The sequence below is a fragment of the Paracoccus onubensis genome, assembly GCF_003591515.1.
Classification (GTDB): domain Bacteria; phylum Pseudomonadota; class Alphaproteobacteria; order Rhodobacterales; family Rhodobacteraceae; genus Paracoccus; species Paracoccus onubensis.
The window spans coordinates 1-56,474 of the sequence record NZ_QZCG01000014.1 but is presented as its reverse complement, the minus strand read 5'-3'; the positions used below and the strand labels follow the sequence as shown (position 1 = coordinate 56,474).

Here is a 56,474-nt window from a genome sequence, read left to right as displayed (position 1 = left end):
CAGGGTGATGCCCTCTGGCAGCTGGTTCGGCTGACCGTGAATGAAGATGTCGCCGCCGGGATCAAGGCCCTCGGCGGCGGCGCGGGTGCGGTGTTCGGTCTGCGGATAATCGATCCCCAGCGAGAGATGATAGGCGCTTTGCCTGTTCAGGCGATCGATGCGGAAAATTCCCTCGGGCGTCTTGCCATCGCCCTCCCGGCGCTTGTCGCCTTCCGGCGCGAAGCCAAGCGCGATGCGATAGGTCTTTAGCGCCGCATCGTCCCGGAAAACCGTCATGCGGCGGGCGGATTTCTCGATCAGGATACGGGTGACGGGCCCGTTCAACGTGGTTTCCTGCGGCGCGACCCGGTCGGTCGGGCCGGGGCGCTGCGGAAGCAATGCCGCCCATATCCCGCAGATCACCGCGATCAGCGTCAGCCCCGAGAAGAGGCGCGCCAGCAGCTTCATTGCAGATCGGAAAAGGCGTCCTGCAATTGTTTGACGGCCTGCGTCACGCGGGCTCGCGGCGTGGCGATGTTGAATCGCAGGAAGTTTTCGCCGCCCTGACCGAAGCTCGTGCCGTGATTGGCTGCGATACGGGCAGAGTTCTGAACGCGGGCAGTGAATTCGGCGGTGCTCATCCCGGTGCCCGAAAAATCGACCCATGACAGGTAGGTTGCCTGCAAGGGCATCGAGCACAGGCCGGGAATGGCGTTCACCCCGTCATCGAAAACCCGGCGATTGCCGTCGAGATAGGCGGTCAGGGCATCCACCCATTCCGCGCCCTCGGCCGAATAGGCGGCAGTGACCATATCCATGCCGAACAACCCCGGCGAGATGCCGCGCGCCATCAGGGCACCCTTGAATTTGCCGCGCAGATCGTCATCGGCGATGATCGCGTTGCCGATATGGGCACCTGCGATATTGAAGCTTTTGGTCGCGGCGGTCAGCGTGACCAGACGGTCGCGGATTTCGGGAATCAGGGCGGCGATCATGCGATGGCGGTGCCCCGGCATGACCAGATCGCAATGGATATCGTCGGAAACCAGAATCAAGTCGTGGCGGGTACAGAAATCGGCGACCTCGCGCAGTTCTTCTTCGCTCCAGACGCGGCCGCCGGGATTATGAGGCGAACACAGGATCAGCAGTTTTTCATTGCCGCTGAGCATGGTTTCCCAGCGGCTCCAGTCCATCCGGTACTGACCGTTTTCCTGTGCCAGCGGCAGTTCCACCAATTCGCGCCCGCTGGCCCGGACCACGCGGCCAAAGGCGTGATAGACGGGGCTCATCACGACGACGCCATCGCCCGGAGCAGTAAAGGCATCCAGCGCCATGGCCACGCCATTGACCAGACCGGCGCAGGTCAGGATCCAGCTGGTCTCGATCTGCCAATCGTGGCGGTTCGCCATCCACCACCGGATCGCTTCGAGATAGGGAGCATGCGCACCGGGATAGCCATAGATGCCATGCGTAGCGGTTGCTTCCACGGCGCGCTGGACGGCGGCTGGCGGCCGGAAATCCATATCCGCCACCCACATCGCCAATCCGCCTTCGCCGGGGGCGACGCCGTAATGCGCCTCCATATCGTCCCATTTCGAGCAATGCGTGCCGATACGGTCTATCACCTCGTCGAAATCGGGCTGGGTCATGGCGGGCTCCCTTGGTGTCGCGTTTTGTGCCATCCATACGCTGCTTGTTGCGGAAGGTGAAGCCTTGCCCTAAATGCAAGGCCATGACGATGTTGAGACCGATCCTGATCCATCCCGATCCGCGGCTGAAGAAGCTTGCGGAACCCATTGCCCGCGTCACGCCCGAGATCGAGACGCTGGCAAGCGATATGCTTGCCACGATGTATGAAGCGCCGGGCATCGGACTTGCCGCGCCGCAGATCGGCGTGCTGCAACGGATGTTCGTCATGGATGCCAATCGCGATCCCGAGGCCGAGCGGCAGCCGATGGTGCTGATCAATCCCGAGGTGACATGGGAATCCGAGGAAAAGAACGTCCATGAGGAAGGTTGCCTGTCGATTCCCGAACAATATGCCGAGGTAACCCGCCCCGCGCAGGTGAAGATGCGCTGGCTCGGGCTGGACGGAAAGAGCCACGAACAGGAGTTCGACGGGCTGTGGGCGACCTGCGCCCAGCATGAGCTGGATCACCTGAACGGGGTGCTGTTCATCGATTATCTCTCGGCGATCAAGCGGCAGATGATCACGCGCAGAATGGTCAAGCTGAAGCGGGAACGGGTGCGTGGCTAGATACCGGAAATCCGCCGGGATGCAGTGGGATTGCGTCCCGCGCAGGCCGGGGCTCTGCCCCGGACCCCGAGATATTTGGACAAAGAAGAAGCGGACGCTTTCCGAGGTCGATGGCGGGCGCGGGGCGTGACGGTCCGGGCCTTCCTGCCATATTCGGATCGCCGCCTGCATATTCCGGCCGGACCGGTCGAGGCGGTGACCGAGACGGTGCGGATGATCTGGGACGACATGATCGAGACGATGGAGGCGATGCCCGGAGTCGGGCTGGCCGCGCCGCAGATCGGGATCATGCTGCGGCTTGCGGTCGTGGACGCGTCGCAGACCCGTCGGGAAGCGGTGCGGATGGCCAATCCCGAGATCCTGCATGCCAGCGTGAAGCTGCGTAGCCACGACGAGGCCAGCCCGAATCTGCCCGGCGTTTTCGCCCGGATCGAGCGGCCCCGGGCGGTTACGACGCGTTTCATGAACGATGCCGGGGAAATGGAAGAGCGGGACTTCATCGGGCTCTGGGCGACCAGCGTGCAGCATCAGATCGACCATCTGAACGGGCGCCTTTACGTCGATCACCTGTCGCCTTTGCGCCGCAAGCTTCTGGTGCAGAAATCGGTCAAACTGGTGCGACGGAATGCCTCTTAGGGCGGTTCGCACGGGTGATAGCCATCGCCCGGTTTCGGCGGAATCGCGTAAACTGATTGTGAATATTGCCATTTTCACCGGGCGGCGTGTAACGATTTCCATACAGGCAACGTAGGTTTGACAGATGCAGGACGATAAAACCGCGTCAGCAGATAAATCCGACTGGTCGGAGATGATGCGGGCGTCCCTGCATGGCGATGCCGCGGCATATCGGCATCTGCTGTCGGAAATGGTGCCGGTGCTGCGCGGGATCGTCCGGTCGCGGGCATCCGGGATGGGTATGGACTGGTGTGAGGATGTCGTGCAGGACACATTGATGGCAATTCACCTGAAGCGGGGAACCTGGAAACCAGAATTGCCGTTGCGGCCATGGGTCTATGCGATCGCGCGGCACAAGATCGTGGATGCTTTTCGCCGGAGCGGCCGGGAAATTTCCATGCCGGTCGAGGCATTCGCCGATTTGCCCCAGCCCGAACCAGATATCGATCCGATGGAAAGCCGTGACGCCGAAACGCTGATCGATCGTCTGCCGGAACGTGACGCGGCATTGCTGCGCTGCCTTGCGCTGGACGGGCATGGGAATGACGAATGCGGCCGCCGTCTCGGGCTTGCCCCGGGGGCGCTGCGCGTGGCGCTGCACCGCGCGTTGAAACGCCTTGCCGCGATCCGCCGGGAGGAGGGGCTATGAATACTGATCAACTGGTCTCTGTGCTTGCCTTTGACGATACGCCGCCGCGCCCGATCTCGCCGCGCGTCATGGGAATGTCAGGGCTGTGGTTGCTGGCGGCGGCGGCCATCGCCTTGCTGATACTGGGTGTCCGCGACGATTTGCTGCAAGCCATGACTGCGCCCGTCACCGCGATGAAATGGCTGTTGCCGCTTGGTATCGCGATACCGGCGCTGCTTGCCGCGATAGCCTTGTCCCGCCCGGTCACCTGGCGGGTTCCCATTCTGTGGATGGCGCTTGCGGTCGGAATGGGGGCGGTTCTGTGGCTGCTGTTGTCGATCATGGGAACGCCTGCCGATCAGCTTATGCCGGATATGTGGGGGAACTCGCGCTTTGTTTGCCTGACCGCGATTGTCGGCATCTCGATCCTGCCTCTGGGAACCGCGCTTTGGGTATTGCAGGACGGGGCAAGCCCCGCGCCCGGGTTGAGCGGGGCCTGTACAGGTCTGGCCGTGGGGGGATTCGCTGCGGCGGTCTATGCCCTGCATTGCAATGAGGATGAGCCGCTGTTCTTTCTGATCTGGTACAGTCTGGGAATACTGATCGTCGCCGCGCTCGGCGCGATTGCAGGCAGGTCGCTGCTTCGCTGGTAGCTGCAGGCGGTTGTCGCAGCTTGGCGATAGCGGGAAAAAGGGGGCCGTGGCCCCCTTTTCAGTGATCAGTTGCGGCTGCGGTCAACCATCTTGCCCTTGCTGATCCAGGGCATCATTTCACGCAGTTTCGCGCCGACCTGTTCGATCTGATGCTCGTCATTGATACGGCGTGTCGCCTTGAACATCGGCTGCCCGACGCTGTTTTCCTGCATAAAGTCGCGGACGAACTTGCCGGACTGGATGTCCTTCAGAACCGCTTTCATCCGGGCCTTGGTCTCGTCATAGGGCAGGATGCGCGGGCCGCTGACATATTCACCATATTCGGCGGTGTTCGAGATCGAATAGTTCATGTTGGCGATGCCGCCCTCATAGATCAGATCGACGATCAGCTTGACCTCGTGCAGGCACTCGAAATAGGCCATTTCCGGCTCGTACCCGGCTTCGACCAGCGTCTCGAAGCCCATGCGGATCAGTTCGACAAGTCCGCCGCACAGAACTGCCTGCTCGCCGAACAGGTCGGTTTCGCATTCCTCGCGGAAATTCGTCTCGATGATGCCCGAGCGCCCGCCGCCGATAGCCGAGCAATAGGACAGGCCAAGATCCATCGCCTTGCCCGATGCATCGTTATGCACGGCCACAAGGCAGGGCACGCCGCCGCCCTTGACATATTCGCCGCGCACGGTGTGACCGGGGCCTTTCGGGGCCATCATGATGACGTCCACGCCGGGTTTCGGCTCGATCAGGCCGAAATGCACGTTCAGGCCGTGGGCGAAGGCAATCGCAGCACCTTCGCGCAGATTGTCATGGACATGTTTGCGGTAGGTTTCCGCCTGCAATTCATCCGGCATGGTGAACATGATCAGGTCGCACCAGGCGGCGGCCTCGGCGATGCCCATCACCTTCAGCCCTTCCGCTTCGGCCTTGGCCGCCGAGGGGCTGCCTTCGCGCAAAGCGATCACGACATTCTTCGCGCCGCTGTCACGCAGGTTAAGCGCATGGGCATGTCCCTGGCTGCCATAGCCGAGGATCGCCACCTTCTTGTCCTTGATCAGGTTCACATCGCAATCGCGATCATAGTAAACGCGCATATCTGGTCCTTTCCTGTCTGATGATCGGGTTATAGATCCAGAGCGTCGGAAGGGATGTTCATTTTTCTCGGATTATGTCATTTTGAGATAATTTTCATGCCCTGCAGGTGAGTTATTGGAAAAATTCATGCCTGATATGAGTGATCGGCGCATATTGCGACATCTGCTTGCCGATCCGGATGCATCGAATGCCGTTCTGGCCCGGCGGGCGGGCGTGACCACAGCAAGCCTGTGGCGGCGGCTTGAGCGGATGCGCGAGGCGGGCGTGATCCCGGCGATTCAGAACCGTGTCGATTGGCGCGCCCTCGGCTGGGAGGTCGAGGTCAGCCTGCGCTTCACCCTGGACAAGACCGATCCCCGGGCCTTCGATGAATTCATCGCCGCCGCGCGCGAGGTACCGGAAGTCACCGAAATCCAGACATTCCTGGGCAGCGTCGATCTCCGCCTGTCGGTGATCGCCCGCGATATGGCCCATTGGCAGCAGATCTACCGCGCCCGGATCCTGACCCTGCCGCATGTTTCCGACAGCGATGCCCTGATGCTGGTCTCGACCATCAAGGACAGCGCGGAACTGGCGCTATGAGCGGGCTGGACCAGACCGATCTGGCGATCCTGCGCATTCTTGCGGCAGACGCGACCCGCAGCGCGGCCGAGATCGGACGCAGTGTCGGTATCGGGCAATCGGCGGCATGGCGGCGGATCCGCAAACTGCGCGAATCGGGTATTCTCGGCGGGCGGCGCGTGGTGGTGGACAACGCCGCGCTGGGCTTTGGCGTGACGGTTTTTCTGGGCGTGCGCCTTGCTGCCAAGGGGCGCACCTCGCTGGATGAATTCGAACGCGCCGTCACCGCCATCCCCGAGGTGCAGACGGTCCAGCATGTGCTGGGGCAGTTCGATTATCGCCTGCGGATCATCGCCCGGGACATCAGCGATTTCGAGCGTATTCTGCGCCGCCGCATCATGACCCTGCCCGGGGTCGGGCAGGTCGAGGCAAATGTCATGTTGTCGGAGGAACGGCTGCCCGGTCCGCTGGGCACGCTTGGCTGAGATATCTAGAGCAGTTTGCGCGTGATCGAAGTTACCCCGGCCCATTTCTTCTTTGCGCAAATACCTCTGGGGTCGCCGGCAGGTCGCGCCACTGGTCCGAGAGACCAGCCGGCGACGGGGCAGTGCCCCCGGCGATCGCGAGACGCAACTCGCGCCTGAACCTGATTAACTGGATGCTGCTCTAGCCCTGCCGGATGGCGGCATGGCTCAGGGCCATTTCGACCCCGCGAAGCTCTGCCAGCCCCTTGAGACGCCCGATCGCGGGATAACCCGGCTGACCTCCTCGCCCCAGATCGTCAAGGATATCCTGTCCGTGATCCGGCCTGATCGGGATCAGGACATCCTCGCGTCCCGCTTTCCGCCGCCGCTCTTCCTCGCGCAGGATCGAGGCGACCAGCGCCACCATATCCGTCTGCCCGCCAAGATGTTCATCCTCGAAGAACGAGCCGCGGATCGCGTCGCTGTCCCGCCGGACATTGCGCAGATGCGCGAAATGAACCCGTGCGCCGAACCGCTCCATCATCCCGACCAGATCGTTATCGGGGCGCGCGCCAAGCGAGCCCGCGCAAAGCGTGATCCCGTTCGCGGACAGATCGACCGCCGCCATGCGCTCGGCATAATCCGCCTCTGTCGACATGACGCGGGGCAGGCCCAGAAGCCCGAATGGCGGATCGTCGGGATGACAGCACAGCCGGACGCCGATATCCTGTGCGACCGGCGCCACCTGTTCCAGAAAATCGTTAAAATTCCGGCGCAGGACCTTATCCGTGACCGGCGCATAGCTTTCCAGAAGGTCCCGCACATCCTGCAAGGAAAAATGCTCTGCCGCGCCGGGCAGACCGCAGACCACATTATCGGCCAACTGCGCGCGCCGCGCCTCGCTCATTTCCGCGAAACGGCGCGCGGCCTCTGCGCGGATCTCTGCGGGAAAATCCTGTTCCGCGCCTTTTCGCTGAAGGATGTGAATGTCGAATGCGGCGAAATCAATGAAATCGAAGCGCATGCAGGTCGCGCCATTCGGCCGCCGCCAGGCAAGATCGGTGCGGGTCCAGTCCAGCACCGGCATGAAATTATAGCAGATCACCTCGATCCCCGCATCCCGCAGGTTCCGCATCGAGGCGATCCAGCTGGATATATGCGCCCGCCAGTCGCCGCTTTGCGTCTTGATCGACTCGCTGACCGGAAGGCTTTCGACCACCTCCCATTTCAGGCCGGAAGCCGCACCGCCCTTCATGACCGAGATCTGTTCCTGCCGCAGCGCGATCTCTTCGGGTGTCCAGATCGCGCCGGTCGGAACGTGATGCAGCGCGGTTACCACGCCCCGCACCCCGGCCTGCATCATGTCATCGACCGAAACCAGATCATTCGGACCAAACCATCGCCATGTATGCCTCATCTCGTTCTCCTGAGCGGACTGAGCGACCCTACCGCAGGCCGCCCTTCTTCTTTGTTGAAATACCTTGCAGGGGGTCCGGGGGCGCAAAGCCCCCGGCCTTAACCTTCGAAATCGAGTTGCACCTTGACCGCCTGCATGCGGTCCCCGGCAAGATCAAAGGCCCGCACCGCCTCGCGCGCGGGCAGCACCTGCGTCACGATCGGCGACAGGTCGATCTCGCCCGCGCCGATCATGCGCACGGCATCGGCGAATTCCCTGTCGAAGCGATGCGTTCCGACAAGACGCAACTCCTTGCTGACGATCAGGTTCAGCGGAAGGGGTGTATCCCCGCCCACGCCGATCTGCACCATCGTGCCCTGTGGTCGCAGCAGGGCGACGGCCTGCGCAATGGCATGCTGATTGGCCGAACATTCCAGAACCACATCGATCCGGCCCTTGCCGGTGCCGTAATCCTGCAACCCGTCAGGTGTCTCGGCGACATTGACCACCCGGTCCGCGCCCAGCTTTTCCGCGATACGCAGCGTGAAATCCTGCACGTCGGTCACGATGATCTCTGCCGCGCCGCGCAGCCGGGCAAGGGCGGTGCAGATCGCGCCGATCGGTCCCGCGCCGGTGATCAGGACCCGCCGCCCCTCAAGCGAAGGCGCGACGGATAAGGCATGAAGGCAGACGGCCAGCGGTTCGGCCCCTGCCGCCGCCTCGGCGGTGATGTTTTCAGGCAGGGGCACGCATTGCGTTGCGGGATGGGCGAGCCGGCTACGGAACAGCCCGTTCTCATGCGGCAGCCGCATGGCTGAACCGCTGAAGCGCATCTCCAGGCAATGCCGCTCCTGGCCCGCCCGGCAGAACGCGCATGTCCCACAGGGGCGCGAAGGCGACAGCGCCACCAACTGCCCGGGCTTAAGGCCCGAGCCTTCGGGCGCGGATTCGACCACCCCTGCGGCCTCATGCCCCAGAATGATCGGTTCGCGCACACGCACGGCGCCAAATCCGCCATGGTGATAATAATGCAGATCCGATCCGCAGATCCCGCCGCGCGCGACGCGGATGATCGCCGCTCCCTCGGACGGCGCGATTTCCGGAGCCTGTTCGACGCGCAGATCATGCGCCGCATGAAGGCGGCAGGCGTAGTCGGTCATATTGCTTCAGTCCATCAGTGAGGGCAGCCAGGTGCTGATCGCCGGGATATAGGAAACCAGCAGCAGCACGACGATATTCGTCGCCAGATAAGGTAGCAGTGCCCGGATGACAGGGGCAAGCGGAAGCCGGGCGATATTGGCGCAGATGAACAGGCAGACTCCGACCGGGGGCGTGGTCAGCCCGATCATCAGGTTCAGCACCATAAAGACCGCGAAATGCAGCGGATCGACCCCGACTCCTGTCGCCAGAGTCAGCAACGGCACGAAAAGGATGATCAATGCGGCGATCGTCTCCATGAACATGCCGACGAGCAGCAGCACGATATTGATCAGCAGGATCACGAGGAGCTTGTTGTCGGTGACCGACAGGACCGCCCCGGCGATCATCTGCGGGATCTGTTCGCTGACCAGAATCCAGCCGAAGACATTGGCGGTGCCGACAAGGGCAAGGATGCCCGCCGATCCGACGGCGCTGTCGATCAGGATGCCGGGGATCTTGCGCAGCGGCAGCTCGCGGTAAATGAACATTCCCACAACTACCGCGTAAAGCGAGGCGACGATGGCGGTCTCGGTCGGGGTGACATAACCCGACAGCATCCCGCCGACGATCAGTGCAGTCATCGCCAGGGCCCAGAATGCCCCCAGAAAGGCCAGCCAAAGTTCGCGCCAGCCTTGCCATGCCTGCCGGGGGAAATCGCGGCGCACAGCGATGATCCATGTCGTTACCATCATCGCGCCACCCAGCAGCAAACCGGGTATCGCCCCCGCGATGAACATCTTCCCGACCGAGATCCCGGATAGTGAACCGACGATGATCATCGGCACCGAGGGCGGAATGATCGGACCCACCGTGCTGGAGGCTGCCGTGACCGCAGCCGAGAAATCGCCCGGATAGCCGGCCCTTTTCATGCCGGGGATCATCATCCCCCCGATCGAGGCGGCATCGGCGACCGCCGTGCCCGAAATTCCCCCGAACAGCATCGACGAGGCGACATTGGTTTGCGCCAGCCCGCCCCGGATCCAGCCGACCATGGCCTGCGCGAAGCGGATGATCCGCCCGGTAATCCCGCCGCCATTCATCAGATTTCCCGCAAGGATGAAGCCGGGAATGCACAGCAGGACAAAGCTGTCCATGCCCGCGAACATTTTCTGTGGGATGACCACCAGAGGCATGCCGTTCACCAGCAGATAGGCCATCGAAGACAGCCCCAGCGTCACCGCCACCGGTATCCCGATCAGCAGACCCAGGACAAACACAAGGCCAAGAATCGCCAGGCTCATTCGATTTCTCCAGACAGATTTTCAGGTCGGCCGTCGCTTGCGCCGGTCAGCATCTCGATGCACCGGGCCAGAGCTGCGAAAGCCAGCACGACCAGCAGCAGCAATATGCTGCCATGCACGTAATTCATCGGAAGCCCCATGGCGGGCGAGGTCTGCATCGCGCCGATACTCGTGAATTTCCAGGCTGGAAGAACAAGCAGCAGGCAGAAGGGCAGAACCAGCAATGCCGATATGAAGCGCAGCAACCACGGAAACCGCCCCGGAAGGCTTTCACTGACCAGATCGACATTGACCAGATCGCCCGTCAGCAGCGCAAGCCCGGTTCCGAAACCGGCGAGATACAGCAGGGCGTATCGCGCCAGTTCCTCGGTCCAGACCGGCGATGTGCCGAAATTGCGCGCGGTCACCTGAATGGCGACTGCGATGATCAGGACCAGAAAGGAAATCCCTGTTCCGACCCGCAAAAGCGTTCGTATATGTTGGCTTAACCTGTTCATGTGTCACCTTCTGCGATCATGGTGCGGCACCTGATCCGGCCTGCATCTTCTTCATTCAAATATCCTCCGGGGCCGCCGGCGGCCGGGCTGCCGGTTCAGGAACCAGCCGGCAGCGGCAGACCCCCGGCTTCGCAAATCAGCCCTGAACGGCGAAAAACTCTTCCACCATCGGTTTGATCTCTTCTCCGACATTGGCAAGCACCGCATCCTTCGACTTGGCGGCAAAGGCGGCCTTGTCGCTGTCGATGAATGTCATGCCTTTCTCCTGCAGGCTGGCGGCCAGACGCTCTTCATCCTCAAGGAACAATTCGCGCTCAAGGGTCTGCGCGGTTTCGGCGGCCTGTGTCACGGCCTCTTGATCCTCGGCGGATAGCCGGCCCCATGTCATCTCGGAGATGGTCAGATAAATCCATGAACGGACATGTTCCGTCTTGTTGACGAATTTCTGCACCTCGTTGATATTCGCCGACTCGATCAGTGCAAGCGGGTTCTCCTGTGCGTCGAGCGTGCCGTTCTGCAGCGAGGTGAACACCTCGCCGAAGGCCATCGGCGTGGGCCGGGCGCCAAGCGCCTCCCATGTCTTGACGAACAGGGGTACATTCGGCACCCGCAGCTTCAACCCGTCCAGATCGTCAGGTGTCACGATTTCACGATTCGAGGTCAGGTTGCGCGGACCGCGCGCGAAATAGGCGATCGGGCGGATCTGGGCTTTGGCCAGAATATCTTCGCGGATCTGCGTTCCGATATCGCCCGAGGCGACCTCATCCATATATTCCAGCGAGTCATAGGCGTAGGGAATCGCCAGCAGCGCGGCCATCGGCGACCAGTTCTGAAGGCTTTCGCCAGTGATCGTCATATCGGCGGTGCCAAGCTGCATGCCGTTGATCAGGTCGATCTCCTTGCCAAGTGATTCATTCGGGAAAACCTGTACCTCGATCCGGCCATCGGTCAGTTTCGCGAGTTCTTCCCCGAATTTCAGCGATGCCTTGTGCCAGCTGTTCTGCTCATTCGCCAGATGGCCCAGTTTCAGCGTGACTTCGGCACCATACGCGGCGCGGATTGCCGGGGTGGCCAGCAGGCTGGCACCGGCCAATGCAGTAAAATGACGACGATTCAGTTTCATGATTGCTCCTCCTGATAGTCAGTCCGTAAAGAATTCGGGTTTGGCTTTCGTGATCGCGGGCAGGTCGTTCAATACCTCGCGCAGATGGCTTCGCATGGCCTGTTCGGCGGCCTCGCCATCACCACGATGCAGGCTTTCGACAATAGCCTCGTGCTGTTCGATCAGTTTCTGATGGTCAAAGACTCGCGCCGTGATATGGCGCAGCCGGTTCATCTGCGATTTCAGACCTTCCAGCACATCCCAGACATCGCCATGTCCGGCGGCTACCGCAAGATCGTGGTGGAACTGGTCGTCCAGAGTGATGAATGTCTCGACATCCTGCGCCTTGCTTGCTTTGCGCTGCGCAACAAGTTGCTGTTCCAGCCGGTTCAGCACGTCCGTGCCAGCATTTGCCGAAAGCATGCGGATCAGGTCGCTTTCCACAGCTTCGCGGATCAGGCGGGCGGATAACACTGCCTTGACCGAGATCCGTCCGATGAAGGTGCCGCGCTGCGGTCGGACTTCGGCCAGCCCGGTTGCGGTCAGGCGGATGAATGCCTCGCGCACGGGCTGTCGGCTGACGCCCGCCTGCTGGGCGATCTCGGTTTCGCTGAGACGTGCCCCCGGCTCCAGAACGCCTCGCAAAATCAGCCCGTGCAGCCAGTTGTAAACCTGCTGCGCTGTCGAATTTCCCGAAACATTGATGCGGATCTGGTCCATGATATGCTCCCTCGTTTCCCTTATTCCATACTTCCATACTAGTCAATCAAATGAAGTTTCTCCCTTCGGTCCCGCGGCCGGAAGCCGCCGGATGGGTATCTTTGAAAGTTTTATATATCAGGGACTTATTTTTTGAAAAAACGAGGTGAAGAGATCGCTTCCCGAAACCGGATTCGAGCCTGCCGCAAGGGCGACGGACAGACCGATTGCGGATGACACGGGATTGTGCCGGTCGCCGTCAGACCCCGCGACAAGGTTCATGACAAGCGTCGGCGACAGGAACAGGCCGATTCGAATCACGTCTTCCCAGTCATCAGGCAACATGCCTTTGTCGGATAATGTCCTGAGCCAAGGTTTCCAGAAATGCGTGGCCTTGGCATCCAGCAGGCGAAGACGCACCCGGCTTGGCTGCCAATCGGTATCGATGCACAGCATGTCGTCCCGATACTGTACCGAGGCCCGGTATCGTTCTTGGGCCATCTCGGGATTATACAGCCAGAACGGATGTGCGAAGATATTGTGGAAGGTCGATTTCACCTCGGCCAGCAGCGAGGGAACCTTGTCGCCCGCGAAGGCGGGATCGAAGAAGGCCAGAGCGGGGCCGTTATCGCCGCGCTGGTACCAGATATTCGCGTTATGCGCATCGCCATGCGCGACGATGCCGCCAGCATCGCCCATGTTTCGGGGCGCATAGCGTTCATGGGCAAGATCGAACATTTCGGACAGGCTTCGGCGATACGCGACACCGTTGATCACCGGTCGCGCCCGGCTGATCTGATCCCATCCGAGTTCGACCTGACCGGGAAAACAGAATTTCTTGCCGATATAGAAAGAGGCAAGACGTCCGCCCGGGTATCGGCCGTCACGCGGATCGATCAGGCGTTCGTGGAACAGGCGGTGTATTGGCTCGGCTGCGGCCTGATCCGGCGTGGCCGGGGTCAGGGTGGCCTTTGCAACCTTCAGGATCCTGTCGTTCAGGGCCTTTTCGGCCTGAACTGCCAGATCGATGGCGGTTTCGTCATCGGATTGATCAAGTGCGAAAAGGATGTCGGAAAAGCGCGGGTCGGAACGGCGTTTGTAAACCAGCAATTGTTCACCCGGCAGCGTCGAAAGGAAAACCGGCTGATCCACGGGAAGACCGGCGCGCGACAGAATATCCGCGCGGTAATATTCGCCGGTCATTTCCTCTTCGCCTTCCTCCTGATGGAATTTGAAGAAGAATTCCTGCCCGTCGGACCCAAAGAACCCGTTCAGGGAATTAAGGGAATATTGATCCAGATTGATCTGCAATCCCGATACCGGAATGTCGAAAATCGTCGATATGAAATCGGTCAGCATGGTCTCGGCACGGGTGACATCCTTGCGGGCCGTCTCGCGAATTGCGGCGGTGCGGGATGCGGAAGGGCGAGATGCAGGGGGCGGATCAATCGGCATGGTTGTTCCCACAGATGATAATCGTCTTGATGCCGTCCGCGTTGCCGGCGGCAAGACGGGTATAGGCATTTGGCACGTCTTCAAGCGGGATCTGCGCGGCAATGAACGGATCGAGCCGGGGGCTGAGTTCCGGCAGAAGATCGCGGATCTCTTCCAACTCATTGCCGAAGGCGTGGCAGCCCATGACGGCGATTTCACGTTCGACGAGATGCACCGGATCAATGATCCCGGCGGGCATGCCGATCCCGACAAGCGCGACACGACTCGCCCCGGCAATATTGCCGAGCATAGCGCGGATCACATGCTGACTTCCGGTGGTTTCGACCACGTGCCGGAAACGCATATTGGCTAACCGATCAGGCGTGACAACCCGCGCTCCGGTGGCCTGCGCCACAAGATCGGCACGTTGTCCGTTGCGGTCGAGGATCGCCACCGGATGCCCGCTGCGCCGGGCCAGAAGCGTAACGAACCCGCCGATCGGACCCGCGCCGGTAACTACGATCTCGGCCCCGGCGGGCGCGTCAAGCAGGTTAAGCGCGTGCAGCGCCACGGCCAGCGGCTCGGCCAGCGCCAGATGACGGTCCGGCACGGCATCCGGAGCCTTGAGGAGATTGCGCGCCGGCAGGGTGACCGCCTCGGCGAAACCGCCATCGATCATCTCGCCCAGAAAGCCAAGCGACTCGCAAACCTGTCCGGTACCATCCAGACAGGCGGGGCAGGTGCCACAGATATGCCGGCTGTCGACGATGACGCGATCACCCGCAGCGACATGGTCAACGGCCTCGCCGGTCCGGGTCACGATTCCGGTGAACTCATGCCCGGCGACGGATGGCGCACGGGTAATCCATGCGCCGGTCAGATAATTATGCAGATCCGAACCGCAGATACCGGCAGCCGTGACGGACAGGGTGGCCTCGTCCCGTTCCGGAGCGCGTGGCGGATCGATATGTTCGAAGCGCAGATCCTGTGTGGCGTGAAGGCGAACGGCGCGCATCGCTTAGCGCTTCAGATAGTCAAGACGCAGATCGCTGACCGCGTTGGCATGCGACGAGAAGCCTTCATATTCCGCAAGCGTCCTGGCATTGCGGGCCATGTCGGGATAGCCTTTTTCGGTCACGTAACCGATAGAGCTGCGGCGCAGGAAATCCGTGACCGACAATGGCCCATAGGTGTTCGCCCCTTTCGAGGTGGGCAGGACCGCGTTCGGGCCAAGCGCGAAATTCGCGATCGACACGGGCGTATGCGTGCCAAGCAGGATCTCGGACGCCTCGGTGATATCGCCAAGATAATCGAATGGCCGGGTCGACATGATCTCAAGATGTTCGGGCGCATATTCGTTGACGAAATTGCAGGCGTCTTCCATCGATTCGGCAAGGATGATGCCGCCTGAATTTCCGGTAAGAACGGTACGGGAAAATTCCATGCGCGCTTCGGTCATCCGGCCCCAGAGTTCGGGCAGCGCATCCAAAGCCTCGCTGACCACGCGTTCGGATGGCGTGATCAGCCATGCAGAGCTGTCCGGGCCATGTTCGGCTTCGATCAGCAAATCCATGGCGGCCAGACGGCCGGACACGGTATCATCGGCCAGAATCACGCATTCGGATGGCCCCGCGGGAAGGCCGGGATCGATGACGCCGGCCAGCAGCCGCTTGGCCGCGACGACCCAGGGACTGCCGGGGCCGACGATCTTGCGGGCTTTTTTCACCGTTTCGGTGCCATAGGCCACCGCCGCGACGGCCTGAGCGCCGCCGACCTTGTAGATGGTTTCCACCCCGGCGATCCGCGCGGCCACAAGCGTTGCGGCGTCAACCTTTTCGTCCGGCCCCGGAGGGGTGACAATTGCGAGATCGGGCACTTTCGCAACCACAGCAGGCACCGATGTCATCATGGTTACCGAAGGAAAGGAGCCCTTGCCGCGCGGCACATATAGCGCGACCGAGGAGATCGGAAGAAAGCGGTCGCCGGCAAAGGCCCCGGGCTGAACCTCTTTCAGCCACATCGGTTCGGGCAGTTGCTCTTCATGGAAGCTGCGGATGTTCCCGATCCCGAAACGGATCGCCTCGATCACCTTGTCATCGACCAGCCCGAAGGCCTCATCGAACTCGGCCTCGGAGACTTTCAGGTTTTCCTTGGTCAGGCCATCAGCCTTGTCCAGCTCGCGCCCGAAACGCACAAGCGCGTCGTCGCCCAGATTGCGCACCGCTTCCAGAATCGGTTCGACCTTTTCAAGGAAGAACGAAAGATCGGCTTCGGAACGCCGGGTCAATGCGCTGCGCTCTTCGCGGGAAAGCGATCTGAGATGCTTTACATTTATGTCAGCCATGGCAGTCCTTTCGGGTCTTGAAGGCACAGCATGTCGCCCATGCCTCCGGTCATTTGGATTTCAGGAAGATCTCGAGCCCCACGAGCCTGTCGAGAAGCCAGACCGCCAGCAACGCGATCAGGACGAAGACCGACGAGACCGCCGCCAGATCCGGCGTGATGATCGAGCGGATATTATTGTAGATCTGCACGGGAAGCGTCACCGTGCGGGCATCGGTCAGCAACAGGCTGACCAGAAATTCGGTCATGGCCAGCACGAACATCAGCAGCCCGCCGGTGATCACGCCGGGCATCACGCCCGGCAGCGTGACATGCAGGAATGTCTCAAAGCGGCCGGCGCCACAGCTTGCCGCCGCCAGTTCCAGATCATTATCCAGCGCCGCCGCCGAGGAAGATACCGACCAGATGATGAAAGGCAGGTTGATGACCGACAGCGCGACGCCAACCGGCCAGATATTGCCGAGAATATGCCAGCTTCCGAAGACCAGCATCATGCCGATCCCTGAACCGATCAGGGGGATGGTGAAGGGCAGCAGAAGATAGATCTGAATCGCGTTGGCGAAGCGAAGCCGGAACCGGGTAAGTGCGATCCCGGCCAGAGTGCCGACCGGAAGCGAGACGGCAAGGCAGATCAGCGAGACGATGATCGACCGGACGAATGCCTGCTGCAAATCGCGCGCCAGCGCGATCTGGCGATACCATTTCAGCGAAAGACCGTCCGGGGGGAAGGCGATGATATTGCCACCCGTCAAGGATGCGCCGACCACGATGATCGTCGGCACCGACAGGATCACGATGCAGAACCAGACCAGACACCAGAAAATGACGCGTTGCGATCGGCTGATCATTTCCTGCCCCTCATTCCAAGCGTGCCTGCGCCGAAGAACGCGATCACCACCCCTGCGATAACCGACCCGAGCGCGACCAGAAGCAGGGCAAGGGCAGAACCAAGGCCCTGATCCGCAGTGCGGAAAAACTGGTCGTAAATGGCATTCGCGATGAAATCCTGCGAGCCGCCGCCGAGCATCGCGGGCATTGCGAAATCGGTCAGCGACAGCGTGCCGACGACCAGCGCGGCGCCGACGAGGCCGGGTTTCGCCATCGGCAGGATGACATGCCGGAAGACCTTCAGCCAGTTTGCGCCCAGCGAACTGGCCGCCGTTTCGGTCTCGCGTGGGATTGCCGTCAATGCCGGGGCAAGCATGAGAACCGCGAAAGGCAGCATATACTGGACAAGACCGAAAACCACGGCCGGGAAATTGAACAGCAGGCGTATCGGCTCGATCCCGACAAGGCCAAGCGCGTCGTTCACCGCCCCGGAGCTGCCCATCACGATCAGGATGCCATAGGCCCTGACGACCTGACCGATGAAGAACGGCAGAAACAGCACGATCAACAGGGTCTTGCGCAGGGCGGCCTTATTGGTGCGCACCATCATATAGGAATAGGGCAGCGCCAGAAGAAGCGTGAAAAACACCGTCAGCCCGGCTCCAAGCAGCGAGCGCCAGATGATCCGCCAATAGGTCGGGCTTTCCGCGACGATGAGATAGTTTGCAAGCGTGTATTCCTCGCCCGGCAGAAAGGTCGAGGTGTCGAGCGTATGCAAGGAGTTTTCGGCGATCTGGAACAGCCCAAGCACAAGGATGCCGACAAGTAGCAGTGCCGGGGTCAGCAGCGCCCAGCCGGTATATCTGCCAAGGCGGCGCGGCCATAACAGGTCGAGCGCCGCATTCAGCCCGTCCATGATCCGCCACTTCAACGGATAGCGGAATGACCTGTCTTCACTGTCTCGGGGCATCAGTTCGCCTTTGGTCCAATCTGCCGAAACGCGGGCCCAGAGCAGGGTTTCGGCGTCATCGAAGGACGCGGCTGCGGCAGATGCCCGCGCGTCCTTCCGTTTGAGGAAATATCAGCCCTGCATGATTTCCTTGAATTTCGCGAACCATTCGCTTTCATTCTCGATCTGGATCTTTGACGAGATACGGATGAGATTCTCGAAATCTTCGGGTTTGGTAGGATATGACGGGTCGTTCTCAAGTCCTTCCGGTGGTGTCAGATCCGGAACGACGCCCGGCAGACCAAGACCGTCAAGCCAGATTTGCTGGCTTTCCTGCGACAGCGCCATGTTGATATATTGCTTGGCCCAGTAAAGCTCGTTCTCGGGCAGGCCCTGGGGAATCCACAAGCCGTCCGTATCGAACTTGCAGCCTTCCTCCGGTACGGTCCAGGCCAGATCGATGCCATTCTTCTTCGCGGCCAGCGCGTTGGTCGAAATGGTGCAGGCAGCATCAATCTCGCCATTCTGGAACCATGCGGTGAAATCGGGGTCCTCGCCCAGAAGTGGCTGCTGATTTTTAATCTCGCGGATGAATTCCCAGCAGGCATCCATATTCCCCGGGATATCTTCCAGTGAGCCGCCGCCCGCGACCTGCGCCGGGAAATGGAAGCCGATACCGTCATTATAAAGCGCAATCCGGCGTTTCAGGCGCGGATCAAGCAGATCCCGCCAGGATTTCGGAGCGCCATCGGGGAAGGCTTCGGGCCGATAGGCCAGAACGTAGACGTAACCATAGGTATTCACGATCGGATAACCATCCAGCCCGATGGGTTTGGCCAGATCGGTGGTATTGGCAAGATTGGCCAGATCCGAAAGATCCTCGGTCACGCCACGCAGCGCGGATTTGCTTGCATTGGTCGTGGTGTCCCAATTGACATGGATCGGCGGAATGCGCCCCTGCGCGACGGCGGCCCAGATCTTGGGCTGGATTTCGTTATCCTCGGTCAGGTCATGGCGCACGGCGATGCCGGTTTCCTCGGTGAAGCGGTCCGATACACCGGCCTTCAGGGCCGCGACCCAGTCGCCACCCCATGCGCGAACAATGATTTCCGCCGGTTTTTCGGGTTCCTGCGCGAATATCCGGGATGCGGAAAACGGCGTCAGAAGCGCCGCTCCGCCGGTTGCCATGCCGGTGCGGAGAATCCCGCGGCGGGTTATGTTCCTGTTCATCACTGTCTCCTTTGTTGGATCGCCTGCATCTTTCATGAGGCGCGGGATTCGAAGATTTTCATGTCGCGGGCATTCCAGCCGATCATCACCCGCGTTCCGATCTCGAACAGTCCGAAACTTTCCGGATCGTGGTGATAGATGCGGAAGGTGATTCCGGGTATCTCCTCGGTGGCAACCACGTAAAGCTGACGCTCGCCTTCGAAGATGGTGTCCCGGACAGTGCCGGTCAGGCGGGTATCGCAAGCCGTAAGCTGGCCGCCTTCGGCTGCGATGCGGATTTGTTCGGCCCGGACAGCGCCACGAACTGCCGTGCCATCGGCGAAATCCCCTGCATGCGTGCCCGACAGGAAGTTTTCGCCCGATGCCAGACCGCCGGGCACGGCGTGCCCATTGATAAAGGACGCCACGCCCAGAAATCCGGCCACAAATGCGTTATCGGGCGCACGGTACAGATCGACAGGCTTGGCATGCTGCTGAATCCTGCCGCCATCCATGACGATGATGTCGTCGGACACGACCAAGGCCTCGCGTTGATCATGGGTCACATTGATCGTCGTGACGCCCAGTTCGTGCTGGATCCGGCGGAATTCAAGCTGCATCTCCTCGCGCAGTTTTACGTCAAGCGCGGCAAGCGGCTCATCCAGCAGCAGCAGTTCCGGCTTGAAAACAAGGGCGCGGGCGATGGCCACCCGTTGTTGCTGGCCGCCTGACAGTTCGTTGATGCGGCGATTTCCATAGCCGCCAAGCTTGACGAGGTCGAGGAACTCATCGACGCGGCCCGGAATGGTCTTCGGATTGAACCGGCGCATTTTCAGCGGGAACGCGATGTTTTCAGCGGCAGTCATATGCGGGAACAATGCCAGTTTCTGAAACACCATGCCGATTGAGCGGCGATGCGGCGGCGCGGAATCCACCGGTTTGCCGTTTACTGTGATTTCTCCGCTTGTCGGGGTCTCGAACCCTGCGATCATCCGCAGGAGCGTGGTCTTGCCGGAACCGGATGGCCCAAGGATGGTCAGGAATTTACCTGTTTCCAACTCGAAACTGGCATTGCTGACGGCAAGCGCGCCATTTCCGAAATCCATCGTCACATCCCGTACATGAACCGCTGTACTCTGCCCCGGCTTGCCCGGCGAGATTGCGCTTTCGGATGGTGAGCCGTTGGTCATTCATGTCTCCCTTGGCGCCCGACGCTGTCTCTTATGATCCCTTGTGTCGCCAATGTCTAAATCTTTGCCAGATATCCGCCATCGATCACGATGCATTGCCCGGTGATGTATTCCGATGCGCCCGATGCCAGGAACTGCGCTGCTCCGATCAGATCTTCAAGCTTGCCCAGCCGCCCCATCGGCACCTTGCTTTCCATATCTGCGACCCATGCCGGATCCTCGTAGAACATGTTGGTCAGATCCGTGTGGAAATATCCCGGTGCGATGGCGTTGACCCGGATGTTCAAAGGCCCCCATTCCGCCGCAAGCGCGCGAGTCATTCCCAATATCCCGGTCTTGGAGGTGCCATAGGGCGTTGCCGTGGGAACCCCGACATATGAGGTCAGCGACGCAAGGTTCACGATCGCGCCGCCGCCATTGGCCGCCATATTGGCCGCGGCAGCCTGAGCGACGAAAAAGGCGCCCTTGAGATTGGTATCCACGATCTTGTCCCAAAGCGCCTCGTCCACATCCAGCGAGGGGCGCAGCTCTTCGACTCCGGCATTGTTGATCAGGATATCGATCGCAGAAAGACCGGAAAGCTGCTTGCGGATGGTGTCGATATCACGCTGATCCACCGCCATGCATTCCACATTGCAGCCCTGCGCACGAAGGTCTTCGGCGATAGCCTGAAGCGGCTCGATCTTGCGTGCCGTCAGAACCAGATCGGCCCCGGCGCGGCCGAAACCCGAAGCAAGCATGCGGCCGATGCCGCGGCTTGCACCGGTGATCAGGGCGCGTTTCCCCCTGAAGTCAAAATGCACATCGTTCCGTGTCAGATCGGGATTCGACATATGGCACCTGGATATCGCTTGCATGTTCGTACATTGGACTGCCGTTTGAGGATCATCGAGTCAACCACGGCACTTATCCTGACGTCCGGTCAGGTGAGTATCGATGTTCCGAACGATCTGCCATGCTTTACATCGCGTTTGAAGCGGATGACAGCGTATCTTCCCGATCCGGTCCGGCGATTGGGTGGGATTCCGGCCGGAGATGGGGAACCACTGGTTTGGCTCAAGCCGGGCAGGGAGACATCTTACCCTGCTTGCACAAAGTGCTTAACATATGGCCGGCGCGCCTTGCGACAACAGATTTGAAGACCCGGGGTCGCCACGTTTTGGCCTGGCAGGCAAAATCGCGGGCCGATTGTCCGGGAAAGACGGCGGCTAACCGAAGGAGAGCAAATTGAGATTATTTCATTCACCCGGCTCGTGCTCGATCGGGATCCGGGTTCTGCTGGAGCATGTACAGGCCCCGTATGAACTGGTTACGATCGCGACTGCCAGGGGGGATCATCGCAAGCCGGAATATCTGGCGCTGAATCCCAAGGGCAAGGTTCCGGCGTTCGAACTGGATGACGGCAATCTGTTGACGGAATTCCCGGTGATCGCCCAATGGATCGCCCGGAACTTCTCGGCAGCCAGACTGCTTCCCGGCGATCAGCTAGGGGAACTCCGCGCGCTTGAACTGCTCGAGTATATCGTGTCGTCGCTGCATATGCGGGGCGCCGTGTTCCTGTTGCGGCCTGAAAAATTCTCGGCGGAGGCCCCAGCGCAGGAGGATCTGCGTCAACATGGGCGCGAGGTGCTGACCGAAGGTTTCCCGATGCTGTCGAAGCGTCTGGGCGATTCGGAATTCTTCTTTGACGGTTTCACGATCGTCGATGCCGCGGCGTTCTATCTGCTGAACTGGAAAGACCGCGTTGGCATGGTGTTGCCCGCAAAGCTTGAAGCATATCACCAGCGTTTGCTGAAATTGCCGGCGGTGCAGCACGCGCTGGCCTGAGCGTCGGCATGAAAATGTTATCCGCCTGATCCTTCCGGCCCATTGATCAGCGTCGGGCTGTATCCCGATCCGCCCGACATTACGGCTTCAGCCATTAGACCGCTTCGCGGCGCGCTCTACTTTTCTGGCCAGTACCGGGCGCCCCTTGCTTCGCAAAGCCGAAGCAAGGTTTTTTTTAAGTGATCTGCTGTCATGTGTCACGACCGCGGTGACGAGCCTTCCCAATCTCGTGGGGTCATAGCGGCCGCGGCGGTAAAGTTCATAGAACCGCGCCTCTGTCATGCTGCCGTCGATGCATTCCCGCACGAATGTCGACAGGACCTTGGCGCGCGCCATATGCTTGATGCAGTGATGAGACGTCCAGCGCGCCTTCAGAAGCGAAACATTGGGACCCGAAAACCGGGTCGCGTGTCGCCGGTCGAGTTCCAGCATGGGATCATACACGATCCAGACGTGACCGGCCGCGTGAATTTCCTTAGGGGCATCTGCATAGGGGCCGCTCCAGTCGGCATTCCGGCCGCTCCAATAACGAGTTTCCCATCCCACAATATCAGGATCCAGCGTGGACTGAGGGGAAAAGGCAATCACGGTGCAGTGCGGCGCCAAAGAAGAAAATGCACATGCCGCGAAGCCCCCCATGGACGTTCCGGAGAATACGACTTTCCCGAACCGCGCGAAGAAGCCGTCCTCGGCGAGTTTTTCCAGCGCCGAAAACAAACTGGAGTTGCGGTACCAATTCGTATGATGGGCCATGACGCCAAGATATGACCAGCCGGCTTTGGCGGCAAACGCATAGCCCCAGGGGTCGCGGAGGCGGTTTTTACTTCTTGGACCGGAAAGATCATCGAAACCGACATAAAGAATTTCATCCGATCGGTGGATATGCTGAACCGCAAAGCCTGCATCGGTGATCAGGAAGCCGTGCTTATGGCGGGATAGTGACAGATCGATGAGCCACCTGGGCGTGGATGGTTCCTTTCTTGCCGTGCGCTGTCTCAATTTCCGGCTCCGTCCGGTTAATCAATATCGAGGTCGCGGCAACATAGACCCAATCCGTGCGACGGGCGCAATCCACCCATGTTCTTCTGCCTGAAGTCACGGCGGATTCATGCCGGAAAGAGTATTTTCACTGCATGAAACGCGATCTGCGCCCAGCGCATGAGCAGGTATCGGGTCATGATATCCTTGTGAAAAAGCTGCGCGGCGGGGCTGTGGATTACTTGGGCGGCATTTGCTGATCAACGCTTTGGCCCGAGCCATGGCCTTGTGGGCAGGCCGCATGCGCTTTACCAATGCATGACCCAGATACGGAGACTTCGATGACCCGCTCCCTCGTTCTTGCAGGCTTTCTGGCGTTTGGCCTGCCCGCTTTTTCCTATGCATCGTCAGATGACGCATGGGCCGAGTTCCGCGCCGATGTGCAAGCCGCCTGCGAGGCTTTGTCCCCGAAGGAGGGCACAGTCCTGGTCGAGGTCAATCCGTTTGGCTCGGAAAGCTACGGCGCGGCCATCGTCTATCATCGGACGGATGCGGGACTCGATCGCTATGTCTGCATCTATGACAAGCAATCGAAGGAAGCGGAACTGACCGCAGCCTTCCCGGCGGCGGATAGTTCCTGACCGGCGAAACTATCCGCAAAGTGGCGTTGTGCCAGGCAGGAAGCGGCTGCTAACGGATCGGCTTACGCGCTTGTATCCATTCACTCTATTTCGGATTGGGATTGTAAATCGCCAAACGGGCCCGTCTCATGAATTCCGTGGCCAGTTGGGTCGTCTCAAGGCTCTTATCCTCCAGTGTGGCTGCACCTATCAAGCCGCCGGGAGTATAGCCGCCGCCACCGGATGAGATTTCCTGTGGAGGGACGATGACATCCCGAGTTTTCGCATCAACCAGCGATACCGAGCCGCGCATCGTGCTTTCGCCGCCGATCAGGACTGTCTGTCCAACGCCGATGATATTGACGCTGTCGATTTTCACGACCGCAACAGCGTCGCGCGGCCCATTCGACCACAGCAACACACCCGATGCCTTGCGCAATTCGTCCCTGACCGTGGAGGCCGGAACCTTTCGACCGGACGTCGCCGCGCCAATTGCCGACACGTCGATCTGCGCTTCGCGAACGCTTATCTGTTGTGCCTGCTGAGCCGAGAGAACAGCCTGCTTGGGTCCCGGTCCCGCGCAGGCAGCCAATGTCGCGCCGATTAGTGAAACCGCAACAAGTTTGAAGATTTTATGCATCCAACAATCCCAAAATAACATACTTTCATCAGCAAATTGCCGCCTGTATGAAATCTAATCAAGCTGGCTGTTTGAATTTTAATCATATATCGGACGCAACCCTGATCATTGGCCTGCGATGGGGGCGTTGTCTCTGCTTTTTCTTCTGCGCTATGGTCGAAGGAGATGCATTGAAACAGGACGCTCGGGTGTCGGATCTTTCAACGCTGTCGCGCCGCTCGATGCTGAGGCTCGGTTTGGCCGGCGCAGTTTCGGCGCTGGCGGCTTCCCGCGTCTATGGGTTTCGGGCTTCCGGTAAAAAAGGCTTCTGCGGAGCAGAGGAGCTTTATTCATCGCGACTTGGGTGCAACTGGTACTATAACTGGAGTCTGGAGCAGTTCCGGCAGGTAAAGGCCCCCTTTATTCCGATGGTCTGGGGCTGGCACCCCGGGCGAACGCCCGCACAGCTGTCTCGCTTGAGCGGGCGCCAGCCGATCCTCTTTGGCTTCAACGAGCCTGATGCTCGCAATCAGGCGAACATGTCGGTCCCCGAGGCGCTGGCGGCCTGGCCGCGGATCGAGGATCTGGCGGATGAGATCGTCTCGCCGTCCTGCGTCAATTCACGTGGGCGGTGGATGACGAACTTCATGCTTCAGGCCGACAGGCGACGGCTGAAGATCGACAGTATCGGTGTGCATTCCTATTCCGCGCCGAATGCAGAGCAGGTCGTGGAGCGGCTTGAGGAAACCTACCGCCTGTACGGTCGGCCGCTTTGGGTTACCGAGATCGGTGTTGCGGACTGGCGAGCCGCAGAGGGTCGCCGCCCTAACAGATACAAGGTCGACGACACGATCCGCTTCCTTCAGGAAATCTGTGCCTACATGGACGGCACCCCCTGGATCAAAGGTTACAGCTGGCTTGCCAGCGGGACTTTCGGCGATGGGAAAAGTCTGTCAACCTCCGCATTTTTTGACGGATCAGGCCGGCCATCGCCAATATTCGAGGCTTATGCGCGGATCCAATGATCGGCTTTCTCAGGCGGATTCACGATTGGTTAAGGTCAAACTGGCGATCCCGGAAGGACTTGAACCCTCAACCTGCCGATTAGAAGTCGGCTGCTCTATCCAGTTGAGCTACGGGACCGCATGTCCGTCTTTTGCGCGATGCAGAGGAATTGCGCAACCCGGTCCTGACAGGGATCGGATCAGTTCAGCGGCTCCTGCAAAGGATAACGCCCATCCTCGAACTCGCCGAACATCTCGACCACTTCGGGATGGTTCAACGGCTCGCCCGACATATCAAGAATCAGATTCTGCTCGGAGACATAGGCGACGTAATAGGTCGCCTCGGTTTCGGCATAGAGGTGATAGAAGGGCTGGTTCTTGGAGGGGCGTATGTCTTCGGGAATGGAATCGTACCATTCCTCGGTATTCGCGAATTGAGGATCCACGTCGAAAATGACACCGCGAAACGGCCGCTCCTTATGGCGGACGACCTGCCCAAGACTGAATTTTGCGCGGGGCATCTTCATATACAACGGTCCCTGACCTTCCTGACATCGTACCGAACTGGCGGGGTTTTAATGTCCAAAGGCGCTTCTGTCCACCATCAGACAGGCCGTCCCCGACCAAAATCTCAAAAAGTTCAATCCGGGTCAGAGGCCCGCGTCAGTCGATCGGGGCAGGGGGAACGCGTTGGGTCACGAAGTTGGATTTGCGCTTCTCGTAAAAGGCATTGCCACCTGCCACGAGAACATAGTGCATGTTGTCATAGGGAAAGCTGTAGCCCGCGGTATGGAAGAACTTCGCGCTCTGGACTCCGCGCTGCCTTTCGCCGTTCAGGACCGCATGCGCGGCCTCTTTCACGTCGGGAAGCGCTTTGGAGTTCATCGGCCTGCTCAGCACACCCGGTGCGAACTGGTTCTTCTGGCCGACGACGCCGCATACCGTATTGGGGAATTCGTCCGACTCGACCCGGTTCATGACAACCGTGCCGACGGCGATCATCCCGTCCCTGCTGGATCTGTTCGCCTCGAAGAAAATGGCGCGTTCCATGCAATTCAGATCCTTGCTTGAATATCTTGCGCGCGTATTCTTGTTGCTCGAGCATCCGGCGAGGACGATGATCCCCGCGCACAATCCCAGCCCGAGGCATCTAGAGAAACTGCTCATCCTGTCCCACCTTATTGTACTTGCTTATTATATTTGCCTGTTTGTCCCTCTCCGGCCATGAAATGCCGTGTGGGCTTTGTTTGATTGCAGTTATTTTGCCATTAGTGGCGTTGTCGCGCAAGACAGATGCACGGGATGAGCAGGAAAGCGCGCCGGTCAGATCATCGCGCTCGCTGCCGCCGAGGCCAGCGGGGCGACATGACGGCGGAATTCCTCGGGCTGCCATTCGGACAGGTTTCCGGCAATATGAATTGCGCCTGCGGGACGGTTGTCGGAGCCGGAAATGGCGACGCCGATGGCCACTTCTCCCATCAGAATCTGCTCAATGGCCAGTGAGTGACCATTCTGCCGGGTCAGTTCGATCTGCTCGCGTATGGCTTGCGGATCGGTCAGGGTGCGGGGGGTTACCTGCCGCATCTCGGCGGCGGACAGCAGCATGTTCACCTCGTCATCCGGCAGCATGGCCAGCACCGCCCAGCCTCCTGATGTGCAATAGGTGGGAACGCTGTGGCCGATGAGGGTAGCGAAGAATACCTCTCGCTTGCTTTGCAGCCTGGCTGCGTAGACCATCCTTTGACCGTCGAACAGCGACAGATCGACCCGTTCCCGGACAGTGCGGCGCAGTTCCTGCAGGATCGGGGTCGCGCGGCGGATCAGGGGATGCATGCGCAGGTAATTATAGGTCAGATCGAGGATCCCCAGATCAAGCAGGAAGCCACGGCCGTCATCGCTTAGCCGCATATATCCAAGCTGTCGAAAGCTGTGCACGATTCTTTGCGCGGCACTGCGGGTGATTCCGGCGCGGCTGGAAATCTCGGCAAGAGAAAGCGGAGCGTCGCTATCCCGGAATGCCTCAAGCACCCGCATTGCCTTGCCCAAGGATTGGACAAATACCGGATCCGACTGTGCCCTGAGGGCTTTCGGTTGCATCTTCGGACTCATGTGGATCAAATCGTTGACATAAAACTGTGCCGCGACGTAACCTTTATATTCAATGCAACTGTATCGGAATGCAATACATTAATATTCGTTGGCGAATGCCGGACAGGCCAGCAATTCATGTTAACATGGCCGCATCTTTCCGGGGCTCGTGCCGATCGAATCAGTGACACCCCGCACCCATTGGACAGCGTCTCGCTTTGCTTTGGGAAACCGCAACAAGACGGGGGCACGGATACTCACCAACAGGGAGAATTACATGCTCAAGAAACTGACCGCCGCGTTACTGGCATCGACATTGATGACCGGTGCGGCATGGGCCGAGAAGACCATCACCGCGGTGATGCATTCCGGTTTGCGGGTACTCGACCCGATCATGACTACGGCGCATATCACCCGCAACCATGCCTATATGATCTATGATGTCCTGCTTGCGCAGGATTCCAATTTCGAGCCGCAGCCGCAGATGGCCGATTGGGAGATCTCGGAGGACAAGAAGACCTATGTCTTTACGCTGCGCGACGGGCTGAAATTCCATGATGATGCGCCCGTGACGGCAGCCGACGCGGTTGCTTCGCTGAACCGCTGGGCACAGAACGATGCGGGCGGTCAGGTCATCATGGATCGCACCGAGAGTCTGGAGGCGACGGATGACAAGACGATCACCTGGACGCTGAAGGAACCATTCGCCCCGCTGCTGAGCATTCTGTCCAAGCAATCAGCCATTCCGCCATTCATCATGCCTGCCCGCGTGGCAGAGCAGCCTGCAGATGAAGCGGTCACCGATTATACCGGATCGGGCCCGTTCATCTTCGCCGAGGATGAATTCCAGCCCGGCGTCAGCGTGACCTATCGCAAGAATCCCGATTACGTCCCGCGTGACGAACCGGCAGACGGTATGGCTGGTGGCAAGGTCGTGAATGTCGATGCGGTCAAATGGGTCACCATGGGGGATATCCAGACGGCGGTGAACGCCATCCTGAGCGGAGAGATCGATTATATTGAAGTCCTGCAGGTCGATCTGTTGCCGCTTCTCGAAGGCGATCCGAACCTGACTGTCGAAGTGCGGGAGCCGGTCGGTTATCAGACCATGGCCCGCCTGAACTTCCTGCATCCGCCCTTCGACAATCAGAAAATCCGTCAGGCGGCGCTTTACGCCATCTCGCAAGAACCCGTTCTTGCCGCGATGGCAGGAAATCCCGAGTATTATACGATCTGCGGAGCGGTTCTTGGATGCGGCGCGCCGCTGGAAAGTGCAACCGGCGCCGAGACGCTGGTCGAGGGGAACGGGGTCGACAAGGCCAAGGCGCTTCTGGAAGAGGCTGGCTATGACGGCACTCCGATCGTGCTGATGGCACCGACGGATGTCGTGACGCTGGCGACCCAACCGGTCGTGATTTCGCAGCAGCTGCGCGATGCCGGGTTCAATGTCGACATGCAGCAGATGGATTGGCAGACCCTGGTCACCCGCCGGGCCAGCCAGTCCGCGCCTGCCGATGGAGGCTGGAATATCTTCATCACCAACTGGCTGGTGCCCGAGATTTCCGATCCCATAAGCAACCCGATGCTGAACGGGCAGGGTGACGATGCGTGGTTCGGCTGGCCGACCGACGAGAAGATCGAAGAGCTCAAGGCCGAATTCATCGCGGCTGAAGGGGCCGAGGCGCAAAAAGCGGCAGCCGAGGAAATTCAGCGGCATGCGACCGATAACGTGCTTCTGATTCCGCTTGGTCAATACGGTTTCCCGCAAGCCAGAAGAAACACGATCACCGATATGATCCCGTCGCCTGTTCCGGTGTTCTGGAACATGAAGAAGGCCGACTGATCCCCGGTTCAGGACCCGTGGCGGGGCGGCCTGTTCCGGCAAGCTGCCCCGTAAACGACCGATCCATAGTTTCAAGGAGTTCCGATGTTCGGCTATATCCTGCGGCGTATCCTGGCTGTCATCCCGGTGATGCTGCTGGTTGCGGTATTCGTGTTTCTGCTGCTTCGCCTGACCCCGGGCGATCCGGCTGCGATCCTCGCGGGGGACATGACGACACCTGCCAAACTTGAACGTATCCGCGAAGCAATGGGTCTGAACGAACCATTGCATATCCAGTTCGCGAAATGGATCGGCCAGCTTGCGAGGGGCGATCTGGGCACCTCCCTGATCTCAAGCACGCCGGTATCCTCGATGATCGCTTCTCGTATCGGTCCGACCCTGTCGATCGGGGTGCTGACCATATTGATGTCGGTGGCGCTCGCGATCCCGATGGGCGTGCTTGCGGCATGGAAGCACCGCAAAGGCGCGGATTACGTGGTCATGACATTCTCGGTTCTGGGTTTCTCGGTCCCTGTCTTTGTGACCGGCTATATTTTCATCCTGATCTTTTCGCTGAAGCTGAACTGGTTTCCGGTACAGGGCTACGTGCCGCTGTCGCAGGGACTGGGCGCGTTCATGACCCATGCTTTTCTTCCGGCGCTGACGCTGACGACGATCTATGTCGCGCTGATCGCCCGAATGACCCGCGCCAATATGCTGGAAGTTCTGGGCGAGGATTACATCCGTACCGCAAGGGCGAAGGGGGCCTCCGAAAGGCGGGTGCTGTTTCGGCACGCGTTAAAAAACGCCGCCGTGCCGATCCTGACCGTAATCGGCACGGGGTTCGCGCTGCTGATCGGAGGCGTTGTCGTCACCGAAACGGTGTTTAATATCCCTGGAATCGGCCGCCTGACGGTCGATGCGATCCTGGCGCGCGACTATCCGGTGATTCAGGCCATGATCCTGCTGACAAGCTTTCTTTATGTGCTGGTGAATCTGGTCATTGACCTCAGTTACACCTTCTTTGATCCAAGGATACGCTATTGATGTCACAGCCTGCTCAGCCCGCGGCCGCGATGCAGCCCATCCTGCGCGTCTTCCGGCTTTCTCATTTTGGATTGGGCCCGAAGATCGCGGTCGTGGTCCTGTCACTGATCGTTATCTGCTCTATTCTGGCGCCCTGGTTCGCGCCCCATGATCCGCTGCAGATGGACCCTCTGTCCCGTCTCAAGGGGCCGATGGAAGGCCATCCTCTGGGTACCGACAATTACGGCCGCGATATTCTCAGCCGTGTGCTGATCGGCGGGCGGCTGTCACTGTATATCGGTATATTGGCAGCGGTCGTCTCGGTCATCATCGGTCTTGTCATCGGGCTGGTCGCGGGGTTCTACCGCATGGCGGATGCGATCATTATGCGGATGATGGATGCGCTGATGGCCATTCCCGCGATCCTTCTGGCCATCGCGCTTGTCGCGCTGAACGGCCCTTCGGTCACATCCGTCATCGCGGCGATCACCATCCCCGAGATTCCGCGCGTCGTCCGGCTGGTGCGCGCCGTCGTGCTGGCCGCACGCGAAGAACCCTATGTCGAGGCGGCGCTGGCGCTGGGATCGTCGATGCCGAAAATCCTGATCCGGCATTTGTTGCCCAATACGCTTGCGCCGCTGATCGTGCAGGGAACCTATGTCCTTGCATCGGCCATCCTGACCGAGGCGCTGCTGTCATTCCTTGGCGCGGGCGTCAGCACCGAAACGCCGACCTGGGGCAATATCATGGCCGAAGGGCGGCTGTTCTTCCGGATCAAGCCGGATCTGATCCTGTATCCGGGGATCATGCTGTCGCTCTGTATCCTGTCGATCAATCTTCTGGGCGATGCGGCGCGTGACATGCTGGATCCGCGCCTCAAGAAGCGGGCGGGGTAGGTCATGCAGTTCAAGTCACGAAACTTCGACGCCAGCCCCGTCGCCCTGACCGCCGAGAACCTGACGGTGACGTTGCCGGATACCGCCGGACAACCACAGGTTCTGAATAATATCGACATAACCATCAGGCAGGGCGAAACGGTCTGTCTGGTTGGTGAATCCGGGTCGGGAAAATCCGTCACATCGCTTGCGATCATGGGGTTGCTGCCCGAGGCACTGCAGGTCACCCAGGGCAGGATCAATCTCGAAGGCCGGGATCTGCTACCGCTTACGCAGGTGCAGATGCGCGAATTGCGCGCCGCCCGGGTCGCGATGATCTTTCAGGAGCCGATGACCGCGCTTAATCCCGTGCTGCGGGTGGGCGATCAGATCATGGAGGTCATGGAGCTTCACACCGAACTTTCTGCAGCCGAGCGGCGCGCGCGGGCCATCGCGATCATGGAGCAGGTTCATCTGCCGGATGTGCCACGTATTTTCCGGTCTTATCCGCATCAGCTTTCCGGCGGCCAGCGGCAGCGGATCATGATCGCCATGGCGCTGGTGCTGGAGCCTGTCCTGCTGATCGCGGATGAACCTACGACCGCGCTTGACGTGACTACGCAGAAGCAGATCCTGTCGCTGATCGCGGAATTGCAACGGGTTCATGGCACTGCCGTTCTGTTTATCACTCATGATATGGGTGTCGTGGCCGAAATCGCGGATACGGTCTATGTGATGCGGCGCGGTGAGATCGCCGAACATGGCCCGGTCGAACAGCTTCTCCGGCAGCCCCGGGCCGAATACACGCGCGAACTTCTGACGGCGGTGCCCAGCCTGTCGCCGCGCGCGCCCAGACCGGCCGGAGATGAGGCGGTGCTGCAGGTCACAGATCTGAACAAGATATATGGCGGCGGCGGGTTGTTGCGGAAACTCCCCGAGACTCACGCGGCCAAGGATGTCAATTTTACCCTTCACCGCAGTCGGACATTGGGGATTGTCGGTGAATCCGGTTCGGGCAAGTCCACTGTCGCACGCTGTATCATGCGGCTGATCGATCCGTCATCGGGGCAGATCCTGCTCGACGGCAAGGATATCGCCAGTCTTGGCCGGAACGCCCTTAAGCCCCATCGCAAGAAACTTCAGGTGGTGTTTCAGGATCCGATGCGGTCGCTGAACCCCAGATGGAAGGTTGCCGACAGTCTGATCGAAGGGCCGTTGAATTACGGCACCTCGCGCAGGGAGGCGCTGGCAGAGGCTGGCCGGATGCTTGAATTCGTCGGGCTTCCCGAAGGTTCATTGCGGCGCTATCCCCATCAGTTCTCGGGCGGGCAGCGGCAACGGATCGCCATCGCCCGCGCGGTGATGATGCGCCCGGATGTTCTGGTCGCCGACGAGGCGGTCTCGGCGCTTGACGTTTCGGTTCAGGCACAGGTTCTGAGCCTGCTTGACCAGTTGCAGCAAGAATTGGGCATCGCCATCGTTTTCATCACCCATGATCTGAGGGTCGCGGCACAGATCTGCGACGATGTGATCGTGATGCAGCAGGGCGTTGTCGTCGAACAGGGCTCTGCTGCCGAAGTGCTGGTTCATCCCCGGCACGACTATACCCGCACCCTGATCGAGGCCGCGCCCGGCCGCAAATGGGATTTCCAGAACTTCCGAGAAATGACCGAGGTGAACCATGCCGATCCTGCCTGAAATCCAAGCATTCACGCCAGAGCTCGAAGAGGTGTTTCGCGATCTGCATGCAAACCCCGAAATCGGTTTCGAAGAAACCCGAACCGCCGGGATCGTCGCCGCGAAATTGCGGGATTTCGGCTTTGACGAGGTTCACGAGAATATCGCCGGAACCGGTGTCGTCGGATTACTTCAGGGGCGGGGCAAGGGAAACCGCCGGGTCGGATTGCGCGCAGACATGGATGCGTTGCCCATCGAAGAGACCAGCGGGCTGGACTATGCCTCGACGGCGCCGGGCAAGATGCATGCATGCGGTCACGACGGCCATACGACCATGCTGCTGGGCGCGGCGAAATATCTTGCCGGCAGCCGGAATTTCGACGGCACGGCGGTCATGATCTTTCAACCCGCGGAAGAGGGGCTTGGCGGCGCGCGCGGGATGATCGCCGATGGCTTGTTCAAGCGCTTTCCGGTTGATGAGGTTTACGGGATGCATAACGACCCGTCGGGCGACCCGCAAAGAGCCAAGATTTGCAAGGGGACTGCGATGGCGGGGGCGTCATTCTTCGATATCCGCGTGAAGGGCAGGGGCAGCCATGCCGCCATGCCGCATCAGTCGCGCGACGCCCTGATGATCGCCTCGGCGCTGGTCGGGCAGTTCCAGTCCATTCTGGGCCGCAACCTGCCACCGCTTGAAAGCGCCGTTCTGTCGGTCACGCAGATCCATTCGGGCAGCGCGTATAACGTGGTTCCCGAAACCGCGTGGATCGCGGGCACCGTACGATATTTCAAGACCGCAAGCCGGGATCTGATTGAAACCCGGATGCGCGAGATCTGCGAAGGCTTTGCCAAAGGTTTCGGCGTGACCATCGATGTCGAGTTTCGCAATATTTTCGACGTATTGAACAATGATGCGGTTCTTGCGGATGAATGGCTGGCGGCGGCGGCTGATGTCGTCGGCGCCGATATGGTCACCGATCAATGCGAACCCGCGACCGGCTCCGAGGATTTCGCCGATATGCTGCAGGTCGTTCCCGGTGCTTATGGAAGGGTTGGTCATGCGGGTACGGTGCCGCTGCACAATCCGGGCTTTGTGCTTGACCCCGGGATATTGCCGGTGGGCGCATCCATTTACGCCCGCATCATTGAACGCCGTCTGCCATTGGAGGTCGCATGAACCCGCTGAATTTGCCTTTTGACGATGATGAAATCCTGAAAGGGCTGCGGCCCTGGATCGAATGCGAAAGCCCCACATGGGACGCGGCGGCGGTCAGCCGCATGACGGCGTTGGCGGCACGCGATCTGGCCGCGATCGGCGCGAGCGTCGAGATCCTGCCGGGAACGCAGGGCTTCGGGGATTCGGTCCGCGCGACCTTTCCGCACCCGGATCAGGGCCGTAAAGCCGGTATCCTGATTTCAGGGCATCTGGATACGGTCCATCCCGTCGGAACACTTGAGAAACTGCCTTTCCGGCGTGAGGGCGGATTGTGCTACGGGCCGGGAATTCAGGATATGAAGGGCGGTAATTATATCTGCCTTGAAGCGATGCGCCAGATCCAGAAAGCCGGGCTGCAGACCCCGCTGCCGGTGACCTTCCTGTTCACGCCGGATGAGGAGGCGGGCACCCCCTCGACACGGCAGTTGATCGAGGATGAGGCGCGGGACAAACGGGCCGTTCTGGTGCCGGAACCTGCGAAAGAGGATGGCGGCGCGGTGATTGGACGCTATGCGATCGCCCGCTTCAACCTTCTGACCCATGGCCGGCCCAGCCATGCCGGATGGGCGCTTAAAGACGGGCGATCGGCGATTGCCGCCATGGCCCGCAAGATTCTTGAGATCGAGGCGATGACAACGGAGGATTGCACCTTTTCCGTCGGTGTCATCCATGCGGGGCAATGGGTGAATTGCGTGTCCTCGGAATGCCGCGCCGAAGCGCTTACGATGGCCAAGACCCAGGAGGATCTGGACGGCGGAGTCGCTGCGATGGAAGCTCTTCAGGGCGAGGAGAACGGTGTCACTTTCGAAGTTACGCGGGGCGTGACCCGCCCGGTCTGGTCACCCGACAATCCCGGCACGCTGGAGCTTTACGAAATGGCAAGGAAGTTTTCCGCGGAACTGGGCTTCGAGCTGACCGCAGGAAGTTCGGGCGGCGGATCGGATGGCAATTTCACCGGCGCTATGGGCGTTCCCACCCTGGATTCCATCGGGGTGCGAGGCAAGGGGTTGCATACCCTGAACGAACATATCGAGATCGAAAGCCTGAGTGAACGCGCCCGGCTTGCGGCGGGATTGCTGATGACCATCGGCGCTTGATTAACCCGGAACATGCGCAGGGTTGGAATGCGCGAGGCAGGCAAGCAAAGATGGTCTCGGACCTGTTTTTTTGCAGTAGGCGGCAGCTTGGCCGTTAATTGGCTGTTGAATTGAAACGGGAACGGTCTGTTACGGATCTCGTGTGGCCGGCTTTGAGATAAACCATCTTTCGACACAGTTCTCGACGCGCCGGTTGAAAAATGATAGTAAAAAACTACAGGAATCTCGTGAGATGGCTTCACCTGATGCCAGCCTGTTGTGGAAGCTGTATGATGTATCGTGTTGGTCTCATCTGTGCTTGTGTAATCGTTGCGGTAAGCGCATTCGTGCCTCCGATGTCCCAGGCGCGACAGCTTGACCGCAAGGTCATCCTGCTAAGCTGCCCTTCCGATATTGCCGAACCGAAGCGGCTTTGTCAGGCAATGGTACAAGCCTTGGCCGAAGCAATCCCGTCCAGTATTATCCGGAATGTCGCGCCAGGCGATGAGATACCATCCCGGCCCGGCGATGTGGGCGTGGCATTGGTGATGTCCGATGTGACCGCGCAGGGGATGACCGGCAGGCTCGACTGGCAGATCGGGCAAGGCCCGCGCCAGCTTGGCCCCGAGAGATGGCTTGACGTAATGGACGCGACGGGTTCACCGAAAATCTATGATCGATTCGCGCGCTCGATCGTAGATGCAAGTGAAGGGATGCTGAAAGCCATCGACCCGGCCCGTAGAGAGTAATGCCGAATTTCCGCCGCGGAACTGTGGAAGATAACGCAAGATAAAGGTTTACCATGTCTCAGATGTCAAATACCGGCAGCACCCTGATCTCAAACATGATTGCAACGCCATTTGCGGCCGGGGTTTCGGGAATCCACCGGGCGGATATTATTGAAACCAGAGACGCCCCGGACGACGCGACAACCGATTACAGGATCGGGGCAGGCGACTCGTTCAGCGGCAATCTGGATACATCTGGCGATCGGGACTGGGTGGCGATCAACCTGACCGACGGAGCAAGCTATAAGTTTGATCTGATGGGCGCCAATAGCGGTATGGGGACGCTGTCCGACACTTTCCTATACCTTTACGATTCCAGAGGGAATCTTATCGGCACTGATGACGATGGCGGGATGGGATTTGAAGCGTCGATGGCCTTTACGGCAGATGTTACGGGAACCTATTATCTGTCCGCGGCAAGTTACAGCGACAACGAAACCGGCACTTACAGGTTGGCCGTTGAAAGAATGGGGCCTGCTTCACTGGACAGGCTTGCCACCTATCTGACAGATGGGTTCTGGAAAGATCAGGGTGAGCTTCCGCGTGCCTTTGATACCTCGGCCAGCAATCAGATATCTGCTGATATCAGTGGATTGACAGTCGCAGGACAGCAACTGGCGCGCTGGGCGATGCAAGCCTGGGAGATGGTTGCCAATATCGATTTCCGGATCGTCAATAATTCCAACGCACAGATCGTGTTCGACGACCACAACAGCGGAGCATATTCCACCTCGAATTTGACCGGTGGCAGGATTATCGATTCCGCCGTCAATATCGGCACCAACTGGCTGACGACCTATGGTACGACATTGGACAGTTATTCATTTCAGACCTATATCCATGAGCTTGGACATGCGTTGGGTCTGGGGCATCAGGGCAATTACAATGGATATGCCTCATATGGAATCGATGAAGATTTCATAAATGATAGCTGGCAACTATCCATCATGTCCTATTTCAGCCAGACGGACAACATAACCGTCAGTGCCGATTACGCCACTCTGTTGACGACAATGATGGTGGATAATATTGCCGTTCAAAGCTTGTACGGCCGTCCCGGCGGCTCCAGCCCAACGGCGGGGAATACCATTTGGGGGGTGAATACCAACCTCTCGGGTTATATGGTCCATTTTGCCGATTACCTGGCCGGTGGTGATGGAAACGGGCATTTTTCTGGCGGAGCCCCGGTCGCGCTCACCATATTCGATCGCGGTGGCCGCGATACGCTGAACCTTTCATTCTCCACGGGCAATGACCGGGTTTCGCTAAGACAGGAAACATTTTCGGATATTGACGGTGTGGCGGGCAATCTGGGCATCGCGCGCGGCACCCTGATCGAAAACCTGATCACCGGTTCGGGCAATGATTTCATTCAGGGGAATAGCGTTTCGAATGAAATCAGCGCCGGTTCGGGCAACGATACCGTGCGGGGCGGATATGGTGCGGAGCAGTTGTTCGGTGGAAGGGGCAATGATCGATTGCTTGGCGAGACGGGAAACGACATTCTTGCCGGCCAGATGGGGGACGATCGCCTCTATGCCGGCACCGGACGCGATCAGCTTTGGGGCGGAGACGGGAATGATACGCTTTACGCTGGCGATGGAAACGATCGTGCCTATGGCGGCGGGGGACGCGATCAGCTTTTCGGTGGCGGCGGCTTTGACAGATTGTTCGGCGGGGGCGGAAATGACCGGCTGTTTGGCGGTGCGGCGCATGACCGGCTGAATGGCGCCGCCGGTCATGATCAGTTGAATGGCGGAGACGGCTACGACACGCTGCTTGGCGAAGGCGGGAATGATACATTGCATGGGCATGGCGGAAACGATTCGCTGCTGGGGCATGCCGGCAATGATGTGCTGTATGGTGGCGGTCGGGCGGACACGCTTCGCGGAGGGATCGGCGACGACAGGTTGTATGGCGAAATCGGCAACGATGTGCTGTTCGGCGGCGCCGGGGCTGATATGTTCCTCTTCTCGGCCGGCGATGGTCATGACGTCATCAGGGATTTCAGCAGCACTGACGCCGAGGATATCAACCTGATCCAGATCATCGCGATCGATAGTTTTGCCGATCTGGTGAATAACCATCTTCGGAATGTGAATGGTGACGCCATGATCGTATACGGCACCGGCTCGATCCTGCTTGCCGGAGTCAATTTTGGCGCTGTGGGGTTCGGCCGGGCTTATGATGCCGATGATTTCATCTTCTGATGGGGGATAAGCGCCGTTTCAGCTTCGCAATGAGTGCCAGAGGCCCGGCAAGACGTCAAACAGGTCTCCGAACCGCGCCAGCAGATGCTCTCGTTCGGACAATGACAGATTTTCTCATAGCTTGTCAGCCCATGTAAAGGACTGCTAAATTCCCGTTATACTCGTTATATTCGCCCGGTAAGGTAACGCCGGATTTCGTCCTGAAACCGTGGAAGATTGCATAAAAAGAGGTTCAGTATGTCCTATATGTCAAATGTCGGCGGCTCTCTTGCCTCGAACCGGATCGAAACGCCTGTCGTGCCGAATGAAGCGAGTGTGACCACCTCGGCCGAGATTATCGAAGGCGCTGATGCCGCGTCCGATGCCAGTACTGCTTACAGAATAAATGCCGGGGATTCATTTAGCGGCAATATGACGCGCGGCGATGAAGATTGGCTGGCAATCGAACTGACCGCCGGTGAGACTTATAACTTTAAAATAACTTATGATGGTAACGCAGCGGGGGCTACGGTTTACGTTGATCTTTTGGTTTACGATTCCGACGAAAATCAAATCTCAAACTACGTTTTTTTTGAGGATCCGACTCAAATCGTTGTTTATGCAGACACAACCGGCACTTATTATGTAGACGCATATTCTTGGTCCACCGGAGGAGGCCGTTATCTGCTGCAGTCGGAAAAACTGGCTCCAGGCACCCCGAACGAAATTGCCAATCACCTGACGCATGGAGCGTGGATGGCAGAGGATGGCAAGGATTGGCGCGCCTTTGACACTTCGGGCAGCAATCGGATCACTGCAGATATCAGCGGGTTGAATGCCACGGAACGGCAAGTTGCAATCTCGGCGATGGAAGCCTGGGAGATGGTTGCCGACATCGATTTCCAGATCGTGAGTAATCCCGCAGCACAGATCGTGTTCGGCACGGGGCTTTTTGATGATACTCCCGGAAATTTTTACGGCCATTTTCTCGCAACCAGCGAAGTGACCGGCAACAGGATTACCCAATCCGTCGTCAATGTCGGTACCGGAAACCCCGAATCCCCTTTGCTGGACAAATTTATAGTGCCGGGTAGCTATATTTTCCAAACCTACTTGCGTGAATTAGGACGGGCACTTGGTCTCGGGTATAGTGTGCCTGGAGAATTCGCGAATGATAGCTGGGATGAATCCGTCATGTCTCAGATCCCGGCAGAGGGTCATGGGATATCCGAAGGCTTTGAAGAGAATTTTACGACCGTAATGACTCCGAGGGTGGCCGATATCGTTGCCATCCAGAGTCTTTACGGTGTGGCCGACCGCTCCAGTCTGACGGCGGGAAATACCATCTGGGGAGAAAATTCCAACCTCTCGGGTTATATGGCGAATTTTACGGATTATCTGCTTGGTGGGGAGAGGGAACCCACATTACTCAGCGGTTACCCGACGGAGCTGACGATCTTTGATCGAGACGGAGATGATACGTTGAACCTTTCCCGTTCCACGACTCATGATCGGATCTCGCTGCGGCAGGAAGAGGTTTCGGATATCTATGGAAGGGTCGGTAATCTGGGCATCGCGCAGGGAACCCTGATCGAGAACCTGATCACCGGTTCGGGAAATGATTTCATTCAGGGGAATAGTGTTTCGAATGAAATCAGGTCCGGCGCGGGCAACGATACCGTGCGGGGCGGATATGGTGCGGACCAGCTGTTCGGCGGAAGAGGCAATGATCGATTGCTTGGCGAGACGGGAAACGACATTCTTGGCGGCCAGATAGGAGACGATCGCCTCTATGCCGGCGCGGGACGCGATCAGCTTTGGGGCGGAGACGGGAACGATACGCTTTACGCCGGCGAGGGCGACGATCATGCCTATGGCGACGCCGGGAATGATCAGCTTTTCGGTGGCGGTGGCTTTGACAGATTGTTCGGCGGGAGCGGAAATGACCGGCTGTTTGGCGGCGCGGCGCATGACCGGCTGAAGGGCGGTGGCGGTCATGATCTGTTGAATGGTGGAGACGGCTACGACACGCTGCTTGGCGAAAGCGGGAATGATACGTTGCACGGGCTTGGCGGAAACGATTCGCTGCTGGGGCATGCCGGCAATGATGTGCTGTATGGCGGCGGCCGGGCGGATACGCTTCACGCAGGGATCGGCGACGACAGGTTGTATGGCGAAATCGGCAATGATGTGCTTTTCGGTGGCGACGGCAGGGACAAGCTTTTTACCGGCGCCGGAAATGACAAAGCATATGGCGGCACCGGCAAGGACGATATTTTCGGCGGCGCCGGGAAGGATCAGCTTTTCGGCGGTGCCGGGAATGACCATCTTTTCGGTGATACCGGGGGTGATCGGCTTTTCGGCGACTCTGGCAATGACGCGATATTCGGCGGCGACGGCAATGATCAACTTTTCGGCGGCGCCGGGGCCGATACTCTGACAGGCGGAGGAGGCCGCGATACCTTCACCGGAGGTGGTGGGGCTGATATGTTCCTCTTCTCGACCGGCGATGGTCATGACGTCATCAGGGATTTCAGCAGCACTGACGCCGAGGATATCAACCTGACCCAGATCATCGCGATCAATAGTTTTGCCGATCTGGTGAATGATCATCTTCGGAATGTGAATGGTGACGCCATGATCGTATACGGCACCGGCTCGATCCTGCTTGCCGGGGTCAATTTTGGCGCTGTGGGGTTCGGCCGGGCTTATGATGCCGATGATTTCATCTTCTGATGGGGGGATAAGCGCCGTTTCAGCTTCGCAATGAGCGCCAGAGGCCCAGCAAGACGTCAAACAGGTCTCCGAACCGTGCCAGCAGATGCTCTCGTTCAAGGCTGGAGGCGGCGTTTTCCTGATCGAGTCGCTTCAGAAGCTGTAGCAGGCGGCGGCGATGCGTACCGGTCAGAACTTGCACCGGATCTGCAATGAGACCGGCAAATGTGGTCACGACAGAACCGATCATGGCAAGAACGACCCCGGTCAGGATGACTTGCGCCGGGGTCATCGCGACGGGGAAGACCGAATACCACATCCGGCCAAGCCCCTTTCCAAGCAGGAATTCATTTACCGCGCCCGAATAGGCCCGCATTTCCGCCATGGGACCTGCAAGCGAGATAATTCCTGGCGTCGCCTGATGGAACAGCAGCAGCCCGGCAATCAGCACCAGAAGCGATGTCGTGATCTCTGACACGGCGTTTCTTGTCTCAACATGGCGGGCGATCCGGGCTTCGATGATTTCCGGCGGAGTATCCGGCACAATTCCCTGGGCGGATAATCGTGTGACAAAGGCGTGCAAATCGGCTTCGATCCGGCGCGCCATATCGGATTTCAGGAAAATGTGCCGGCGCGCCAGCCATGCTCCGACGCGCTTTGCACCAACCGCGGAAAACAGAATAGCTGCCAGTTTGATCAGCAGAAAGATCGGCGCCAACGCCACATTCACGGGCGCGCGCAGCAAATCCAGCCCGAAAGCGGCCCGGTGCAGCGCAAAGGTGCCGCAAATGCCGTATCGGGCCTTTACAAAGCGGTCCACCTCGGTGCGGCGCAAAATATCATCGTTACGGTTTTCAGTGGCGGCGCGGGGCATGAGATATCCGAATCTGGGCGTTCTCTATCTCTTCAATATGGTGCTTTGGGCGGCGCCTTAAATGGTGCGGGCGGCGGGAGTCGAACCCGCACGGGCCAAGCCCTAGCGATTTTAAGTCGCTTGTGTCTACCGTTCCACCACGCCCGCCTTATTCACCACTCAGGGCCGTTTCAGAAAGTGGCTAGCCAAGCGCTGCGGATTAATCAAGCGGAACTTGCACAACGGTTTTACACAGAAACCTGCAATATGTCTGCCGGATGACTTTGCCCTAATAGCTGCGGGTCGGACGGTCGAATACCTTCCTGCCCATAAGCGAACCGACAAGATCGACCATCAGCTTGGCAGTCCGGCCGCGCTCGTCAAGAAACGGATTGAGCTCCACAAGATCCAGCGACGACACCAACCCGGATTCGTGCAGTAATTCCATCACCAGATGCGCTTCGCGGAAAGTGGTGCCTCCGGGAACGGTTGTCCCGACGGCGGGCGCGATCGACGGGTCAAGGAAATCGACATCCAGAGAGACATGCAGCAGGCCATTCGCCGCCTGAACCCGGTCAAGGAAACTGCGCAAAGGGGCGGCAATGCCCTGTTCGTCAAGGACGCGCATATCATTGACCGTGACATCGCTGTTTTGCATGGCCGCAAGCTCTGCCGGATCCACGCTTCGAATCCCGAACATGCAGATATTCTCGCCGGGGATCGGCGCGGGAAAATCCGGGAAGGGCGCAAAACCCGGGCGGCCAATGGCATAGGCCATCGGCGTGCCGTGCAGGTTGCCGGATGTCGTGGTCTGGATACTGTGGAAATCGCTATGCGCGTCCAGCCAGATCACGAATTGCGGGCGCCCCAGCCGGGCCGCATGGCTGGCGACACCGGCGACGCTGCCAAGCGCAAGTGAATGGTCGCCCCCCAGGATGATTGGCATCCCGTCCGCCAATGCGGCGGATGTGGCGTCGCGCAAGGCTTTCGTCCAGCCGATGATTTCAGGCAGGTGATGAACTGCGGGATTGTCGCAGATCTCCTGTCCCGGGGCCGCAGGAACAACATCACCCCGATCCTCGACACTGTGACCAAGAGCCTCAAGCGTTTTCACAAGGCCCGCCACGCGATAGGCTGCGGGGCCCATCAGGCAGCCCGGGCGGCGCTGTCCTTCGTCTACGGGCGCGCCCAGCAGGATGCAGTGGGTCATCCGGGTTCCTCCTGTTATCGTTGCGAGTGGACCATATCAGCTTGGGCCTGCATTGCCATATCTGCTGTGCGGCGATGGATCGGAACTGCTGGGCACGGAAATCAATACATCGGAATATACGACATCTATGGATATGAAAAAGGGGCCGTAATGGCCCCTTCTTATTCGATATTCTGTCGCCGGTTCAGGCCAGCATTCCCATCGGATTTTCCAGATGGTTGACGATTTTCGCAAGAAACTGTGCCCCCAGCGCGCCGTCAATGACCCGGTGATCGACCGAAAGCGTCATCGACATGACATTGCGCACCACAATTTCGCCATCCTCGACCACCGGGGTCTGGATGCCTGCACCCACGGCAAGGATTGCGCCATGTGGAGGATTGATGACGGCGTCGAAATTCTCGATGCCGAACATGCCCAGATTCGAGATCGCAAAGCTGCCGCCCTGATATTCATGTGGCGCCAGTTTCTTGTTCTTGGCGCGGGTGGCGAGATCCTTCATCTCGGTAGAAAGCGCGGACAGGGTTTTCTGATGCGCGTCCTTCAGAACCGGGGTAAACAGCCCGCCTTCGATCGCTACTGCCACCGCGACATCCGAAGGCTTCAGCTTGATGATCCGGTCGCCCGCCCAGACGGCGTTGGCGTCGGGAACCTCTTGCAGGGCAAGCGCACAGGCCTTGATGATGAAATCGTTGACCGACAGCTTGACGCCCCGCGCTTCAAGCTGCTTGTTCAGGTCGCCGCGGAATTTCATCAATGCATCCAGCTTGGCCGAGCGGCGCAGGTAGAAATGCGGGATGGTCTGCTTGGCTTCGCCCAGACGCTGGGCAATGGTGCGGCGCATGCCGTCAAGCGCGACTTCTTCCGTTTCGCGGTCGGCATAGATTTTGGCGATCGCGTCCGCAGATGGTCCGGCTGGTGCTGCCGCAGCCGCAGGGGTTGCCGCAGCTTCGGATTTGGCCGGTGCCGCGCCCGGTTTGGCGTTCTCGACATCTGCCTTGACGATCCGGCCGCGCGGACCGCTGCCCTTGACCGCTGTAAGGTCCAGACCTTTTTCGGCGGCGATACGGCGTGCAAGCGGAGATGCGAAGAGCCGGTCGCCGCTATCGGATTTCGGCGCCGCAGGAGCCGGAGAGGCAGAAGCCGCAGGGGCCGATGCATCGGCTTTAGGGGCAGCCGCTTCAGGCGCTTCGGCCTTGGGCGTTTCGGTGGAGCTGTCCGATTTGGCCGGGGCGGCGCTTGTCTTGCCGATGTCATCGGCGCTCTCGCCATCTTCCAGCAGCACGGCAATCGCGGTGTTGACCTTGACGCCGGCCGTTCCTTCCTCGATCAGGATCTTGCCGATTTTGCCTTCATCGACGGCCTCGAATTCCATCGTGGCCTTGTCGGTCTCGATCTCGGCGATGATATCGCCGGATTTGACCTCATCGCCCTCTTTCACCAGCCATTTCGCCAGCGTGCCTTCCTCCATCGTCGGAGAAAGCGCGGGCATCAGGATTTCCGTTGGCATGTCGCTTACTCCTTACTTGTAGGTGACCTTCTTCACCGCTTCGACGATCTCGGGCACGGTGATAAGGGCGTGCTTCTCGAGATTGGCGGCATAGGGCATGGGCACATCCTTGCCGGTACAGTTGATCACCGGAGCGTCCAGCCAGTCGAAGGCGTTCTCCATGATATGGGCGGACAGGTGATTGCCGATGGAACCCACCGGGAAGCCTTCCTCGACCGTGACGCAGCGGTTGGTTTTCTGGACCGACTCGATCACGGTTGCATAATCGATGGGGCGCAGGGTGCGCAGATCGATCACTTCTGCCTCGATCCCTTCCTCGGCCAGTTTCTCCGCGGCGTCCAGCGCATGAGTCATGCCGATGCCGAAGCTGACGATGGTGACATCGCTGCCCGACCGGGCCACGCGGGCCTTTCCGAAGGGGATGGTGAAATCATCCATGTCCGGAACTTCGAAACTGCGGCCATAGAGGATTTCATTCTCGAGGAAGATCACCGGGTTGGGATCGCGGATCGCGGATTTCAGCAAACCTTTCGCATCGGCTGCAGTAAATGGCATCACCACTTTCAGGCCGGGGATTGCGGCATACCAGGCGGTGTAATCCTGACTGTGTTGTGCCGCCACGCGGGCAGCCGCGCCGTTCGGTCCGCGGAACACAATGGGGCAACCCATTTGTCCGCCCGACATATACAATGTCTTGGCGGCAGAGTTGATGATCTGGTCAAGCGCCTGCATGGCGAAGTTGAAGGTCATGAACTCGACGATCGGGCGCAGGCCGGCCAGGGCTGCCCCGGTGCCGATACCGGTAAAGCCCATCTCTGAGATCGGCGTGTCGACCACGCGGCGCGGACCGAATTTGTCCAGCAGGCCCTGCGAAATCTTGTAGGCACCCTGATACTCGCCCACTTCCTCACCCATGAGGAAAACCGTCTCGTCGCGGTCCATCTCTTCTTCCATGGCCTCGCGCAAGGCTTCGCGCACGGTCATGGTTTTCATCTTGGTGTCTTCCGGCCAATCCGGGCTGCGGTCGGCCGTTGCCGCTGCAGGCTCGGATTTCGAGGCGGCGGGGGCGGATTCCGCGCGGGTGGTCGTCTGGCCGGTATCGTTGGGATGACCGCCTTTGTCATCCCCGTCCGAATCAGCGTCATCCGAACCGGCGGAGGCACTGGCCTGAATATCGTCGGCGCTTTCGCCTTCCTCGATCAGCACGGCGATGGGGGCGTTGACCTTCACGCCCTCTGTTCCTTCTGTCACGAGGATTTTGCCAAGAATGCCCTCATCCACGGCTTCGAATTCCATCGTTGCCTTGTCGGTCTCGATCTCGGCGATGATATCGCCTGCCTTGACCTCATCGCCTTCCTTTTTCAGCCATTTCGCCAGCGTGCCTTCTTCCATGGTCGGCGACAGGGCGGGCATCAAGATTTCAGTTGCCATATTCGATCGCTCCCTTACGCGTGCTCTTGGGCCGAACCCTGCGGCAGGTCTTCGGCGTAAATATCGGTCCACAATTCATCCAGAGCAGGCTCGGGGCTGTCCTTCGCGAACTCGGCCGCGTCGTTCACGATTTCCTTGATTTCCTTATCGACGGATTTCAACTCGTCCTCGGTCGCGTGTTTGCCCTGCAACAGCAATTCCCGGACATGTTCGATGGCGTCGCGCTCGTCACGCATCTTCTGCACTTCTTCACGGGTCCGGTATTTCGCCGGATCGGACATGGAGTGTCCGCGATAGCGGTAGGTCATGATTTCCAGGATATAGGGACCCTTGCCCGCGCGGCAGTGGGCCACGGCTTTCTCGCCCGCGGCCTTGACGGCCAGAACATCCATGCCGTCCACCTGTTCGCCCGGGATGCCGAAAGCTTCGCCGCGACCGAACAGGCTGTTCGATTTGGTCGAGCGCTTGACCGAAGTTCCCATGGCATATTGGTTGTTCTCGATCACGAAGATGACCGGCAGCTCCCACAGCTCGGCCATGTTATAGGTCTCGTAGACCTGACCCTGGTTTGCCGCGCCGTCACCGAAATAGGTGAAGGTGACATTGTCATTGCCCAGATATTTGTCGGCGAATGCCAATCCGGCCCCAAGCGGCACCTGAGCGGCGACAATGCCGTGACCGCCATAGAAATGCTTTTCGCGGCTGAACATATGCATCGAGCCGCCCTTGCCTTTGGAATAACCGCCCTCACGGCCGGTCAATTCGGCCATGACGCCGCGCGGATCCATGCCGCAGGCAAGCATATGCCCATGATCGCGATAGCTGGTGATGCGCTTGTCACCCTCTTTCGCGCATGCCTCAAGGCCGGTAACGACAGCTTCCTGTCCGATATAAAGGTGACAAAAGCCGCCAATCTGACCCATGCCGTAAAGCTGGCCTGCCTTTTCCTCGAATCGGCGGATCAACAGCATGTCACGGTAGTATTTCAGCAGTTCGTCCTTGGATGTATTGGACGGCGCCGGTTTGCTGGCAGCGGGTTTTCTGACCATGCGGGCATTCCTCCTGCGGGGCTGGTTCGAAATAGTTCAGCGTTAAACTATCCGTATCGCATCCCGAAAGTCGGTGCAATGCGGGAATCCCACAAGGCCGAGGACCTATTGAATGATGATCTCGTCAGGGCGTATCAGGCCCAGAACTTCGCGCGCACGTTCGTCCAGCAGGTCGAGATCCAGATACTCGTCCGAAAGCCGATGCGTCAGGTTCTGCATCTCGCTGACCTCTTTTTGCAGGCGCTGGCGTTCGATCATCAATTCTTCGGCCTCCGACTCGACCTGGACGCGGCGAAGAATGCCGGAGGGGCCCTGCACCGCGGCAAAGGCGAAATAAAGACCAAGCATGAAAATCAGTACGAAAAAGATACTGCTGCTGATCGACAGACGCTGGGACATGTTGAACTGCTCGTTTGTTTTGCTGGGATCATGCCACAGACGGGCGGGCAGGGGAATCCCCCGCAGACTCATGCCTGCGTCTGGAATATTTTTTCAATCCGTGCTGCCTCATCGGTCAGGCCCCATGGCGGGTTGCTGACGAACATGCCTGACCCGATCATGGAATGGCCGGGGCGGGCGGGCGGAAAGCGGATTTCCGAGATCAGTGCTCCCGGATGTGCCGAGCGCAGGGTTTCGGTCATCGGAAGATGGCGCAGATCTGTCAGGATCGGGTACCAGAGCGCGATGATGCCCACATTCCACTTGCGGGTCAGATGGGCAATCTGGCGGGGTAGCTCCGCATAATCCGTCTTGATCTCGAAGCTGGGGTCGATCAGCAACAGTCCCCGGCGGGGGCTTGGCGGACAGATCGCCTGTGCCATTTGCAACCCGTCCTCGTGCCGGATCGTTGCGAAGCCGGCGATCCGGGTCAGGGCGGCATGTTCCGCCGGATGCAGTTCGGCAAGGAAGGCGCGATCACCCGGGCGCAGAAAATGACCGGCGATCAGCGGAGAGCCGGGATAGGCCGATGCGCCGTGTCGCGCCCGCGTTTCCGCCAGTGCGGCCAGCAGGGGGTGGGTCGACGCAAGCCAGCCTTCCGCCTCGGCGCGGAGAATGCCGGCCTGCGCTTCGCCGGTCCTGGCCGCTTCGGGACTGTCAAGATGATACAGTCCGCGCCCGGCATGCGTCTCGATATAGGTCAGCGGTTTGTCTTTGCGGGTCAGGTAATCCATGACCGTCGCAAGCAGGGCATGCTTGTGCAGATCGGCTGCGTTTCCGGCGTGATATGCGTGCTGATAACTAAGCATGACACGGACATAGCCTTGTCTGCCGGTTCCGAAAAGAGGGGAAAGAAGGGTGCGGCGACGCCCAGGGAGGAGGAGGGGCGTCGCCGCTCAACGCTGGCCCAGGGAGGAGGAGGGGCCGCGTATGGGGTGCGGTGAAGGCCCGGGAGGAGGATGGGCCGGCACCGCAAACGACAGGCTGGGAGGGAGGAGGAGTCGCCCGTCGCATTCTTTTGCCGCAGATAAGGCGGCTATGGGGTGCGGTGGCTGCCGGGAGGAGGAGTGGCATCACCGCAAACGACGGATGGGAGGGAGGAGAAGACCCGTCGTATGTTTTTGCCGCGATTCAGGGCGGCTATCTTTTGCGGCGGCTCCTGGGAGGAGGTGGGAGCCGCCGCCTGCATCCGAAAGCCCATGGGAGGAGGAGAGGGCTGCGGAGCGTTCTTTGGGCGACGCCCTCCGGGGAGGAGGAGAGGAGGGCGCCGCCATATCCCGACCCATTGGGAGGAGGAGAGGGCCGGGAAAGCGAATTCTTATTTGCCGTCGCTATATGCCGCTTCGTGGGCCAGACGGGTGATCATCGAACGGCTGATACCCAGATCCGCAAGATCGCGGGCGGTCAGCGCGTTGAGTTCACGCAGCGTCTGGTGATAGATTGCGCGGCGTGCGCGGTTTTCCTGCATCCGCTGGATCGCATTCAGCAGTCGGCCACGCAGGCCGGTCGTTTCGACGGCTTGTTGGGTCTGAGCGATAACAGCCATGATGTCTTCCTTTCTTCGTCACGTCCTGCGTCAGTGCCCGGATTGACCCTGCGCTTCGGTTGATTGAAAGATGGACCTTATGCTGCAGTTGCACAATCCATTCTTTTGCCAATGCTGCTATGCAGCGGGCGCATGGCTTGGGCGTTTTTGTAGAAAATAACGTAATGAAAATGTGATTAAAAACCTCTGTCATAAAATTGTTAGCGTTAATGCTGCATGCGCGAAATTACTGCTGAGCCATGGGTTTGACAGTTATCCGTTCCGGCGGTTGCCGTGAGGTTTCATTTGGACCATGCTGCAACGCAATTCAATTGCGAGGCCGATAACATGTCCGTTGATCGCGAAGTTGTCCTTGGGGAAATCTCTGAAATCCGCTTGCCTGGCGGGGAAACGCTGGGGCAGGCCGATCTTGTCCGGGCTTTGACCATCGAAGGTGGGCATGTCCGATTCGTGCTGGAAGTCCGGGATGCCGCGATGGCCCGCGAACTGGCGGGCGTGGAAGATGAGGCGAGGCGCCGGCTGATGGCCCTGCCTGCCGTGGATCGCGTGGATATCGTCATGACCGCCCCGGCTCCCCGTCAGGCGGCGCCAGCGGGTGGCGGCGCGCCGTCGCTGAAGATTGGCGGGCATCCGACGGCGCAGGCCGGACCGCAACCGATTCCCGGTGTGCGCAATATTATCGCGATAGGGTCGGGCAAGGGCGGGGTCGGCAAATCCACTGTGACTTCTAACCTGGCGGTTGCGCTGGCCCGCGCGGGGCGTAAGGTCGGATTGCTTGACGCCGATATATATGGCCCGTCGCAACCGCGGATGATGGGGGTGACCGGACGCCCGGCCAGCCCCGACGGCCAGAGGATCGAGCCGTTGCATGCGCATGGCGTCACCGTGATGTCGATCGGACTGATGCTCAAGGAGGGCGAAGCCGTGGTCTGGCGCGGTCCCATGCTGATGGGGGCGATGCAGCAATTGCTTCAGCAGGTCAATTGGGGCGAGTTGGACGTGCTGTTGATCGACCTGCCGCCGGGGACCGGCGATGTGCAGCTCAGTCTCTGCCAGAAAGCCGCGGTCACCGGGGCACTGATCGTCTCGACCCCGCAGGATATCGCATTGCTGGATGCGCGCCGGGCTATCGACATGTTCCGCAAGCTGAAGGCGCCGGTTCTGGGGCTCATTGAAAACATGTCGACTTATGTCTGCCCCAATTGCGGGCACGAGGCGCATCTGTTCGGTCACGGCGGTGTGGCGGCCGAGGCGAAGGAGCTTGGATTGCCCTTCCTCGGGCAGTTGCCGCTTGAGCTGGATGTTCGGCTGGGCGGAGATTCCGGGCGGCCGGTGGCTTTGGATGACGGGCCGACGGCCCGGGCCTATGCCCAGCTTGCCGACCGGCTTGTAAAGGGCGGCATGGCCTGATTCGGGCATTTGCTGCTGATCGCGGCCCGGTTTTCCGGGCGGCGCATGTTCCATGGTTGGGCTTTCAGCCGCGCGACGGGGCGGGATTGGCTGCGCAGATACCGTATTTGGGAAATTCCGGGAATGATGGGAATTCATGGAATCGGAGGGGCGAATCGCGCTCCCGGTTCTGTGATTCGCTGTGATGAACGAGAATTTTGGCGTGAATCGCAGGAGTTCAGGATGGATTAACTGGCGACTGGCCGGTGATACGGGATTTTGTGCCACACATTCATATTCTCTATATATGGTAGTTAATTTTACTCAAGATACGAATTGTTGATGTATCGGAGTAATTTCTTCCATATTTTCTGGAATGTAAACGCGATAGTTCAAATAAAAAACGCTGTCTGAGGGTAAAATTCCGTTGCTTCCCATGAAATCCCATGTCACAACTTAATCACGGAAACGGGCAGTGAAAGGGACAGCAAGATCCCACGAAGGCGAAGCAGGCTTCATACAGGCACCCGTTTTCTAAATCGAGCCGTCCATGCGTGTGAGCAGCACCATCCCCCAAGGTGACGCGTGACAGGATGGCCACCCCGAAAGGGGCCCAGCAATTGGGAACGAGGGTGGCGGATCGGGCAGTGGCAGCGGCCCGGTCCGCCTTTCTCTTTCGGGCGGGCGAAAGAGCAGGACAGTGAGGGCGGTCGACAGGTGGCGCGCAAGTTCAGAGGCACCGAAAGCGTCAAGCTGGATGGCAAGGGTCGGATGTCGATCCCGGCCAAGATGCGGCGTGTTTTCGATGCCGGTGATCCCTCTTTCTCTTCCTCGAATACCGGCCGCACCCAGATCGTCGCGGTTTACGGCCCGGATCAGTGGAACTGGCTGGAGCTTTATACGATCGAGGCCGCCGACGAGATCGACGAGCAGATCGACCGGCTGACGCGCGGCAGCAAAGAGCGCCGCTGGCTGGAACAGCTGATGAATGGTCAATCCACAGATCTCGAGATCGACCGCGACGGGCGTCTGGTTTTGCCGTTGCGCCTGCGGGAAAAGCTGGGGCTGACCGACGGGATCGAGGCCGTGTTCGCCTCGCATGGGGATTACGTCAAGGTCTATCATCCGGAGTCACCTCCGAAAGACATCGAGGAACTCGAAGAGTTCACTGTCTCGAAGGGTCCGGGCTTCGACCCGCGACAATTCCTTAGCGAAGTGGATGAGGGCGAGGGATAGGCGATGGATGCACCGCATATTCCCGTTTTGCTGAAACCGCTTCTCGAAGCGGTTTCTCCTGTTTCCGGGGTCTGGGTTGACGGCACCTTTGGCGCGGGCGGTTATGCGCGGGGGCTTCTTGATGCCGGGGCCGGGCAGGTGATCGGGATCGACCGGGATCCGGCAGTTTTCGAAATGGCGCGGGACTGGGCCGGGCAATATGGCGATCGGCTGAAATTGGTCGAGGGCGAATTTGCCGATCTGGACCGGCTGGCAGGTGAGCCGCTTGACGGCGTGGTGCTGGATCTTGGGGTCAGTTCCATGCAGCTTGATCAGGCCGGGCGCGGTTTTTCCTTTTTGCGCGACGGTCCTCTGGACATGCGGATGGGGCAAGAGGGACCCTCGGCAGCCGATCTGTTGAACGAAGCTGAGGAATCAGTGATCGCCGATGTGCTGTATCATTATGGCGAAGAACGCGCGTCCCGTCGGATCGCGCGGGCCATTGTCGCGGCGCGCCCCCTGACCCGTACGATTCAGCTTGCCGAAATCGTGGCCCCTTGTCTGCCCCGTCCCAAACCCGGGCAAAGCCATCCGGCGACCCGCAGTTTCCAGGCCATCCGCATCTGGGTCAATGACGAGTTCCGTCAGCTCGTGAACGGTCTTTCCGCTGCCGAGCGAGCCTTGCAGGTGGGCGGAAAGCTTGCCGTGGTCAGCTTTCATTCGCTTGAGGACCGGATCGTCAAGCGGTTCATGCAGGCACGCTCGAACAGCGCCGGTGGCGGCAGCCGATACGCCCCGGCGACCGAAACCGCGCCCGCCGCGTTCACCTTGCCTTTCCGCCGCGCGGTAGGCCCTGACGCGGATGAAAGCGAGGCGAATGCCCGCGCGCGTTCGGCACTTTTGCGCGTGGCAATCCGCACCGACGCGCCTGCAGCGGAGCTGGATGAAGGCATGCTGGCAATGCCACGCCTTCCCGGCAGAAAGGGCGCAAGATGAAGTCGATTGTTTATCTGGCATGCATCCTGATCGTGATGGGGCTGGCGTTCTGGGCCTATCGGGAAAATTACCGCACCCAGGCCGCAATGAGCGAAATGAGCGATATTCAGCGGGACATTGCCGGCCTGCGCGAGGAGCTTGGCATCCTGCGGGCTGAATGGGCCTATCTCAACCGTCCGTCACGCCTGCGCGAACTGGTGGATCTGAATTTCGAGCGGCTGCAACTGGTACCGATCGAATCCGGTCAGTTCGTCGATCTCGACAATGTCGATTATCCCAAACCGCCCGCGGAGCCTGCCGAGGACGCCGCGACCAATGAGGACCAGCCATGATCCGCACGCCTCTGCGCCCTTTGGCCCGTATTCTCCGTGCCCGTGAACGTGGCGAGAATCCCGATGAGATAGAGGCGGAAAACCGTCGCCGGCGCCATGAAGAGATTCAGGACAAGGCGAGGCGCCGTGCCGAAGGGCGGCTGTTCCTGATGGCCGCCTGTTTCGTGCTCGCTTTCACGACTGTCGGCCTGCGCATGGGCGTTCTTGCGTCGAGCGAACCCAGCGAGCCGCTTTCGCAAGTGATGAGCGCACAGATCATTTCGCAGCGCTCCGATATCACCGACCGGAATGGTCGCGTGCTGGCGATGAACATGCTGACCTATTCGCTTTATGCGCATCCCTATCAAATGGTCGATCCGGTTGCCGCGGCTGAAGGGTTGGCGAAAATCTTTCCGGATCTCGAACTTGCCGATCTGAAAAAGGATTTCACCAGCGACCGCAAATTCATGTGGATCAAGCGCAAGATCAGCCCCGAGCAGATGCAGGCGGTTCACGATATCGGCGAACCCGGGCTGCTGTTCGGTCCGCGCGAAATGCGGATTTATCCGAATGGCCGGATCGCGAGCCATATCCTTGGCGGTTCGGGCTTCGGGGCGGAAGGCGTCAGCAACGCCGAGGTGATCGGCATCGCGGGCGTCGAAAAGGCCTTTGACGGATGGCTGCGCGATCCGGCCAATAACGGCGCGCCGCTTGCGCTTTCCATCGATCTGACAGTGCAGTCCGCAATGGAGCGCGTTCTTGATTCCGGTATGAAGCTGATGAACGCGAAGGGCGCGACCGCCGTATTGATGGAGGTGGATACCGGAGAGGTCGTCGCGATGGCGAGCCTGCCGGATTTCGATCCCAACGACCGGCCTCGCCCGTTGCTGAAGGGCGATCCGTCTGACAGTCCGCTGTTCAACCGCGCGGTTCAGGGCCAGTACGAGCTTGGCTCGACCTTCAAGATATTCCCGGTGGCGCAGGCGCTTGATTTGCAGCTGATCAACCCCAACAGCGGCATCAATTCGAAAAGCCCGATGAAGATCGGCAAGTATCTTATCCATGATTTCCACAATTACGGTCCGCAACTGAGCGCGACGGATGTGATCGTGAAGTCATCGAATGTCGGCACGGTTCGGATCGCCCAGATGATCGGCGTTGATCGTCAGAAGGAATTCCTCAAGGATCTGGGTTTTTTCCAGGCGACACCTATCGAAATGGTTGAAGCGCCGACCGGCAAGCCGCTGGTGCCTCCGCGCTGGCCCGCTGTGACCTCGGCGACGGTTGCCTTTGGGCATGGGCTCGCGGCAAGCCCGCTGCATCTGGCCTCGGCCTATGCCACGATTGCCAATGGCGGCAAACGGGTCGCGCCCACGCTCGTGCATGGCCGCAAGCGTCCGACAGGCGAACAGGTCATGTCCACGCGTGCGGCGGACATGGCCGTCAGCATGCTGCGGCAGGTGGTGACAAGGGGTACCGCAAGCCGGGCCGAGGTCGAGGGTTATGAAATCGCAGGCAAGACCGGCACCGCCGACAAGCCGCGTCCGAGCGGCGGCTATTACGATAACAAGGTGGTGGCCACATTCGCCTCGGTCTTTCCGGCGAGTAAGCCGAAATATTCACTGGTCGTCTCGCTGGATGAGCCCTCGGTCTCGGTGGGCGGCGGGGGCGAAAGCCGTACCGCGGGCATGACCGCCGTTCCGATCGCTGCGGAACTGGTTCGCCGGCTTGCGCCGCTATTGGGCCTGGAAGCTGTCACCGACGAAAAGCTGCCACAGATCACACCCCGGATCGCCACACGTGTTGAACCTGGTTCCGAGGATGCGGTAAAGGTCGTATCGAACGAATGACGGGTGAAGCGGTGGGTCAGGTCTCGAAGAAACTGTCGCAACTGGGATTGCGGGGCAGAGACGGGCGCGATCCCGTTATCTCGGGGCTTTCGGTGGATAGCCGGACGGTCAAGCCGGGGCATCTCTTTGCCGCCTTGCCGGGTTCGGCCATGCATGGCGCGGAATTCATCCCCTATGCGCTGCGCATGGAGGCCAGCGCCGTCCTGACCGATCGCAAGGGCGCCGAGATGGCCGCCGATGCGTTCCGGCGCTGGGATGGTGCGGTGATCGTGGCCGAGGATCCCCGCGCCGCGCTGGCCGGCGCCGCCGCGCTTTGGTTCGAGACACAGCCCGAACATGTCGTGGCCGTTACCGGCACATCGGGCAAGACCAGCGTCGCGACATTTACCCGCCAGATCTGGCAGGCATTGGGTCACAAAGCGATCAGCCTTGGAACCATGGGGGTCGAAGGCGATTATCACGCCCGGCTGGCCCATACCACGCCCGAACCCATCACCCTGCATCGTGTCCTGTCCGAGGCGGCGCTTGCCGGCGTGACCCATGCGGCCATGGAGGCATCCAGCCATGGCCTGGATCAGCGACGGTTGGACGGCGTGCGCGTCGAAGCCGGAGCGTTCACGAATTTCACGCAGGACCATCTGGACTATCATGCCGGTTTCGAGGAATATTTCGCTGCCAAGGCCCTGCTTTTCAACCATCTTCTCGAAGATGGCGAATCCGCTGTGATCAATATCGATTCGGAACATGGCCGGCGCATGGTCGATATCGCCAGGGATCGCGGACTGGCCCTGACCACCATCGGACAAAACGAAGAGGCATTGCTGCGCATCCTTGGCCAGCGTTACGATGCGACCGGGCAGGATTTGCGGTTTTCGGTAATGGGACAAGCCCATATGGTGCGCTTGCCATTGATCGGCGGCTTTCAGGCCGAGAATGTTCTGGCTGCCATGGGCCTTGCCCTTGCCTCGGGCGACAGCGCCGAAGAGATCATCGCAGCGATGCCGGATTTGCGGACCGTTCGGGGACGGATGCAGCTTGCCGCATTGCGGGAAAACGGCGCGGCGGTCTTTGTCGATTACGCGCATAAACCCGGCGCCCTGATCGCGGCGCTGCAATCGCTGCGCCCGCATGTGATGGGCCGGATCATCGTGGTCTTCGGTGCGGGTGGCGACCGTGACCGGGGCAAGCGCCCGCTGATGGGTGAGGCTGCGCGCCAATATGCGGATGTCGTGATCGTCACCGACGACAATCCCCGCAGCGAGGACCCGGCCGCAATCCGCGCCGCGATCATGGCGGCCGCCGGTCCCGAAGCCACCGAGGTCGGCGACCGGGCCGAGGCAATCCTGCGTGGCGTCGATGCGTTGCAGCCCGGCGATGCGCTGCTGATCGCGGGCAAGGGACATGAAACGGGGCAGATTGTCGGTCAGGATGTCTACCCGTTCGACGATGCCGAGCAGGCCTCGGTCGCCGTCGCGGCACTGGATGGCCGGATATGAGCCTCTGGACTGCAGCCGATGCCTCTGCCGCGACCGGGGGAAGGGCGCAGGGCGACTGGGCGGCGACCGGTGTCTCGATAGACACCCGGACGATCCGGCCCGGCGATCTGTTCGTGGCGCTGACCGATATCCGGGACGGTCATGATTTCGTGGCGCAGGCGCTGGAAAAGGGTGCCGCGGCCGCCATGGTCAGCCGCATTCCCGATGATGTGCCGCATAACGCTCCGCTGCTGATCGTTCCCGAGGTGCTGCCTGCGCTTGAGAAA

The 56,474-nt window shown here is 59.8% G+C and carries 56 protein-coding genes and 2 tRNA genes (1 of these 58 running past the window's edge); 25 read left to right on the top strand and 33 right to left on the bottom strand.

The window, feature by feature from the left end:
- Both D3P04_RS18575 and D3P04_RS18570 read right to left on the bottom strand, forming a co-directional pair.
- Positions 1–447, bottom strand: partial view of a L,D-transpeptidase family protein gene (locus D3P04_RS18575; protein WP_119751369.1) — the 5' portion only. Its footprint begins 102 nt before the window's first position; only the first 447 of its 549 coding nucleotides appear in the window; the start codon lies at positions 445–447; the stop codon falls past the left edge of the window.
- On the bottom strand, positions 444–1,628 hold the full coding sequence (locus tag D3P04_RS18570; RefSeq protein ID WP_119751368.1) for a MalY/PatB family protein: 1,185 nt from the start codon (positions 1,626–1,628) through the stop codon (positions 444–446). Before D3P04_RS18570 ends, D3P04_RS18575 begins: the two co-directional genes overlap by 4 nt.
- 83 nt (positions 1,629–1,711) lie before the next feature.
- On the opposite strand from D3P04_RS18570, the gene def (D3P04_RS18565) reads away from it, so the two are divergent.
- The 4 genes from def (D3P04_RS18565) to D3P04_RS18550 all read left to right on the top strand — a co-directional run bounded on the left by def (D3P04_RS18565) (position 1,712) and on the right by D3P04_RS18550 (position 4,192).
- The gene (def, locus tag D3P04_RS18565) at positions 1,712–2,236 is read left to right on the top strand and encodes a peptide deformylase (RefSeq protein ID WP_119751367.1); all 525 of its coding nucleotides are present in this window, start codon (positions 1,712–1,714) and stop codon (positions 2,234–2,236) included.
- Between the two features lie 126 nt (positions 2,237–2,362).
- Positions 2,363–2,872 (top strand): peptide deformylase, encoded by a 510-nt coding sequence (gene def / locus D3P04_RS18560; RefSeq protein WP_119751452.1) that lies wholly within the window; start codon positions 2,363–2,365, stop codon positions 2,870–2,872.
- A gap of 124 nt (positions 2,873–2,996) precedes the next feature.
- Complete coding sequence (locus tag D3P04_RS18555; protein ID WP_119751366.1) at positions 2,997–3,560, top strand: sigma-70 family RNA polymerase sigma factor; 564 nt, start codon at positions 2,997–2,999, stop codon at positions 3,558–3,560.
- Complete coding sequence (locus D3P04_RS18550; protein WP_182912931.1) at positions 3,557–4,192, top strand: NrsF family protein; 636 nt, start codon at positions 3,557–3,559, stop codon at positions 4,190–4,192. The genes D3P04_RS18555 and D3P04_RS18550 overlap by 4 nt, the downstream gene beginning before the upstream one ends.
- A gap of 65 nt (positions 4,193–4,257) precedes the next feature.
- Here D3P04_RS18550 and ilvC read toward each other — a convergent pair whose 3' ends face one another.
- Entirely contained in the window at positions 4,258–5,280 is a 1,023-nt protein-coding gene (gene ilvC, locus D3P04_RS18545) for a ketol-acid reductoisomerase (protein ID WP_119751364.1), read from the bottom strand.
- Between the two features lie 127 nt (positions 5,281–5,407).
- On the opposite strand from ilvC, the gene D3P04_RS18540 reads away from it, so the two are divergent.
- Both D3P04_RS18540 and D3P04_RS18535 read left to right on the top strand, forming a co-directional pair.
- Positions 5,408–5,863, top strand: a complete 456-nt coding sequence (locus tag D3P04_RS18540) for an Lrp/AsnC family transcriptional regulator (RefSeq protein WP_119751451.1) — start codon at positions 5,408–5,410, stop codon at positions 5,861–5,863.
- Positions 5,860–6,327, top strand: coding sequence for an Lrp/AsnC family transcriptional regulator (locus D3P04_RS18535; protein WP_119751363.1), 468 nt, complete (start codon positions 5,860–5,862; stop codon positions 6,325–6,327). Before D3P04_RS18540 ends, D3P04_RS18535 begins: the two co-directional genes overlap by 4 nt.
- Positions 6,328–6,508: 181 nt before the next feature.
- Here the strand turns inward: D3P04_RS18535 and uxuA are convergent, their stop codons facing one another.
- The 14 genes from uxuA to D3P04_RS18465 all read right to left on the bottom strand — a co-directional run bounded on the left by uxuA (position 6,509) and on the right by D3P04_RS18465 (position 21,227).
- Positions 6,509–7,723: a mannonate dehydratase gene (gene uxuA, locus D3P04_RS18530; RefSeq protein ID WP_119751362.1), complete on the bottom strand. Its 1,215-nt coding sequence runs from the start codon at positions 7,721–7,723 to the stop codon at positions 6,509–6,511.
- 98 nt (positions 7,724–7,821) lie between these two features.
- The gene (locus tag D3P04_RS18525; protein WP_119751361.1) at positions 7,822–8,862 is read right to left on the bottom strand and encodes an L-idonate 5-dehydrogenase; all 1,041 of its coding nucleotides are present in this window, start codon (positions 8,860–8,862) and stop codon (positions 7,822–7,824) included.
- Positions 8,863–8,868: 6 nt separating this feature from the next.
- Positions 8,869–10,143: a TRAP transporter large permease gene (locus tag D3P04_RS18520; RefSeq protein ID WP_119751360.1), complete on the bottom strand. Its 1,275-nt coding sequence runs from the start codon at positions 10,141–10,143 to the stop codon at positions 8,869–8,871.
- Positions 10,140–10,640, bottom strand: a complete 501-nt coding sequence (locus D3P04_RS18515; protein ID WP_119751359.1) for a TRAP transporter small permease — start codon at positions 10,638–10,640, stop codon at positions 10,140–10,142. The genes D3P04_RS18520 and D3P04_RS18515 overlap by 4 nt, the downstream gene beginning before the upstream one ends.
- A gap of 136 nt (positions 10,641–10,776) precedes the next feature.
- A complete protein-coding gene (locus tag D3P04_RS18510; protein ID WP_119751358.1) occupies positions 10,777–11,763 on the bottom strand; it encodes a TRAP transporter substrate-binding protein in 987 nt (328 codons plus the stop codon).
- Between the two features lie 18 nt (positions 11,764–11,781).
- Positions 11,782–12,462: a GntR family transcriptional regulator gene (locus D3P04_RS18505; protein ID WP_119751357.1), complete on the bottom strand. Its 681-nt coding sequence runs from the start codon at positions 12,460–12,462 to the stop codon at positions 11,782–11,784.
- 117 nt (positions 12,463–12,579) lie between these two features.
- On the bottom strand, positions 12,580–13,896 hold the full coding sequence (locus tag D3P04_RS18500) for a hypothetical protein (RefSeq protein WP_119751356.1): 1,317 nt from the start codon (positions 13,894–13,896) through the stop codon (positions 12,580–12,582).
- Positions 13,886–14,890 carry a zinc-dependent alcohol dehydrogenase gene (locus tag D3P04_RS18495; protein ID WP_119751355.1) on the bottom strand — a complete coding sequence of 335 codons (1,005 nt, stop codon included), beginning with the start codon at positions 14,888–14,890 and terminating at the stop codon, positions 13,886–13,888. Before D3P04_RS18495 ends, D3P04_RS18500 begins: the two co-directional genes overlap by 11 nt.
- Positions 14,891–14,893: 3 nt before the next feature.
- Positions 14,894–16,219 carry a histidinol dehydrogenase gene (gene hisD, locus D3P04_RS18490; RefSeq protein WP_119751354.1) on the bottom strand — a complete coding sequence of 442 codons (1,326 nt, stop codon included), beginning with the start codon at positions 16,217–16,219 and terminating at the stop codon, positions 14,894–14,896.
- 49 nt (positions 16,220–16,268) lie between these two features.
- The gene (locus tag D3P04_RS18485) at positions 16,269–17,066 is read right to left on the bottom strand and encodes an ABC transporter permease (RefSeq protein ID WP_119751353.1); all 798 of its coding nucleotides are present in this window, start codon (positions 17,064–17,066) and stop codon (positions 16,269–16,271) included.
- Complete coding sequence (locus D3P04_RS18480; RefSeq protein ID WP_119751352.1) at positions 17,063–18,016, bottom strand: ABC transporter permease; 954 nt, start codon at positions 18,014–18,016, stop codon at positions 17,063–17,065. The genes D3P04_RS18485 and D3P04_RS18480 overlap by 4 nt, the downstream gene beginning before the upstream one ends.
- 111 nt (positions 18,017–18,127) lie before the next feature.
- Complete coding sequence (locus D3P04_RS18475; protein ID WP_119751450.1) at positions 18,128–19,225, bottom strand: ABC transporter substrate-binding protein; 1,098 nt, start codon at positions 19,223–19,225, stop codon at positions 18,128–18,130.
- A 32-nt stretch (positions 19,226–19,257) separates the two neighbouring features.
- A complete protein-coding gene (locus D3P04_RS18470; protein ID WP_220475368.1) occupies positions 19,258–20,394 on the bottom strand; it encodes an ABC transporter ATP-binding protein in 1,137 nt (378 codons plus the stop codon).
- A gap of 56 nt (positions 20,395–20,450) precedes the next feature.
- On the bottom strand, positions 20,451–21,227 hold the full coding sequence (locus D3P04_RS18465; protein ID WP_119751351.1) for an SDR family NAD(P)-dependent oxidoreductase: 777 nt from the start codon (positions 21,225–21,227) through the stop codon (positions 20,451–20,453).
- Between the two features lie 394 nt (positions 21,228–21,621).
- On the opposite strand from D3P04_RS18465, the gene D3P04_RS18460 reads away from it, so the two are divergent.
- Positions 21,622–22,221 (top strand): glutathione S-transferase family protein, encoded by a 600-nt coding sequence (locus tag D3P04_RS18460; protein WP_119751350.1) that lies wholly within the window; start codon positions 21,622–21,624, stop codon positions 22,219–22,221.
- An 87-nt stretch (positions 22,222–22,308) separates the two neighbouring features.
- Here D3P04_RS18460 and D3P04_RS18455 read toward each other — a convergent pair whose 3' ends face one another.
- Entirely contained in the window at positions 22,309–22,974 is a 666-nt protein-coding gene (locus D3P04_RS18455) for a hypothetical protein (RefSeq protein ID WP_182912930.1), read from the bottom strand.
- A 566-nt stretch (positions 22,975–23,540) separates the two neighbouring features.
- Here D3P04_RS18455 and D3P04_RS18450 point away from each other — a divergent pair.
- The gene (locus D3P04_RS18450; protein WP_119751348.1) at positions 23,541–23,840 is read left to right on the top strand and encodes a hypothetical protein; all 300 of its coding nucleotides are present in this window, start codon (positions 23,541–23,543) and stop codon (positions 23,838–23,840) included.
- Between the two features lie 85 nt (positions 23,841–23,925).
- Here D3P04_RS18450 and D3P04_RS18445 read toward each other — a convergent pair whose 3' ends face one another.
- A complete protein-coding gene (locus D3P04_RS18445; RefSeq protein ID WP_119751347.1) occupies positions 23,926–24,459 on the bottom strand; it encodes a hypothetical protein in 534 nt (177 codons plus the stop codon).
- A gap of 170 nt (positions 24,460–24,629) precedes the next feature.
- Here D3P04_RS18445 and D3P04_RS18440 point away from each other — a divergent pair, with 170 nt between their 5' ends.
- Complete coding sequence (locus D3P04_RS18440) at positions 24,630–25,463, top strand: glycosyl hydrolase (protein ID WP_182912929.1); 834 nt, start codon at positions 24,630–24,632, stop codon at positions 25,461–25,463.
- Between the two features lie 41 nt (positions 25,464–25,504).
- Here D3P04_RS18440 and D3P04_RS18435 read toward each other — a convergent pair.
- The 4 genes from D3P04_RS18435 to D3P04_RS18420 form a co-directional block, all read right to left on the bottom strand.
- Positions 25,505–25,581, bottom strand: a tRNA-Arg gene (locus D3P04_RS18435).
- Positions 25,582–25,642: 61 nt separating this feature from the next.
- Positions 25,643–25,969, bottom strand: a complete 327-nt coding sequence (gene hspQ, locus D3P04_RS18430; protein WP_119751345.1) for a heat shock protein HspQ — start codon at positions 25,967–25,969, stop codon at positions 25,643–25,645.
- Positions 25,970–26,105: 136 nt separating this feature from the next.
- Positions 26,106–26,609 (bottom strand): cell wall hydrolase, encoded by a 504-nt coding sequence (locus tag D3P04_RS18425; RefSeq protein WP_119751344.1) that lies wholly within the window; start codon positions 26,607–26,609, stop codon positions 26,106–26,108.
- 156 nt (positions 26,610–26,765) lie between these two features.
- Positions 26,766–27,539, bottom strand: a complete 774-nt coding sequence (locus D3P04_RS18420; protein ID WP_232845082.1) for an IclR family transcriptional regulator — start codon at positions 27,537–27,539, stop codon at positions 26,766–26,768.
- Between the two features lie 268 nt (positions 27,540–27,807).
- Between D3P04_RS18420 and D3P04_RS18415 the strand changes: the two genes are divergently transcribed.
- From D3P04_RS18415 to D3P04_RS18380, 8 genes are all read left to right on the top strand, one after another.
- Positions 27,808–29,373, top strand: coding sequence for an ABC transporter substrate-binding protein (locus tag D3P04_RS18415; RefSeq protein WP_119751342.1), 1,566 nt, complete (start codon positions 27,808–27,810; stop codon positions 29,371–29,373).
- An 84-nt stretch (positions 29,374–29,457) separates the two neighbouring features.
- On the top strand, positions 29,458–30,399 hold the full coding sequence (locus tag D3P04_RS18410; RefSeq protein ID WP_119751341.1) for an ABC transporter permease: 942 nt from the start codon (positions 29,458–29,460) through the stop codon (positions 30,397–30,399).
- Positions 30,399–31,274: an ABC transporter permease gene (locus tag D3P04_RS18405; protein WP_119751340.1), complete on the top strand. Its 876-nt coding sequence runs from the start codon at positions 30,399–30,401 to the stop codon at positions 31,272–31,274. Before D3P04_RS18410 ends, D3P04_RS18405 begins: the two co-directional genes overlap by 1 nt.
- Positions 31,275–31,277: 3 nt before the next feature.
- A complete protein-coding gene (locus D3P04_RS18400; RefSeq protein WP_119751339.1) occupies positions 31,278–32,951 on the top strand; it encodes an ABC transporter ATP-binding protein in 1,674 nt (557 codons plus the stop codon).
- The gene (locus tag D3P04_RS18395; RefSeq protein ID WP_119751338.1) at positions 32,935–34,107 is read left to right on the top strand and encodes a M20 aminoacylase family protein; all 1,173 of its coding nucleotides are present in this window, start codon (positions 32,935–32,937) and stop codon (positions 34,105–34,107) included. Before D3P04_RS18400 ends, D3P04_RS18395 begins: the two co-directional genes overlap by 17 nt.
- A complete protein-coding gene (locus tag D3P04_RS18390; protein ID WP_119751337.1) occupies positions 34,104–35,243 on the top strand; it encodes a M20/M25/M40 family metallo-hydrolase in 1,140 nt (379 codons plus the stop codon). Before D3P04_RS18395 ends, D3P04_RS18390 begins: the two co-directional genes overlap by 4 nt.
- Before the next feature lie 269 nt (positions 35,244–35,512).
- The gene (locus tag D3P04_RS18385) at positions 35,513–35,971 is read left to right on the top strand and encodes a hypothetical protein (RefSeq protein ID WP_119751336.1); all 459 of its coding nucleotides are present in this window, start codon (positions 35,513–35,515) and stop codon (positions 35,969–35,971) included.
- 53 nt (positions 35,972–36,024) lie between these two features.
- Positions 36,025–38,220: a M10 family metallopeptidase gene (locus tag D3P04_RS18380; protein WP_119751335.1), complete on the top strand. Its 2,196-nt coding sequence runs from the start codon at positions 36,025–36,027 to the stop codon at positions 38,218–38,220.
- 18 nt (positions 38,221–38,238) lie between these two features.
- On the opposite strand, the gene D3P04_RS23985 is transcribed toward D3P04_RS18380, so the two are convergent.
- Entirely contained in the window at positions 38,239–38,322 is an 84-nt protein-coding gene (locus tag D3P04_RS23985) for a DUF6635 family protein (protein ID WP_408634395.1), read from the bottom strand.
- 135 nt (positions 38,323–38,457) lie between these two features.
- Between D3P04_RS23985 and D3P04_RS18375 the strand changes: the two genes are divergently transcribed.
- Positions 38,458–40,935 (top strand): M10 family metallopeptidase C-terminal domain-containing protein, encoded by a 2,478-nt coding sequence (locus D3P04_RS18375; RefSeq protein WP_119751334.1) that lies wholly within the window; start codon positions 38,458–38,460, stop codon positions 40,933–40,935.
- A gap of 19 nt (positions 40,936–40,954) precedes the next feature.
- Here D3P04_RS18375 and D3P04_RS18370 read toward each other — a convergent pair whose 3' ends face one another.
- From D3P04_RS18370 to D3P04_RS18330, 9 genes are all read right to left on the bottom strand, one after another.
- On the bottom strand, positions 40,955–41,788 hold the full coding sequence (locus D3P04_RS18370; protein ID WP_119751333.1) for a DUF6635 family protein: 834 nt from the start codon (positions 41,786–41,788) through the stop codon (positions 40,955–40,957).
- Positions 41,789–41,850: 62 nt separating this feature from the next.
- A tRNA-Leu gene (locus tag D3P04_RS18365) sits at positions 41,851–41,935 on the bottom strand.
- Positions 41,936–42,056: 121 nt separating this feature from the next.
- Entirely contained in the window at positions 42,057–42,977 is a 921-nt protein-coding gene (rocF, locus tag D3P04_RS18360) for an arginase (protein WP_119751332.1), read from the bottom strand.
- A gap of 184 nt (positions 42,978–43,161) precedes the next feature.
- Positions 43,162–44,487, bottom strand: coding sequence for a pyruvate dehydrogenase complex dihydrolipoamide acetyltransferase (locus D3P04_RS18355; RefSeq protein WP_119751331.1), 1,326 nt, complete (start codon positions 44,485–44,487; stop codon positions 43,162–43,164).
- A 12-nt stretch (positions 44,488–44,499) separates the two neighbouring features.
- Positions 44,500–45,918 (bottom strand): pyruvate dehydrogenase complex E1 component subunit beta, encoded by a 1,419-nt coding sequence (locus tag D3P04_RS18350; RefSeq protein WP_119751330.1) that lies wholly within the window; start codon positions 45,916–45,918, stop codon positions 44,500–44,502.
- Between the two features lie 14 nt (positions 45,919–45,932).
- The gene (gene pdhA, locus D3P04_RS18345; protein ID WP_119751329.1) at positions 45,933–46,967 is read right to left on the bottom strand and encodes a pyruvate dehydrogenase (acetyl-transferring) E1 component subunit alpha; all 1,035 of its coding nucleotides are present in this window, start codon (positions 46,965–46,967) and stop codon (positions 45,933–45,935) included.
- 105 nt (positions 46,968–47,072) lie between these two features.
- Entirely contained in the window at positions 47,073–47,366 is a 294-nt protein-coding gene (locus D3P04_RS18340) for an FtsB family cell division protein (RefSeq protein WP_119751448.1), read from the bottom strand.
- A gap of 68 nt (positions 47,367–47,434) precedes the next feature.
- Positions 47,435–48,214 (bottom strand): 23S rRNA (adenine(2030)-N(6))-methyltransferase RlmJ, encoded by a 780-nt coding sequence (locus D3P04_RS18335; RefSeq protein WP_119751328.1) that lies wholly within the window; start codon positions 48,212–48,214, stop codon positions 47,435–47,437.
- 509 nt (positions 48,215–48,723) lie between these two features.
- Positions 48,724–48,951, bottom strand: a complete 228-nt coding sequence (locus D3P04_RS18330) for a DUF1127 domain-containing protein (RefSeq protein ID WP_232845081.1) — start codon at positions 48,949–48,951, stop codon at positions 48,724–48,726.
- Between the two features lie 327 nt (positions 48,952–49,278).
- Here D3P04_RS18330 and D3P04_RS18325 point away from each other — a divergent pair, with 327 nt between their 5' ends.
- From D3P04_RS18325 to D3P04_RS18290, 7 genes are all read left to right on the top strand, one after another.
- On the top strand, positions 49,279–50,361 hold the full coding sequence (locus D3P04_RS18325; protein WP_119751446.1) for an Mrp/NBP35 family ATP-binding protein: 1,083 nt from the start codon (positions 49,279–49,281) through the stop codon (positions 50,359–50,361).
- A 696-nt stretch (positions 50,362–51,057) separates the two neighbouring features.
- The gene (locus D3P04_RS18315; protein WP_119751326.1) at positions 51,058–51,576 is read left to right on the top strand and encodes a division/cell wall cluster transcriptional repressor MraZ; all 519 of its coding nucleotides are present in this window, start codon (positions 51,058–51,060) and stop codon (positions 51,574–51,576) included.
- Between the two features lie 3 nt (positions 51,577–51,579).
- On the top strand, positions 51,580–52,551 hold the full coding sequence (gene rsmH / locus D3P04_RS18310; RefSeq protein ID WP_119751325.1) for a 16S rRNA (cytosine(1402)-N(4))-methyltransferase RsmH: 972 nt from the start codon (positions 51,580–51,582) through the stop codon (positions 52,549–52,551).
- A complete protein-coding gene (gene ftsL / locus D3P04_RS18305) occupies positions 52,548–52,883 on the top strand; it encodes a cell division protein FtsL (RefSeq protein ID WP_119751324.1) in 336 nt (111 codons plus the stop codon). The genes rsmH and ftsL overlap by 4 nt, the downstream gene beginning before the upstream one ends.
- On the top strand, positions 52,880–54,712 hold the full coding sequence (locus D3P04_RS18300; RefSeq protein ID WP_119751323.1) for a peptidoglycan D,D-transpeptidase FtsI family protein: 1,833 nt from the start codon (positions 52,880–52,882) through the stop codon (positions 54,710–54,712). The genes ftsL and D3P04_RS18300 overlap by 4 nt, the downstream gene beginning before the upstream one ends.
- Positions 54,709–56,208 carry a UDP-N-acetylmuramoyl-L-alanyl-D-glutamate--2,6-diaminopimelate ligase gene (locus tag D3P04_RS18295; RefSeq protein WP_119751322.1) on the top strand — a complete coding sequence of 500 codons (1,500 nt, stop codon included), beginning with the start codon at positions 54,709–54,711 and terminating at the stop codon, positions 56,206–56,208. The genes D3P04_RS18300 and D3P04_RS18295 overlap by 4 nt, the downstream gene beginning before the upstream one ends.
- Positions 56,205–56,474: Mur ligase domain-containing protein (locus D3P04_RS18290; RefSeq protein ID WP_232845080.1), on the top strand; the 270-nt coding region annotated here is incomplete at its 3' end. The genes D3P04_RS18295 and D3P04_RS18290, both read left to right, overlap by 4 nt.

Bases quoted from the DNA above. Each gene is read 5' to 3' on its own strand.
- D3P04_RS18570 (WP_119751368.1), bottom strand. From the start codon at position 1,628: ATGACCCAGCCCGATTTCGACGAGGTGATAGACCGTATCGGCACGCAT.
- def (WP_119751367.1), top strand. From the start codon at position 1,712: ATGACGATGTTGAGACCGATCCTGATCCATCCCGATCCGCGGCTGAAG.
- D3P04_RS18555 (WP_119751366.1), top strand. From the start codon at position 2,997: ATGCAGGACGATAAAACCGCGTCAGCAGATAAATCCGACTGGTCGGAG.
- D3P04_RS18550 (WP_182912931.1), top strand. From the start codon at position 3,557: ATGAATACTGATCAACTGGTCTCTGTGCTTGCCTTTGACGATACGCCG.
- ilvC (WP_119751364.1), bottom strand. From the start codon at position 5,280: ATGCGCGTTTACTATGATCGCGATTGCGATGTGAACCTGATCAAGGAC.
- D3P04_RS18540 (WP_119751451.1), top strand. From the start codon at position 5,408: ATGCCTGATATGAGTGATCGGCGCATATTGCGACATCTGCTTGCCGAT.
- D3P04_RS18535 (WP_119751363.1), top strand. From the start codon at position 5,860: ATGAGCGGGCTGGACCAGACCGATCTGGCGATCCTGCGCATTCTTGCG.
- uxuA (WP_119751362.1), bottom strand. From the start codon at position 7,723: ATGAGGCATACATGGCGATGGTTTGGTCCGAATGATCTGGTTTCGGTC.
- D3P04_RS18525 (WP_119751361.1), bottom strand. From the start codon at position 8,862: ATGACCGACTACGCCTGCCGCCTTCATGCGGCGCATGATCTGCGCGTC.
- D3P04_RS18520 (WP_119751360.1), bottom strand. From the start codon at position 10,143: ATGAGCCTGGCGATTCTTGGCCTTGTGTTTGTCCTGGGTCTGCTGATC.
- D3P04_RS18515 (WP_119751359.1), bottom strand. From the start codon at position 10,640: ATGAACAGGTTAAGCCAACATATACGAACGCTTTTGCGGGTCGGAACA.
- D3P04_RS18510 (WP_119751358.1), bottom strand. From the start codon at position 11,763: ATGAAACTGAATCGTCGTCATTTTACTGCATTGGCCGGTGCCAGCCTG.
- D3P04_RS18505 (WP_119751357.1), bottom strand. From the start codon at position 12,462: ATGGACCAGATCCGCATCAATGTTTCGGGAAATTCGACAGCGCAGCAG.
- D3P04_RS18500 (WP_119751356.1), bottom strand. From the start codon at position 13,896: ATGCCGATTGATCCGCCCCCTGCATCTCGCCCTTCCGCATCCCGCACC.
- D3P04_RS18495 (WP_119751355.1), bottom strand. From the start codon at position 14,890: ATGCGCGCCGTTCGCCTTCACGCCACACAGGATCTGCGCTTCGAACAT.
- hisD (WP_119751354.1), bottom strand. From the start codon at position 16,219: ATGGCTGACATAAATGTAAAGCATCTCAGATCGCTTTCCCGCGAAGAG.
- D3P04_RS18485 (WP_119751353.1), bottom strand. From the start codon at position 17,066: ATGATCAGCCGATCGCAACGCGTCATTTTCTGGTGTCTGGTCTGGTTC.
- D3P04_RS18480 (WP_119751352.1), bottom strand. From the start codon at position 18,016: ATGCCCCGAGACAGTGAAGACAGGTCATTCCGCTATCCGTTGAAGTGG.
- D3P04_RS18475 (WP_119751450.1), bottom strand. From the start codon at position 19,225: ATGAACAGGAACATAACCCGCCGCGGGATTCTCCGCACCGGCATGGCA.
- D3P04_RS18470 (WP_220475368.1), bottom strand. From the start codon at position 20,394: ATGACCAACGGCTCACCATCCGAAAGCGCAATCTCGCCGGGCAAGCCG.
- D3P04_RS18465 (WP_119751351.1), bottom strand. From the start codon at position 21,227: ATGTCGAATCCCGATCTGACACGGAACGATGTGCATTTTGACTTCAGG.
- D3P04_RS18455 (WP_182912930.1), bottom strand. From the start codon at position 22,974: ATGGCCCATCATACGAATTGGTACCGCAACTCCAGTTTGTTTTCGGCG.
- D3P04_RS18450 (WP_119751348.1), top strand. From the start codon at position 23,541: ATGACCCGCTCCCTCGTTCTTGCAGGCTTTCTGGCGTTTGGCCTGCCC.
- D3P04_RS18445 (WP_119751347.1), bottom strand. From the start codon at position 24,459: ATGCATAAAATCTTCAAACTTGTTGCGGTTTCACTAATCGGCGCGACA.
- hspQ (WP_119751345.1), bottom strand. From the start codon at position 25,969: ATGAAGATGCCCCGCGCAAAATTCAGTCTTGGGCAGGTCGTCCGCCAT.
- D3P04_RS18425 (WP_119751344.1), bottom strand. From the start codon at position 26,609: ATGAGCAGTTTCTCTAGATGCCTCGGGCTGGGATTGTGCGCGGGGATC.
- D3P04_RS18420 (WP_232845082.1), bottom strand. From the start codon at position 27,539: ATGCAACCGAAAGCCCTCAGGGCACAGTCGGATCCGGTATTTGTCCAA.
- D3P04_RS18415 (WP_119751342.1), top strand. From the start codon at position 27,808: ATGCTCAAGAAACTGACCGCCGCGTTACTGGCATCGACATTGATGACC.
- D3P04_RS18410 (WP_119751341.1), top strand. From the start codon at position 29,458: ATGTTCGGCTATATCCTGCGGCGTATCCTGGCTGTCATCCCGGTGATG.
- D3P04_RS18405 (WP_119751340.1), top strand. From the start codon at position 30,399: ATGTCACAGCCTGCTCAGCCCGCGGCCGCGATGCAGCCCATCCTGCGC.
- D3P04_RS18400 (WP_119751339.1), top strand. From the start codon at position 31,278: ATGCAGTTCAAGTCACGAAACTTCGACGCCAGCCCCGTCGCCCTGACC.
- D3P04_RS18395 (WP_119751338.1), top strand. From the start codon at position 32,935: ATGCCGATCCTGCCTGAAATCCAAGCATTCACGCCAGAGCTCGAAGAG.
- D3P04_RS18390 (WP_119751337.1), top strand. From the start codon at position 34,104: ATGAACCCGCTGAATTTGCCTTTTGACGATGATGAAATCCTGAAAGGG.
- D3P04_RS18385 (WP_119751336.1), top strand. From the start codon at position 35,513: ATGATGTATCGTGTTGGTCTCATCTGTGCTTGTGTAATCGTTGCGGTA.
- D3P04_RS18380 (WP_119751335.1), top strand. From the start codon at position 36,025: ATGTCTCAGATGTCAAATACCGGCAGCACCCTGATCTCAAACATGATT.
- D3P04_RS18375 (WP_119751334.1), top strand. From the start codon at position 38,458: ATGTCCTATATGTCAAATGTCGGCGGCTCTCTTGCCTCGAACCGGATC.
- D3P04_RS18370 (WP_119751333.1), bottom strand. From the start codon at position 41,788: ATGCCCCGCGCCGCCACTGAAAACCGTAACGATGATATTTTGCGCCGC.
- rocF (WP_119751332.1), bottom strand. From the start codon at position 42,977: ATGACCCACTGCATCCTGCTGGGCGCGCCCGTAGACGAAGGACAGCGC.
- D3P04_RS18355 (WP_119751331.1), bottom strand. From the start codon at position 44,487: ATGCCAACGGAAATCCTGATGCCCGCGCTTTCTCCGACGATGGAGGAA.
- D3P04_RS18350 (WP_119751330.1), bottom strand. From the start codon at position 45,918: ATGGCAACTGAAATCTTGATGCCCGCCCTGTCGCCGACCATGGAAGAA.
- pdhA (WP_119751329.1), bottom strand. From the start codon at position 46,967: ATGGTCAGAAAACCCGCTGCCAGCAAACCGGCGCCGTCCAATACATCC.
- D3P04_RS18340 (WP_119751448.1), bottom strand. From the start codon at position 47,366: ATGTCCCAGCGTCTGTCGATCAGCAGCAGTATCTTTTTCGTACTGATT.
- D3P04_RS18335 (WP_119751328.1), bottom strand. From the start codon at position 48,214: ATGCTTAGTTATCAGCACGCATATCACGCCGGAAACGCAGCCGATCTG.
- D3P04_RS18330 (WP_232845081.1), bottom strand. From the start codon at position 48,951: ATGGCTGTTATCGCTCAGACCCAACAAGCCGTCGAAACGACCGGCCTG.
- D3P04_RS18325 (WP_119751446.1), top strand. From the start codon at position 49,279: ATGTCCGTTGATCGCGAAGTTGTCCTTGGGGAAATCTCTGAAATCCGC.
- rsmH (WP_119751325.1), top strand. From the start codon at position 51,580: ATGGATGCACCGCATATTCCCGTTTTGCTGAAACCGCTTCTCGAAGCG.
- ftsL (WP_119751324.1), top strand. From the start codon at position 52,548: ATGAAGTCGATTGTTTATCTGGCATGCATCCTGATCGTGATGGGGCTG.
- D3P04_RS18300 (WP_119751323.1), top strand. From the start codon at position 52,880: ATGATCCGCACGCCTCTGCGCCCTTTGGCCCGTATTCTCCGTGCCCGT.
- D3P04_RS18295 (WP_119751322.1), top strand. From the start codon at position 54,709: ATGACGGGTGAAGCGGTGGGTCAGGTCTCGAAGAAACTGTCGCAACTG.